The 57,671-nt window shown below is 42.6% G+C and carries 40 protein-coding genes and 1 pseudogene (1 of these 41 running past the window's edge); 16 read left to right on the top strand and 25 right to left on the bottom strand.

What is annotated here, in order from left to right:
• Positions 1–124 precede the first annotated feature (124 nt).
• From ACZM60_RS02950 to dxs, 15 genes are all read right to left on the bottom strand, one after another.
• Positions 125–748 (bottom strand): DUF5723 family protein, encoded by a 624-nt coding sequence (locus tag ACZM60_RS02950; RefSeq protein ID WP_489520780.1) that lies wholly within the window; start codon positions 746–748, stop codon positions 125–127.
• 50 nt (positions 749–798) lie between these two features.
• Entirely contained in the window at positions 799–1,554 is a 756-nt protein-coding gene (locus tag ACZM60_RS02955) for a DUF5723 family protein (RefSeq protein ID WP_489520781.1), read from the bottom strand.
• 32 nt (positions 1,555–1,586) lie between these two features.
• Positions 1,587–3,242 carry a hypothetical protein gene (locus tag ACZM60_RS02960; RefSeq protein ID WP_489520782.1) on the bottom strand — a complete coding sequence of 552 codons (1,656 nt, stop codon included), beginning with the start codon at positions 3,240–3,242 and terminating at the stop codon, positions 1,587–1,589.
• A 270-nt stretch (positions 3,243–3,512) separates the two neighbouring features.
• Positions 3,513–4,940, bottom strand: coding sequence for an NADH-quinone oxidoreductase subunit N (locus ACZM60_RS02965; protein ID WP_489520783.1), 1,428 nt, complete (start codon positions 4,938–4,940; stop codon positions 3,513–3,515).
• Positions 4,941–4,946: 6 nt separating this feature from the next.
• Complete coding sequence (locus ACZM60_RS02970; protein WP_489520784.1) at positions 4,947–6,431, bottom strand: complex I subunit 4 family protein; 1,485 nt, start codon at positions 6,429–6,431, stop codon at positions 4,947–4,949.
• Positions 6,428–8,320 (bottom strand): NADH-quinone oxidoreductase subunit L, encoded by a 1,893-nt coding sequence (gene nuoL / locus ACZM60_RS02975; RefSeq protein ID WP_337421591.1) that lies wholly within the window; start codon positions 8,318–8,320, stop codon positions 6,428–6,430. The genes ACZM60_RS02970 and nuoL overlap by 4 nt, the downstream gene beginning before the upstream one ends.
• Before the next feature lie 19 nt (positions 8,321–8,339).
• Positions 8,340–8,657: an NADH-quinone oxidoreductase subunit NuoK gene (gene nuoK / locus ACZM60_RS02980; protein ID WP_021970686.1), complete on the bottom strand. Its 318-nt coding sequence runs from the start codon at positions 8,655–8,657 to the stop codon at positions 8,340–8,342.
• A 12-nt stretch (positions 8,658–8,669) separates the two neighbouring features.
• Positions 8,670–9,185, bottom strand: coding sequence for an NADH-quinone oxidoreductase subunit J family protein (locus ACZM60_RS02985; RefSeq protein WP_022232875.1), 516 nt, complete (start codon positions 9,183–9,185; stop codon positions 8,670–8,672).
• 12 nt (positions 9,186–9,197) lie between these two features.
• Positions 9,198–9,665: a 4Fe-4S binding protein gene (locus ACZM60_RS02990; RefSeq protein WP_022232876.1), complete on the bottom strand. Its 468-nt coding sequence runs from the start codon at positions 9,663–9,665 to the stop codon at positions 9,198–9,200.
• A 38-nt stretch (positions 9,666–9,703) separates the two neighbouring features.
• A complete protein-coding gene (nuoH, locus tag ACZM60_RS02995; protein ID WP_489520785.1) occupies positions 9,704–10,795 on the bottom strand; it encodes an NADH-quinone oxidoreductase subunit NuoH in 1,092 nt (363 codons plus the stop codon).
• Positions 10,796–10,833: 38 nt separating this feature from the next.
• Positions 10,834–12,456, bottom strand: coding sequence for an NADH-quinone oxidoreductase subunit D-related protein (locus ACZM60_RS03000; RefSeq protein ID WP_489520786.1), 1,623 nt, complete (start codon positions 12,454–12,456; stop codon positions 10,834–10,836).
• A 24-nt stretch (positions 12,457–12,480) separates the two neighbouring features.
• Positions 12,481–13,083, bottom strand: coding sequence for an NADH-quinone oxidoreductase subunit B (locus ACZM60_RS03005; RefSeq protein ID WP_489520787.1), 603 nt, complete (start codon positions 13,081–13,083; stop codon positions 12,481–12,483).
• Positions 13,074–13,424: an NADH-quinone oxidoreductase subunit A gene (locus ACZM60_RS03010; RefSeq protein ID WP_022232880.1), complete on the bottom strand. Its 351-nt coding sequence runs from the start codon at positions 13,422–13,424 to the stop codon at positions 13,074–13,076. Before ACZM60_RS03010 ends, ACZM60_RS03005 begins: the two co-directional genes overlap by 10 nt.
• A gap of 904 nt (positions 13,425–14,328) precedes the next feature.
• Positions 14,329–15,669 carry a Trk system potassium transporter TrkA gene (gene trkA, locus ACZM60_RS03015; RefSeq protein ID WP_340319958.1) on the bottom strand — a complete coding sequence of 447 codons (1,341 nt, stop codon included), beginning with the start codon at positions 15,667–15,669 and terminating at the stop codon, positions 14,329–14,331.
• The gene (gene dxs / locus ACZM60_RS03020) at positions 15,666–17,573 is read right to left on the bottom strand and encodes a 1-deoxy-D-xylulose-5-phosphate synthase (protein WP_489520788.1); all 1,908 of its coding nucleotides are present in this window, start codon (positions 17,571–17,573) and stop codon (positions 15,666–15,668) included. The genes trkA and dxs overlap by 4 nt, the downstream gene beginning before the upstream one ends.
• A gap of 92 nt (positions 17,574–17,665) precedes the next feature.
• On the opposite strand from dxs, the gene ACZM60_RS03025 reads away from it, so the two are divergent.
• The 3 genes from ACZM60_RS03025 (at position 17,666) to ACZM60_RS03035 (ending at position 22,605) form a co-directional block, all read left to right on the top strand.
• Positions 17,666–18,652, top strand: a complete 987-nt coding sequence (locus ACZM60_RS03025; RefSeq protein WP_489520789.1) for a GSCFA domain-containing protein — start codon at positions 17,666–17,668, stop codon at positions 18,650–18,652.
• Positions 18,628–21,093, top strand: a complete 2,466-nt coding sequence (locus ACZM60_RS03030) for a bifunctional UDP-N-acetylmuramoyl-tripeptide:D-alanyl-D-alanine ligase/alanine racemase (protein ID WP_489520790.1) — start codon at positions 18,628–18,630, stop codon at positions 21,091–21,093. Before ACZM60_RS03025 ends, ACZM60_RS03030 begins: the two co-directional genes overlap by 25 nt.
• A gap of 249 nt (positions 21,094–21,342) precedes the next feature.
• On the top strand, positions 21,343–22,605 hold the full coding sequence (locus ACZM60_RS03035) for an acetylxylan esterase (protein WP_489520808.1): 1,263 nt from the start codon (positions 21,343–21,345) through the stop codon (positions 22,603–22,605).
• A 341-nt stretch (positions 22,606–22,946) separates the two neighbouring features.
• Here ACZM60_RS03035 and ACZM60_RS03040 read toward each other — a convergent pair whose 3' ends face one another.
• The 3 genes from ACZM60_RS03040 to ACZM60_RS03050 all read right to left on the bottom strand — a co-directional run bounded on the left by ACZM60_RS03040 (position 22,947) and on the right by ACZM60_RS03050 (position 26,989).
• Positions 22,947–24,425 carry an MFS transporter gene (locus ACZM60_RS03040; protein WP_340319963.1) on the bottom strand — a complete coding sequence of 493 codons (1,479 nt, stop codon included), beginning with the start codon at positions 24,423–24,425 and terminating at the stop codon, positions 22,947–22,949.
• Positions 24,426–24,632: 207 nt separating this feature from the next.
• Positions 24,633–25,556, bottom strand: a complete 924-nt coding sequence (kduI, locus tag ACZM60_RS03045; protein ID WP_489520791.1) for a 5-dehydro-4-deoxy-D-glucuronate isomerase — start codon at positions 25,554–25,556, stop codon at positions 24,633–24,635.
• Positions 25,557–25,603: 47 nt separating this feature from the next.
• Positions 25,604–26,989: a PTS galactitol transporter subunit IIC gene (locus ACZM60_RS03050; protein ID WP_489520792.1), complete on the bottom strand. Its 1,386-nt coding sequence runs from the start codon at positions 26,987–26,989 to the stop codon at positions 25,604–25,606.
• A 261-nt stretch (positions 26,990–27,250) separates the two neighbouring features.
• Here ACZM60_RS03050 and ACZM60_RS03055 point away from each other — a divergent pair, with 261 nt between their 5' ends.
• From ACZM60_RS03055 to ACZM60_RS03080, 6 genes are all read left to right on the top strand, one after another.
• Positions 27,251–29,353 carry a pectinesterase family protein gene (locus tag ACZM60_RS03055; protein ID WP_418586954.1) on the top strand — a complete coding sequence of 701 codons (2,103 nt, stop codon included), beginning with the start codon at positions 27,251–27,253 and terminating at the stop codon, positions 29,351–29,353.
• A gap of 103 nt (positions 29,354–29,456) precedes the next feature.
• Positions 29,457–32,705 carry a SusC/RagA family TonB-linked outer membrane protein gene (locus tag ACZM60_RS03060; RefSeq protein WP_489520793.1) on the top strand — a complete coding sequence of 1,083 codons (3,249 nt, stop codon included), beginning with the start codon at positions 29,457–29,459 and terminating at the stop codon, positions 32,703–32,705.
• Positions 32,706–32,725: 20 nt separating this feature from the next.
• Positions 32,726–34,681, top strand: a complete 1,956-nt coding sequence (locus ACZM60_RS03065) for a RagB/SusD family nutrient uptake outer membrane protein (protein WP_340320216.1) — start codon at positions 32,726–32,728, stop codon at positions 34,679–34,681.
• A 29-nt stretch (positions 34,682–34,710) separates the two neighbouring features.
• Entirely contained in the window at positions 34,711–36,351 is a 1,641-nt protein-coding gene (locus tag ACZM60_RS03070; protein ID WP_489520794.1) for a DUF5123 domain-containing protein, read from the top strand.
• Between the two features lie 175 nt (positions 36,352–36,526).
• A complete protein-coding gene (locus tag ACZM60_RS03075) occupies positions 36,527–38,011 on the top strand; it encodes a pectate lyase family protein (RefSeq protein ID WP_489520809.1) in 1,485 nt (494 codons plus the stop codon).
• Positions 38,012–38,020: 9 nt separating this feature from the next.
• A complete protein-coding gene (locus tag ACZM60_RS03080) occupies positions 38,021–39,499 on the top strand; it encodes a pectate lyase family protein (RefSeq protein WP_489520795.1) in 1,479 nt (492 codons plus the stop codon).
• A gap of 149 nt (positions 39,500–39,648) precedes the next feature.
• Here ACZM60_RS03080 and ACZM60_RS03085 read toward each other — a convergent pair whose 3' ends face one another.
• Positions 39,649–40,107 (bottom strand): cupin domain-containing protein, encoded by a 459-nt coding sequence (locus ACZM60_RS03085; RefSeq protein ID WP_021970184.1) that lies wholly within the window; start codon positions 40,105–40,107, stop codon positions 39,649–39,651.
• Between the two features lie 147 nt (positions 40,108–40,254).
• Here ACZM60_RS03085 and ACZM60_RS03090 point away from each other — a divergent pair, with 147 nt between their 5' ends.
• The 4 genes and pseudogenes from ACZM60_RS03090 to ACZM60_RS03105 all read left to right on the top strand — a co-directional run bounded on the left by ACZM60_RS03090 (position 40,255) and on the right by ACZM60_RS03105 (position 45,995).
• A complete protein-coding gene (locus ACZM60_RS03090) occupies positions 40,255–41,883 on the top strand; it encodes a pectate lyase (protein ID WP_489520796.1) in 1,629 nt (542 codons plus the stop codon).
• Between the two features lie 256 nt (positions 41,884–42,139).
• Positions 42,140–43,108 (top strand): annotated as a pseudogene (gene pelA, locus ACZM60_RS03095) (pectate lyase); the annotation flags it as partial.
• A gap of 9 nt (positions 43,109–43,117) precedes the next feature.
• Positions 43,118–44,263 carry a dienelactone hydrolase family protein gene (locus tag ACZM60_RS03100; protein WP_489520810.1) on the top strand — a complete coding sequence of 382 codons (1,146 nt, stop codon included), beginning with the start codon at positions 43,118–43,120 and terminating at the stop codon, positions 44,261–44,263.
• A gap of 7 nt (positions 44,264–44,270) precedes the next feature.
• Positions 44,271–45,995, top strand: coding sequence for a pectinesterase family protein (locus tag ACZM60_RS03105; RefSeq protein WP_489520797.1), 1,725 nt, complete (start codon positions 44,271–44,273; stop codon positions 45,993–45,995).
• Between the two features lie 188 nt (positions 45,996–46,183).
• Here ACZM60_RS03105 and ACZM60_RS03110 read toward each other — a convergent pair whose 3' ends face one another.
• Positions 46,184–47,440: a TonB family protein gene (locus ACZM60_RS03110; protein ID WP_489520798.1), complete on the bottom strand. Its 1,257-nt coding sequence runs from the start codon at positions 47,438–47,440 to the stop codon at positions 46,184–46,186.
• Between the two features lie 172 nt (positions 47,441–47,612).
• Between ACZM60_RS03110 and ACZM60_RS03115 the strand changes: the two genes are divergently transcribed.
• Positions 47,613–49,211, top strand: a complete 1,599-nt coding sequence (locus ACZM60_RS03115; protein ID WP_021970179.1) for an aspartate:alanine exchanger family transporter — start codon at positions 47,613–47,615, stop codon at positions 49,209–49,211.
• 65 nt (positions 49,212–49,276) lie between these two features.
• Here ACZM60_RS03115 and ACZM60_RS03120 read toward each other — a convergent pair whose 3' ends face one another.
• The 5 genes from ACZM60_RS03120 to ACZM60_RS03140 all read right to left on the bottom strand — a co-directional run bounded on the left by ACZM60_RS03120 (position 49,277) and on the right by ACZM60_RS03140 (position 55,156).
• A complete protein-coding gene (locus tag ACZM60_RS03120; RefSeq protein WP_021970178.1) occupies positions 49,277–50,182 on the bottom strand; it encodes an AraC family transcriptional regulator in 906 nt (301 codons plus the stop codon).
• 258 nt (positions 50,183–50,440) lie between these two features.
• Entirely contained in the window at positions 50,441–51,250 is an 810-nt protein-coding gene (rhaD, locus tag ACZM60_RS03125; RefSeq protein WP_021970177.1) for a rhamnulose-1-phosphate aldolase, read from the bottom strand.
• Positions 51,251–51,288: 38 nt separating this feature from the next.
• Positions 51,289–52,320 (bottom strand): L-rhamnose/proton symporter RhaT, encoded by a 1,032-nt coding sequence (gene rhaT, locus ACZM60_RS03130; RefSeq protein ID WP_489520799.1) that lies wholly within the window; start codon positions 52,318–52,320, stop codon positions 51,289–51,291.
• A 93-nt stretch (positions 52,321–52,413) separates the two neighbouring features.
• Entirely contained in the window at positions 52,414–53,667 is a 1,254-nt protein-coding gene (locus ACZM60_RS03135; RefSeq protein ID WP_489520800.1) for an L-rhamnose isomerase, read from the bottom strand.
• A 28-nt stretch (positions 53,668–53,695) separates the two neighbouring features.
• Positions 53,696–55,156 carry a rhamnulokinase gene (locus ACZM60_RS03140; protein WP_489520801.1) on the bottom strand — a complete coding sequence of 487 codons (1,461 nt, stop codon included), beginning with the start codon at positions 55,154–55,156 and terminating at the stop codon, positions 53,696–53,698.
• 350 nt (positions 55,157–55,506) lie between these two features.
• Between ACZM60_RS03140 and ACZM60_RS03145 the strand changes: the two genes are divergently transcribed.
• A complete protein-coding gene (locus tag ACZM60_RS03145) occupies positions 55,507–56,889 on the top strand; it encodes an MGH1-like glycoside hydrolase domain-containing protein (RefSeq protein WP_021970173.1) in 1,383 nt (460 codons plus the stop codon).
• Between the two features lie 29 nt (positions 56,890–56,918).
• Positions 56,919–57,671: the 5' portion of an alpha-L-rhamnosidase-related protein gene (locus tag ACZM60_RS03150; RefSeq protein ID WP_489520802.1), read on the top strand. 1,437 nt of this gene lie beyond the right edge of the window; only the first 753 of its 2,190 coding nucleotides appear in the window; it begins with the start codon at positions 56,919–56,921; its stop codon lies off the right edge, out of view.

Below are 57,671 nucleotides of genomic sequence, written 5' to 3' on the forward strand. Positions count from 1 at the left end.
GAGATTATCTTCTGAATATCGCTGCCTGAAAAAGTTAACTACACTCTTATCGTTGATAAAGAAAAGAGGGTGAATCGCGTATTACGACACACCCTCTTTTTATTGCTATATGTTTAACAGAAAATTAAATTTTGTTGCCAAAAGTAATATTGAATCCTAAGCTGACATTGGTATTCAGTTTTCCTACCGGAACGTATTGTGGGGTTACTTTTGTCATCAGGTGATCCATTCCAATAAAGAAGTTGAAACCACATGGGTGGAAGTTCAATATCCATCCAAAGGATGAACCAAATGATGATATGCCATAGTTGACACCAGCATCAAACCATTTGACGGGAGTTACATTTGCTGATATACGTCCTTCGCTCCAGCTATATTTACCATTAATACGTGTTGAAGACAAGAACCCGAAATGTAATTTATCGTACAAGGGGAATGTATAATCTGCTCCTATATTCAATGTAGCTCCTAATGCTTTTGTTGAACTGCTTCCTGTTTCTGAACGGTGGAAACTTGCATAATTTTCAACGTCTTTTCCTAAATCTTCCAACTGATCTTCAAGTGGCTTGTCACCGTCTGCATCGTCTGATCCCATTGCTATATTTTTGAAACCATCGAACTCCCAAGGCTTATTGCTTGTTGCAGCTTTAATGGTATTGTTCCATGAAATGAATCCCAGATCGAGAATGGCAGCCGACAGAGTCAGGTCTTCACGAAGTTTATAAGTGGCACCTAAGTCTACAGCCATACCGAATCCTGTAAGTCCTGGATTATCCAAGTCTATATTTTACCAATCTATCAAATCTTTTCAGATGGACTGTTTACTTCTTTTCCACTTTCTCCTTTGGTGGGCATAGTTAATCCTTTTACAGAAGCATTCATCTCTCCATTTGCTTGAACCATCCATTTGTCTTCTGCCATCTGGACTTTCATATCGTTCATTTTGACATCAACGTTGCCCAATCCTAACAAGAACTTCAGTTTACCACCGACATTCAATTTGTCATTGATCTGACGAGAATGTCCTAAGGCTATTTCTGCATAGTTGTTCGATGAGATGCCTAAATCATCCATTTCGTATACGGAGTTGCTACTGTTCATGCCTAATTTCATGAATTCGAATAAACCACGAGGCAAATTCAGGCTGGTAGTTGAACGCATATTGATGTCGATTGTATTAAATCCTCCCCAAGCACGGAATCCTGCAGAAAGTAATGTCATATTCAGGTCGACGTTGATGCGGTTGTTGTCTTTCAGCTTACCGAGGAACTCGCTGCTACTAATATTGCCATTCATGAAGGTTGTTAGTTTATCGTTTCCATACGGGTAAAGGAAAGTATTTACTCCGACGTTAGATTGTGCTCCAACATTGATGTTTCCTAAGCCAGGGATGGCAACGTAATTTCTTTCAGGTGCAAAGGCCGGGTTCATCAAATGGCGATATGTGTATCCTTCAAGAAAGTAACCAGAGTGCAAGGATTGTGCAGAAGCGGCTGTACCCAAGCATATAAAAATTATAGCTGTAAAAAGGTGAAATATGCTATTCTTTTTCATATAATTCAATAATTATTATTTTATAGGTTTAATTAATTCATGTCAACGGTAACGCCGCCTTTTACTTTTATAACCATCTTGTCCAAGCGAAGATATTGATTCTTATTCAGAATTTTTCCACTTGTTTCAGCAGATGAGGTTGCTGCAACTTCATAGCTGAGTCCATCCAGTTGCTTGAATACATTGGTATCTGTTGCTTTCAAGGTAATTTCAAGTGGGGTTACTACTCCCTCGTCGGTACCTGCTGCTATTTTACTTGAAACTGTTGTAGAGATTTCATCCAATACCTTTCCGTCCTTGTCTATTGCATTTACAGTCATATCCATTGTCAGAGGGATGGTATTGGTTGCTTCCATCGAAACGACCAGTTCCTTTACAGAAAGGTCTTTAATATCTTTATTCCAATCGTTTAGAATGTCACTGTAGACAATGTTTGTACCTTCGTTGAATTGCAAAGGAGCATTTATTTCATAGTCTGTCTTGACATTGTATGTACTGCCTAAGACAATGGTACATCTCTTATCGGCAGCTTTAGCCTCGATGTTGTCCATACGGATTTCATCCGGTATCGTTTCTATTAAATCATTCAGGTTTTCAACTGTAACGCTGGTACCTTCTCCTTCGATATTAACATCCTCGTTCAGTCTGTGCAGACAGATAATGTAATCGTTGGGCTGATTACCTGGTATGGTAATCAGATTAGGTGCTTGACCTACGGGAACAGATGCAATCAGTTGACCATTTTTGTACGATTTCAAGACACCACTGAAATTAATTTCAACAGGTGAGGTATTGCTAACTGTCAGATATATCTTAGGATCAGTCATATCTATTCTAACCTGCTCATCTTTCAAGAAGTCGGGTAAGTTATTTATTGCAATCGGATCGATAGATACATTAATTTCAGGATCGACTTTTGCTGTAACTTGAGTCAGTTGGATTCCATCAATTTTGAATTCTGTATTCATTATCATTTGAATAGCACTTCCTCCAGTAGTTGTACTAGTTCCGCTTATTTTTATTTCGTCTGCAATGACCAAATGTCCCAGAGCTACAAGACCTTTTCCTGCTCCCATTGCGGTGAAATCGATATGTGTAATATTAATAGGTATATTGAGCGATAATGTGCTGGAAACATTAATGTCTTGTTTAAATGTCAATACACTTCCTTCTATATTAACTCGTTGGTCTGTTGTAGTGATAGCCATGTATTCAGGAAACTCAATTTTGAATCCTTTTTTGAGTGTCAGTGAATTATTCCCTTCTATGCTCATGTGCAATGAAGCGGGCATATTCACATCTGAACTGTATAATGCGGTTACGTCAGTCGTTATGTTTCTCTTATCAATGTTGAAGGAGGTATTATCGTTTACGGTAGCCTCTAATGTTCCACTCGGTGAGATTTTGTAGTTCAGTTCTGTTCTCGCTGATTGAAGTTCTATTTCATTGGCATTAATGGTTATATCATCAATCGAAACACGAGTGTTAGAACCCTCTCCTGTTTGAGAAAGGGCATAGTTGCCGTCGGCGTCTGCCTTTACAGTACTTCCTTCGTCCAAATCAAAAATCTTTTCCAGTGTAATGTCTTTGGTATTGCTTGCTGGAATAGTTAAATTCTCGCCACCAACAGTGACTGTCATGTCGAGATCCTTACTTAAATCATAGTCATTGTCTACACACGCTGTCATACAACTGGATAGCAATATGAATGCGCAAGATTATGTTTGGGTTGTTAATTGTTTTTTCATGAAATATATTATAAAAGTGAATAAATAAGCATTGCTGTCTGATAGAACACTTTTTAAATAAAAAATGTTTTTTATTTAAAATAAAAAAACGATTTATTTTTTACTTAAAGCCAACATAAATATCTGTATAAGATAATTATTGGTCTGTAATTAGTTCTATCGGGCAGCAATGATAAAATAAAAGCCTATGTTTTAATTGTTAATTTTATATTATAGAGGTGCAACTTCTGTAAGCATCTGATAAACCGAGCTGCATACTCCTAACAGAATAACTCCCATCAGGCAAATGAAGAGACAGGCACGGGTCATCGTGCTGCTCTTGAATGTAGCAAGTGGTGTATCGTTTGGTGTAATGTACATAGCTTTGACAATCAACAAGTAGTAATACAATGAGATGATTGTATTGACCAAGGCCAAAAATACTACCAGCCAATGTCCTGCATGGAATGCAGCAGCAAATACAAAGAACTTAGAGAAGAATCCAGCAAAAGGAGGAATTCCTGCCAGTGAGAACAAGGCAATAGTCATAACAAAACTCAGTTTCGGATTTGTTTTGTAGAAACCATTATAAGCATCACGGTCTACAGCACCTCCATTATGTTGCTCTACAGTGTTAATAACACCGAATACTGCCAAGTTTGCAACAATGTAAACTACTACGTAATACACCAGTGAAGCCATTCCTTGAGCTGAAGCTCCCAGTACGGCAAGCATAATATATCCAGCTTGTGAGATACTACTGTATGCCATGAAGCGTTTCAAGTCTTTTTGCAGGATAGCAAATATGTTGGCTATGGTGATGGTTAATACGATTACAACAGAAAGCAACAAACTCCAGTCGGCAACCATCGGAGTAAATACTTTCAGCAGGATGCTCATCAAGGCAAAGGCAGCAGCTCCTTTCGAAACGACAGAAAGGTAGGCACTGACGGTTGTTGGAGCTCCCTGATAAGTATCAGGTGTCCACATATGGAAGGGAACAAGACTCAGTTTGAATCCTAATCCGGCGAAGAACAGTACCATTGCCAGTATCTGAAGCGGACTTCCTACCAGTTGTGTACTCAGGTCATTGAAATACATCGTTCCACAAGTACCATATACTAATGATAAGCCATAAAGCATTAATCCTGATGAGAACATGGCATTTAAAATGAACTTAGCTCCGGCTTCAGCACTATGGTGGCGATATTTATCGAATGCAACAAGACAAGCCATTGGGATGCTGGCAAGCTCCAGTCCGACATAGAACAGCAGGAAGCTGCCTGCACTGACCATATAGTACATACCCAGTAGGGTAGAAAGTGTCAGTAAATAAAATTCACCTGCCTTATGGCGAGTGTCTTCACGGTTCAGCCAAGTGTCTGCTTGCATAAATACCAGCAAGGTTCCCAATGTAAGAATAATTTTTACGACAGAGGTCATCGGAGTATTTTGAAACATGCCTCCAAATGCCTCTCCACTGGCGGTAGAACCGAATATATTATTAAGTAGCAGGATAACGAGCAATGCGCAGGAAAGTCTTTGCATGTTTTTCGGAGACGGTGTCTTCTGAAATAAATCGGCAAGTAGCACGATTATCAGAATGATTGCCAAACCGATTTCTGCCTGCATAGTATGTATAGTTGTTATGATATCCATAATGCGTTATAATTGACAAAGTTGTGAAATAATAGGTTCTACACTGCCGCTGATTACATGGCTTACCCAGTAAGGAGCCAGACCTAATCCAGCTACAGCCACGATAAGGCAGATGACGGCGAAGCGTTCATCCCAAGTAGCATCGGTCAGTTTCAGATGTTCTGGGTTGGTGCAGGTACCATATAGTATCTTACCAACTACACGCAAGATGTAGACTGCGGTAATGACGATACTCATTGTAGCAATGATGGTGCATACACGGTGGAAAACATCTGCATGCTGGAAAGATCCAACGAATACAGTCATTTCTGCAACGAAACCGCTTAAGCCCGGAAGACCGAGGTTAGCAAGTCCGGCAATAACGTATCCTACAGAAAGGAAAGGCATAATTTTCATCAGGCCACTTAACTGGCGGATATCACGCGTATGTGTACGGCCGTAAATCATACCGATTAATGCGAAGAACAAGGCTGTCATTAATCCGTGGCTCAACATCTGGAGAATAGCACCTGTTGCACTTACCTTTGTCATCATCAGCAGAGCAAAAAGCACCAGTCCGCAGTGGCTTACTGAAGAGTAGGCATTGATGTATTTCAAGTCGGTTTGTACTACCGCACTGAAAGCACCGTATACCACTGAAATGGTCGTCAGTACCAAGAAGAAGTCTCCCCAAATAGCAGCACCGGTAGGCATCAGGAACATGGCGATACGGAAGCATCCGTAGCCTCCCAGTTTCATCAATACACCGGCATGCAACATAGAAACGGCAGTCGGTGCTGAAGCATGACCATCGGGGCTCCATGTATGGAAAGGGAATAAAGCACCCAGTACACCAAATCCGAGGAATACCATCGGGAAGAAAATACGCTGCATTTCGGTTGGTATCTGTAACTTGACAATCTCAAGGATGTTCATGGTTTCACCTCCGGCACCGTAGAAGATACCCAGAATACCAATCAGCAAGAAGGCGGAACCTCCCATCAACATCAGTGTCAGTTTCATTGCTGCATATTCTTTTTTACCACTACCCCATACACCGATAAGCAGGTACATTGGAATCAAGGCAACTTCGTAGAACATGAACATGGTGAAAAGGTCAGTAGAAATAAAGAAACCGAATACTCCTGTGCTCAATAAGGTAAACCAGAGGAAATATTCTTTAGTCAATGGTTTCAGTTTCCATGATGCAAAGGTTCCCGTAAAGACGATGATGGAACTCAGTAATAGCATTACTACAGAAATACCATCTACACCAACCGAATAAGCAATATGCAATGGAGCATACCAGGTAATGCTGTCTGTGAATAACATTTCTTCTGTAGCTCCGCCGTTTCGTAGTCCTATATAAGAAACTGTCAGGTAGGCAGCAAGAATCAACAGAAGTGTTGAGCCGGCTACCATTACTCCTCTTACCTGGTTCACGTTGCGCGCGATCCATAGTCCGAGCAACATGAGCAGAGGAATTAAAACAAAAAGACTTAATATATTCATAATACTAATAACATGACGGTTAATACTATAACTCCGCCCAGGAACCACATGGTGTAGCTCTGAACTTTACCATTTTGTAGAGGTTGTACGCTTTCGCCGGCAGCATTGGTACTCCATGCCATGAAGTTCATGAACTGGTCGATAACGTGACGGTCGAACCATGCAAGTGGAGTAGAGATGCAGCGGAAAATAATCTTCTTGGTGACGAACATCCAGATTTCATCCATATAGAAGCGTCTGTATGCTGCACGATGCAAGGTACTGAAACGTTTTGCCAGCATGTCTGCAACGGGCTGTTTATCGCGTGCGTACATCCATGTAGCAAGTACAATAGCTATGACAGCTACGATGACACTGGTTATAGCTACTTGTGCGTTGAGGTGAATATCGTATGCTTCACCGTTAGCCGAAACAAAGTGTCCGAAAGGAAGAATCCATCCGCAGACGATGGTTACGGCAGCAAGGAACATCAGCGGGAAGGTCATAGTCAGAGGACTTTCGTGAGGAACGTGTTCTGCATGAAGTTCTTTGTTTTCTGTACCCCAGAAGATTCCGTAGTATAAGCGGAACATATAGAAAGCTGTCATACCAGCAATGATTGTCATGATCCATCCCATTATCGGGCTGAACTGAAAGCAGGCAGTCAGAATCTCATCCTTCGAGAAGAAACCGGAGAACGGAGGAATACCGGCAATGGCCAGACAGGCAATCAGGAATGTGATGTGAGTGATAGGCATGTATTTGCGAAGTCCTCCCATGGTAGACATTTCGTTGCTATGTACTGCGTGGATAATACATCCGGCTCCTAAGAACAGTAAGGCTTTGAACATGGCATGAGTGAACAGGTGGAACATTCCTGCCATATAACCTAAACCACCTTCGTGCGGGCTGTTGGAAGTACATACACCAAGTGCAACCATCATGAAACCGATTTGTGAGATTGTTGAAAAGGCTAGTACACGTTTGATATCGCTTTGTGCACAAGCTACAGATGCTGCATAGAAAGCGGTGAATGCTCCTACATAGGCAACCCAGTGCAGGGTGTGGGGAGCAAATCCGATAAATAACGGGAACATGCGGGCTACCAGGTAGACACCTGCAACAACCATTGTTGCCGCATGGATCAGGGCGCTGACCGGAGTCGGACCTTCCATGGCATCAGGCAACCAGATGTGCAGCGGGAACATGGCACTTTTTCCGGCACCACCTACGAACATCAGTCCCAGGGCCCAAGGAAGTACCATTCCGGCTTTCATCAGTTGCTCTTCACCCGGAGTGAAAGTAAAGGTGTGCATGTAATAGCCGTAAATCAGAATACCGATCAGGAATCCCAGGTCGGCAAATCGGGTAACGATGAATGCTTTCTTGCTGGCTGCGATAGCTTCCGGTTTCGTATAGTAGAAGCCGATGAGCAAGTAAGAAGAAACACCTACCAGCTCCCAGAACACATACATCTGGAAAATATTCGTAGCGAGGACAAGTCCCAGCATGGAGAATGTAAAGAGCGACAGGAATGCGTAGTAACGCTGGAATCCTTTTTCTCCTTTCATGTAACCGAATGAGTAGATGTGTACCATCAGGCTGACTGTAGAGATGACTACCAGCATCATGACCGAAATAGGATCGAGCAGGATTCCCATGTCAATATGAAGGGAGTCGGTGAAAGGCAGCCACTGGATGTTCCACGGAGTCAGTGTCGGGAATACTCCTTCGGCAGTACGTGGCGCTGTAAAGTAATTGATAGCGGTGAGGTAACTCAATACGGTAACTATGGCCAGTGAGAGAGTTCCGATCAGCCCCGCTACACGATGCTTCATGAACATGCCTGTCAGTCCTAGGATCAGGAAGCTTAGCACAGGCAGTGCGAGTATCAGAATTGTATATTCCATAATCAAAATACTGTTTTAGTTATCCTTTCAGATCGGTAATATCGTCGGTCAAGATTTGTTTGATATTGCGGTACACATTAATAATAATGGCAATGGCAACAGCGGTTTCTGCGGCTGCGATAGCGATACCAAACAGACTGAAGAAATGACCTTCCAAATGATCCGGAAAAAGGTAACGATTGAATACTGCAAAGTTGATGTTTGTTGCGTTCAGCATAAGCTCTACCGAGATGAGCAGGGCAAGCAGGTTTTTACGGGTAAAGAATCCATAAATTCCGCAGAACATCATAATGGTACTGATGACCAGATAATGTATTACGTGTATTTCTATTTCCATAATCGTAATTTTTTATTTTTCCTTTCTTGCTATCAGAATACCACCGATCATACATGCCAGCAACAAGATGCTGACTACTTCGAACGGCAGAACAAACTGGTATTTTCCGGTACCGATCAGTGCCAGACCGATTTCGCGAGCCGGTAATTCCACGCCTTGCGGAATCATGTTAAGCGCAAATCCGTTGGTGAAGACCAGGAACAATACCAATGCAGCTCCAATGACTGTCGTAAGCAGTACGCTGACAAGTTTGGCACGGTTCATCCGGTATTTCATGTCTTTGTCCGACTGGGTCAGCAGGATGGAGAATACATATAATACAACGATACCTCCAGCGTATACCATTAACTGTACAGCACCCAGGAAGGTATATCCCAATACGCCATAAATAGCTCCGGTGCCGAACAGCACGAAAAGCAGATAAGTGGCGGCACGTAAGATTTTTCCAGTTGTTACTGCCAGTACGGAAAATACTGCAATAGCTGCTGCAACAACATAGAATACGATTTCTTGAAGTGTTAATTCCATATTCTCTCCTTTTTATTTAGCAAGTGTTGAACCTTCGTGGTTTAGTGTCAGCAGGAGCTTATCTTTTTCGAAGACTGCATTTTCAAAATCGTTGGTGAACTTGATAGCTCCATGAGGGCATGCGTTGACGCATAACTCACAGAACATGCATGAGCCCAGATTGTATTGGTATTTCACTAAAACCTTTTTCTTTTTACCATCTTCATCTTCGCGCATTTCAGAAATAACCTTGATGGTGCCGTTAGGGCAGGACATCTGGCACAAGCCGCAGGCTATGCAGTGATGATGGTTCTCACTGTCGTGTATCATAACAAGCTTTGCGCGGTGACGTTCGGGGATATGCAGCGTAGTATGACGGTTTTCCGGATACTGTTCGGTTACTTTGGGCTGCCAGAATACTTTCATGGACGTGCGCATACCGATCAGCAGGCTCTTTACTCCTGAAGCAAATCCTTTTATATATTCACTAAAACTTTCCATAATGTTTTGTTGATAGCAATTCCTATCTTATCGGTTGATTAAAATGTTAATCCAAAAACTTTACATAAGGCCATAACCAGCAGTACAACCAGTGAAAGTGGCATCAGGTATTTCCATTCCAGTGTAAGTACTTGGTCGATACGCAGACGAGGGAATGTCCAGCGGATCCACATCAGCAGGAAAACAATGAAGAAAGTTTTTCCTACGAACCAGATTGCACCCGGAATATAATCCATGACAGCGTTGAATCCGTCCAGTCCGGCGATATGCAATGGCATCCAGCCTCCCAGGAAGAGGGTAGTGGCGATACCGGCAGTAATGAATAAGTTCAAGTATTCGGCCAGGTAGAAGAATCCGAAGTGCATACCGGAATATTCGGTATGATAACCTGCGGTAAGTTCTTGTTCTGCTTCTGCCAGGTCGAACGGACCACGGTTGGCTTCTGCGTTACCGGCAATCAGATAAATAATGAATGCTGCGATAGCCGGAATGTGTCCCTTGAAGATATTCCATCCGTCAGCTTGTCCGCTTACGATTTGTTGGATATCCATGGTACCGCTCAGCATGACCATTGTCAGTACCGTCAGTCCGATAGAAAGTTCATAACTGATAATCATGGCACCGCTTCGTACGGCTCCGATGATGGTATATTTGCTGTTACTACTCCATCCGGCGAGCAGGATACCCAAAACACCGATAGATGAGGCAGCAAGTACAAAGAAGATACCGATGTTCATGTGAAGAATTTCTCCTCCCTTATTCCATGGCAGGCATGAAAAGGTAAGAATGGAAGCCAGTATAACCAAGAAGGGAGCAAGGTTATAAAGAAAGTGATCGGAGTTCTTCAGTTCGATGATTTCCTTTGTCAGGATTTTGATAACGTCGGCTGGTACCTGTAGCAAGCCTCCTTTACCTCCTACACGATTCGGGCCGATACGGCACTGGAAAGCTGCGCAGACTTTACGCTCCATATAGATTAATATGATGGCAAGTACGGCATACAGTACCAAGATTACTACGCCTACTACCAGTCCTTCCAGAAAGATGGCCAGCCCTTCTGGCATCGCGCTGCATAATGCGGAGTGGATTGCCAGAAAAAGTGGTTCAAGATTATAATAATCTAAAAACATATACTTTTTAAATTAGAAATGATAAATTAAGAAAGAGATTATCTGTCTATATCCGGAATTACATAATCCAGTGTTCCTCCGATAGCAATCAAGTCGGCAATCTTATTGCCTTTACAAATTGTATCGAGGGCATGCACCAGTGGAAGTCCGGTAGAACGGTAATGCAAACGGTAAGGCGTCTTGTCACCATGGCTTTCCAGCATTACACCAAATTCTCCACGGCTGGTTTCTACAGCTGCTGAGTAATTACCTTCCGGTAACTTGATGATTGGCTTGGTCTTTACACGATATTCTCCTTCCGGAATGTTGTCTATCAACTGTTCGATGATATGGCATGATTCCATAATCTCATCCATACGTACCATGTAACGTGCAAATGAATCACCTTCTGTATAAGTGATTTCCTTGAAATCTACTTTATCGTACATGGCATAAGGATGATGTTTGCGGACATCATTTGCCCAGCCAGAAGCACGTCCGGAACCTCCTGTTACTCCCAGTGAAATGGCGTCTTCACGACTCAGCACACCGATTCCTTTCAGACGGGTAGTGGCAATCACGTTTCCTGTAAAGATATCGTGATAGTCTTTGATGACACTGCGCAAGTGCTTGATGAATTCTTTTACTTTGCGCTGGAAGTCTGGATGCAGATCAGCTTGTACACCACCAATCATGTTATAGTTCTGTATCAAGCGTCCGCCGGTTGTCTCTTCGAAGATGTCGAGAATCATTTCACGCTCACGGAAGCCGTAGAAGAACGGAGTCAGACCTCCCATATCCATTACCAGACAAGAATAGAACAGCAAGTGAGAATCGATACGCTGGAGTTCGTCCATGATGGTACGGATGTACTGTGCACGTTCGGATATCTCGATGCCCGCTGCCTTTTCAATACACATACACAATGCATGGCGGTTCTGATGTGCACTCAGATAATCCAGACGGTCGGTCAGTGCGAGTGTCTGCAGATAAGTCAAACTTTCGTTCATCTTCTCGATACCACGGTGGATATAACCACAGATAGGATCGACTTTGCTGATGGTTTCACCTTCGAGTGAGGTACGCAAGCGAAGAACACCGTGAGTTGACGGGTGCTGTGGCCCGATATTGACCACAAAATCTTGTTGCCCGAAAACGATATTTTTCTTATCGGCAATGGTCCCGTCCGGATTGAGGTAATATTCATCAGTAATATCGGCATTTTCTTCGTTCTCCATATTCAGTGGATTAGAATTCATGTCGTAATCTTTACGCAACGGATAGCCTTTCCAGTCTTCACGCAAGAACAGGCGTCGCATATCCGGGTTATTCAGGAAACGAATACCGAAGAAATCGAATACCTCGCGTTCTTTGATTTCCGCTGTTTTCCACAAGTCGCAAACCGACGGTAGATAAGGGTGTTCGCGGTCGGTTGTTGATGTCTTGAGTACGATGCGGTTGTAAGTCTTGCTTGATTCCAGATAATAAAGTGCTCCCAGACCGCTTTCCTGCCAGTCCATTCCTACAATATCTCGCAGGAAGTCCATCGGTTCGTCCTTGTCATTTCTCAAGGCTTCGGCTACTTGATGGAACGATTCTGCCGGAATGGTTATCACTTGGTCACCTTGCTCGGCAATAGTGATATCGGGCACTAATCGGGAAATTTTTTCTGTTATATTCATAAATCGCTATTTTCCTATCGTTTACTATTTTTCACTCTCCTTTTGTGATTCGGGATTCTTTTCCTGACGGTTTACGCCTCCAAGGAATTTCTCTACTTTTATTTTACGCTGGAGTTGCATCATACCGTAGTAAAAAGCTTCCGGACGTGGAGGACATCCCGGAATATATACGTCGACCGGAATGATTTTATCGATACCATTAACTACGTGGTAGGACTTGATAAATGGCCCTCCTGAAATAGTACATCCACCTACGGCAATAACATATTTCGGTTCTGCCATCTGGTCGTACAGACGTTTTAGTACCGGAGCCATTTTATAAGTGATTGTTCCCAGTACCATAATCATGTCAGCCTGTCGAGGAGAGTTACGGGTTACTTCGAATCCGAAACGTGCCATATCGTAACGTGCTGCTCCCAATGCCATGAATTCGATGGCGCAGCAGCTGGTACCGAAGGTAAGCGACCAGAGTGAATTACTTCTTCCCCATTCGATAAGTTCATCGATTGTTCCGATGATGATTCCTGCACCGTCGCGGTTCAGTTCGTCTACCATGCGTTGCAAGTAGTCGTTGTTCTTGAACTCATCGTATTTCATTGAGCGGATTTGAGGTTTCTTTATTTCCATTCCAGCGCTCCTTTCCGCCAAGCATATGCCAGGCCCAATATTAATACTAATAAGAAAAATGCCACACACACCAGTGCATAGGTTCCGACTTCGTTGACTACTACTGCCCACGGAAACAAGAATACTGTTTCAATATCGAACATCAAGAACAGGATGGCAAACAGGTAATATCCTACCTTAAATTGTACCCATGACTGTCCTCGGGTCGGTATACCACATTCGTAAGGTTCTCCTTTCTGTGGATTGAACGACCGCGGTGCAATAAGCTTTGCGATTGTCATAGCGGCTACCACCAGAGCTATGGCCGTCAGAATGACGACAATTAAAAATGTGAAAAACATAAATAAAACTTTATATTGATAAATCGAACATATAACTTTTATATGGTAAAACGCTCTTTACCATATAAAGAGGAAAATGAATATTGAGTATCTCTATCGTTATAGAGAAACTAAATCAATATTTTTTCCAGTGTATAGATATAATAGGAGATTCTTTTGTTTAAAGGAGGGTGATTGAAGCATGCGAAACGTACTTGTCTGCTCACACCATATTCTATTTGGCAGAGAGGATTGGTCGCATTTCGTAATGCAGACTTAAAGTCATAAGTATTGACCTTATGAGCAATTATGGTTCTGTTTGGTATATCTGTATTGTTTTGTGTTGACAAATACTGAAGCGTTCTTTCGGATGGTTGCTGAGGTTCCTGAAGTTCGCTGTAGGTAGAATCAAATTGAAAAGAGAATTTTTTATTGTCTGTTAATGAGGGTGCATAAACAAGATTCCCTATAATCGTTATTATAAGGAAAGAAAAGAGAATTGCAATTATCCTTATTTGTTTACCCATCATTAATACCCATCTGAAAACGGCTGCAAAGATACACATTTATTTTTAGTCTTTTTAGGAGGATTGTATAAAAAAACAAAATCTCTGTTGCTTGATGTGAGGAAAATTAGGTCATTTTTAAGGACTGAAAGTTGCTGGGCCAAGTAAGAAAATATGAAGTTATTGTTGATATTTTTGTTCTATTTTTATTTTGTGCTGATAGCGAACTGTCGTACCGTAGGGTTTCCTTTGGTTGGATCTGATAAGAGTTTACTAAAATGTCTGTTTTGACAGCGTTGGAAATGTGAATTGTGTGTATATTTTAGGGAAATTCTTTTATAGATTCTTTCAGGCATATACAAATAAACAAGAACTATATTCCAATTCAGTATTAAAATCGGAATATAGTTCTTGTTTTGTCAGTTAAAGAATTTCTCCAGCTTCTTTATCATCATACCCAGACAGAATACTACAACATGGTCGTTTTCCATGATCGTTGTATTACCTGTAACCAGGATACCTTCTCCGTTTCTGATAAGTCCTCCGATTGTTGCTCCTTTGGGAAGGCCTACGTCTTTCACCTGAGAACGTGTAATACGTGAACCGGCTTTAACTGTAAATTCGGCAACATCGGCATTGGCGAAGGTCAGACACTTTACATTCGAAACGTCGGCATCCAGCATCATCTGGTATATGTGACTAGCTGCGATAAATTTCTTATTGATTACCGTACCGATATCCAGACTTTCTGCCATACTGATATAGTCAATATTTTCTACTTCGGCTACTGTCTTGGTTATTCCCAAACGTTTGGCAGCCAGACAGGCAAGGATATTGGTTTCTGAGTTTCCCGTCAGTGCTACAAAGGCTTCCGTATTTTTGATGCCTTCTTCCAGAAGAAGCTCCATATCTCTTCCGTCACCATTAATAATCATAACTTTGTCATCCACTAATTCCGTCAATCGGTTACAGCGGTTGAAGTCACTTTCGATGATTTTGGTACGCATATATTCCGGCATGTATTGTACGGTTCGTACGGCAATCCGGCTACCTCCCATAATCATGACATTACGAATATCAGCTTCATTTTCTTTACCGGCTATCTTCCGAATGTAAGGAATATATTTCTTTGTAGTGGTGAAATACACGATATCGTTTAGCAGGATGGCATCATCACCTCGTGGAATAATCGTTTCGCTTCCTCGCTTAATAGCTACGATGTGAAAAGGAATATTTCTTCCTCCCAGCTCGTGAAGGGGGACATTCAGTATTTCTGCTGTTTCTCGCATTTTCGTTCCCAGTAGTACAAGTGCTCCTCCGGCAAATTCCCACCATTGGCGAATCCAGCTCATCTTGACAGCATCTACAATTTCTTTTGCTGCCAGCATTTCAGGATAAATAAGAGAGTCCACCCCCAGCTTGGCGAAAAACTCCTTATGTTTGGGAAGCAGGTATTCATAATTATTAATACGAGCTACCGTTTTTTTTGCTCCTAAGCTGGTCGCAAGCATACAAGCTGTCATGTTCCGGCTTTCGTCAGGAGTAACTGCAATGAATAGGTCGGCTCCTGCCACTCCAGCTTCTTTTAGTCCCGAAATGGAGGTCGGGGAAATGTTTACGGCCAGCAGGTCGAAGTTGCTTCCCAGCCTGCCAAGTCTTTCCTCATCGTCGTCCATTAGGATAATATCTTGTTTCTCACCCGATAAGAGTTTGGCCAAGTGTGTCCCTACAGCACCTGCGCCGGCAATGATAATCTTCATGAGTTCAGAATATGGATTAATGTATTATATATACCTGTTTGGTCTATGCCACAAATAGCATGTAAGGCGCCAACTGGACCATGTTGGATGAAATGATCCGGAATGCCCAGACGTTTGACCATCGGAGTATAGTTGTTATCTGACATAAATTCCAGAATAGCGCTGCCCATTCCTCCTTTTAGCACTCCGTCTTCTACAGTCACTATACGCGAAAATTTTTTTCCTATTTCGTGTAATAATGCTTCGTCCAAAGGTTTCAGGAAACGGAGATCGTAGTGGGCAATGCTGCATTTTTGTGTACTTTCGGCTTCGGCAATGGCTTTGGCAGCTGTATTGCCAATCGGTCCAATTGTGATGACAGCTAAATCGGAGCCGTCTTTCAACTTTCTGCCCTTTCCAACTTCTACAGCTTCCAGTGGACATTCCCAGTCTGTAAGTACCCCTCGTCCACGCGGATATCGGATGACGAACGGTCCTTGATCGGGAAGCTGAGCTGTATACATTAGCCGGCGCAGTTCTTGTTCGTTGTAAGGCGAAGCAATTGTCAGATTGGGGATAGGACGTAAATAGGCCATATCGAATACTCCGTGATGCGTTGGCCCGTCTTCTCCTACCAATCCGGCACGATCCAGACATAAAACGACATTAAGTTTCTGTATGGCGATATCGTGGATAATATTATCGTATGCTCGTTGCATGAACGACGAGTAAATATTACAGAAGGGAAGCAGTCCTTCTTTAGCCATTCCACCTGAAAACGTGACAGCATGACCTTCGGCGATGCCAACATCAAATGCTCGGTCGGGCATAGCTTTCATCAGAATATTCATAGAACATCCTGTCGGCATAGCAGGAGTTACACCGATTATTTTGTCGTTTTTCTTAGCCAGTTCCAGTAACGTCTTGCCAAATACATCCTGAAACAAAGGAGGCATTCCGCTTGTATCTCTTACAATTCGTTCCCCTGTTTCTTTATCAAATATACCGGGAGCATGCCAAATAGTAGCTGCTTCTTCGGCTAGTTTGAAACCTTTTCCTTTTACGGTATGGATATGAAGCAGTTTAGGTCCTTTCATGTCCTTTATTTCTTTCAGAACTTTAGTCAGGCCCAATACATCGTGTCCGTCTATCGGACCGAAGTAACGGATGTTCATTCCTTCAAAAATATTCTGTTGCTGGGTAAGCATCGACTTCAGGCTGTTGTTGAAACGGATCAGGCTTTTCCGACGTTCTTCATTCAGTACTCCCCATTGATGCAGCTTTCTGGAAATTTTGTACCGTAACCGGTTGTAACCTTCCGATGTTTGCAGGTTCAGTAAATATTGTTTCATTCCTCCTACACTGCGGTCGATTGCCATGTTGTTGTCATTCAGGATAATCAGTAAGTTGTTAGGAGTAGAAGAAGCATTGTTCAATCCTTCGAAGGCCAGTCCTCCACTCATAGAACCGTCTCCAATTACTGCCACGACATGGCGGTCTTCTTCACCTTTTCGGGCTGCTGCTACAGCCATACCCAAAGCTACGGAGATAGAATTTGAGGCATGTCCACAAGTAAACGTATCGTATTCGCTTTCCGCCGGTGAGGGAAAAGGACATAATCCGTTTAGCTTTCGGTTTGTACAAAAGCGATCCCGGCGTCCGGTCAGTATCTTGTGTCCGTACGCTTGATGTCCAACGTCCCATACAATACGGTCGTAGGGCGTATTAAATATATAATGAAGAGCTACCGTAAGCTCGATAACTCCCAGACTTGAGCCAAAGTGGCCAGGGTTACGTGAAAGTTCATCTATGATTTTATCTCTGAGTTCCCGGCAGACCTCAGGTAAAGACTCGACAGGAAGTTGACGCAAATCCTTCGGGCTATCTATTTTATTCAACAATTCGTAAGAAATGGGTTGTTCCATCCGATCTTTATTCAATATTAATTTCACAAAAATACGATAAATATGTGTATTGTGTTTACATTTGCACAAAAAATAATGAACAGTGTGTGCATATGGAGTTTAGAACGAAAGTAGAATTGCCTGTTGGACAAGGAGAAATTCGTCATTCGGATTCAATTTCGTTATGGGGATCTTGTTTCGCTGAAAATATAGGGAAACTGTTGTCTGATAATAAGTTCGATTGTGATGTCAATCCTTTTGGTATCTTATATAATCCCCTGTCAATAGCAAAATCTATGTCTATATTGCTTGATGGCAAAACGTATCATGAGGAAGATTTACGTTTTGACAAAGGGATATGGTACAGTTTGATGCATCATAGTTCGTTCTCTTCGACAGACCAGTCGGAATGTCTGGAAAAAATAAACCTCCGCATCGTGAAAGGTAGAGAAATGCTTGGAAAAGCCCGATGGATTATTTTTACGTGGGGAACGGCACGTGTGTACGAATGGAAGGAAACAGGCGAGATTGTTGGCAATTGCCATAAGTTACCCGACCGACTGTTCACGCGTAGGTTACTGGGAGTGGAAGAGGTTGTATCGGTTTTTGGTTCCTTGCTTAAGAAAATACATCTGATAAATCCGGATGCGCAATTTCTGTTTACAGTTAGTCCGATACGGCATGCCAAAGATGGTATGCACGGCAATCAACTGAATAAGGCTGTATTACTGTTGGCCATCGAAAAGTTATGTCGGGAAATTCCATCGTGCCATTATTTCCCTTCGTACGAGATTATGTTAGATGAATTGCGTGATTACCGTTTTTATGCCGATGATATGCTTCATCCTACTCCACTTGCCGTAAATTATATATGGGAGTGTTTTTGTAGCAGCTTCTTTACGGCAGATACATTACGTATAATGAAAGACTGGCAAGAAATAAGAAAAGCTCTCGAACATCGTCCATTTGATGCTAAATCGGAAGCTTATTATACTTTTCTAAGTCAAATTATGTTAAAGATAGAAAGGTTAAAAGAAAAATTCCCGTACTTAGACGTACAAAATGAAATAGCATTATGTCAAACTCGATTGAAGAAATAACCTCCGTCATCGGAGCTAACAGAATAGGAAATCATGCGGCGAGCATTGACTGGATTCTTACAGACAGCCGCTCCTTATGCTTTCCTGAGGAAACTTTGTTTTTCGCTCTGAAGACAAAACGTAACGACGGACACAAATATATACCGGAACTTTATGCCAGAGGTGTAAGGAATTTTGTGGTAACTGATGTCCCGGAAGATCTTTCTCATTACTCTGATGCTAACTTCCTGCAAGTAGCCAATACGCTGAAGGCTTTGCAACGTTTGGCAGCCAAGCACCGGGAACAATATCAGGTACCTGTTGTAGGAATTACAGGCAGTAACGGAAAGACGGTTGTAAAAGAATGGATTTATCAGTTGCTAAGTCCGGAAAAAGTAATAACTCGTTCTCCACGAAGCTATAATTCGCAGATAGGTGTTCCATTGTCCGTATGGATGATGAACGAACATACCGAGCTTGGCATTTTCGAGGCTGGTATTTCTGAAATGGGAGAAATGGAGGCCTTGCAACCTATTATACAACCTACGATTGGTGTACTGACCAATATAGGAGGGGCACATCAGGAGAATTTTACTTCATTGCAGGATAAATGTATGGAGAAACTCCAACTGTTTAAGGACTGTGATGTGATTATATACAATGGCGACAATGAACTGATAAGCAATTGTGTTTCGAAATCGCTGTTGACTTCTCGTGAAATAGCATGGTCGACGAAGGATAATGAGCGTCCGTTATTTATCGAAAAGATAGAGAAAGACAATGAAGGAACTACCATTAAATATCGTTATTTGGGTTTTCTGAAAGAATATCGTATACCGTTCATCGATGATGCTTCTATTGAAAACTCCTTGAATGCTCTTGCTGTGGCATTGTATCTGATGGTGTCTCTCGAAGATATAGCCGAACGTATGGCGCATCTGGAGCCGGTTGCCATGCGTCTGGAGGTAAAAGAGGGGAAAAATGGCTGTGTCTTGATAAACGACAGTTATAATTCTGATTTTGCATCTCTTGACATTGCTCTCGACTTTATGGCACGCCGCACGGAGGACAAAGCACGTCGGCGTACACTTATCTTGTCGGATATACTGGAAAGCGGACAGCCCAGCAAGCTTCTTTACCGTCAGGTTGCCGATTTGGTACACAGCCGTAAGGTGGACCGTATTATTGGGGTGGGAGAAGAAATCTCTGCCGCTGCTCCTCGTTTTGAAATAGAAAAGCAGTTTTTCCGTACTACTGCCGAACTGATAGAATCGGGTATACTTAACTCATTGCGTAACGAAGTTGTATTGATAAAAGGTGCACGTGCCTTTCATTTTGATGATATAACCGATTTGCTGGAACTGAAGGTGCATGAAACGATTCTTGAAATTAATCTGGAAGCACTTGTCGATAACCTGAATCATTACCGTAACAAGCTGAAACCGGATACCAAAATGGTATGTATGGTGAAAGCTTCTGCCTATGGTGCCGGTTCGTTTGAAGTAGCAAAGACCCTGGAGGACCATCGGGTAGATTATCTTGCCGTAGCAGTTGCCGATGAAGGTGCCGATTTACGTAAGGCAGGAATCAATAGTTCCATCATTATCATGAATCCAGAACTGACTGCATTCAAGACAATGTTCGACTACAAGCTGGAACCGGAAGTATATAGTTTTCATTTGCTCGAAGAGCTGATAAAGGCAGCCGGACGTGAGGGTGTTTCCAATTTCCCGATACACATCAAGATTGATACCGGTATGCACCGGTTGGGCTTTGCTCCTGAAGAAGTACCTTATCTGGTAGACCGTTTGCATCGTCAGTCGGCAGTAATACCTCGTTCTGTATTCTCTCATTTGGTAGGAAGTGATGCAGAGCGATTTGACTCTTTTACGCGTCGTCAGATTGAAACATTCGAGGCTGCGGCTGCCGAACTTCAGGCTGGATTCAATCATAAGATTTTACGTCATATTTGCAATACAGCAGGTATCGAACGTTATCCGGGAGCACAATTCGATATGGTACGTTTAGGCATCGGATTGTATGGCATTGATCCTTTTACAAATAAAATTCTGCATAATGTCGGGACGCTGAAGACCACCATTTTACAAATACATAATGTGCCTGCTGATGAAACGGTGGGTTACAGTCGAAAGGGAGTACTGAACCGTGATTCAAGGATAGCTGCCATTCCTATCGGATATGCCGACGGATTGAACCGTCATTTAGGCAACGGTAATGCTTACTGTCTGGTAAACGGCCAGAAAGCACCTTATGTAGGTAATATTTGTATGGATGTTTGTATGATTGATGTAACTGACATCGATTGTAAGGAAGGCGACAAAGCCATTATATTTGGGGATGATTTGCCGGTAACTGTGCTTGCCGATAAACTTAATACAATTCCTTATGAGATATTGACCAGCGTTTCTAATCGTGTAAAGCGTGTCTATTATCAGAATTGATTCATACAGAATAGTTTAAAGATATATTCATTCATTAAGAAATCCTTGTATACACTTTTGTATATGAGGATTTTTCTTTTTGAAAATAGGTCAGTTATTGCACTTCAAAGCTTAAAAAGTAAACAGTTTTGTCGGTCCTTTAAGCTATTTTTGTTATCAGTAAAAGTTTGTTTAATTGAACAATTGCATGATAATAATATGAAAAACGTAAAATCTTTATTCCTGAAAGGGGCATTTGTCTGTTCGCTGATGTTTGCGGCATTGCCTTTACATTCCGAGAACTATCCTTATCGTAGTGATGTACTATGGGTAACTGTACCCGATCATGCCAACTGGTTGTATAAGACAGGAGAAAAGGCTGAGGTGGAAATTCAATTCTATAAGTACGGTATTCCTCAGGATGGTCTGGAAGTGAAATATGAACTGGGAGGTGATATGATGCCTGCCGATAAGACCGGTTCGGTGAAATTGAAGAATGGTCGGGCAGTAATTGATATGGGAACAATGAAAGTCCCCGGATTCCGTGACTGTCGTCTGGTGGCTGTCGTAGATGGAAAGGTTTATAAGCATCATGTGAAGGTTGGTTTTTCACCCGAGAAATTACAGCCTTATACACAGCTTCCGGCTGATTTTAACCAGTTCTGGGAGAAGAATCTGGCAGATGCAGCCCGTTGCCCGATGAAATATACTATCGAGCCGGCTCCTGAATATGCAACGGAAAAGGCTGATTGCTATTTAGTGAAATTGCAATGTTTTCGTCCGGGTTCATATATTTACGGTTATCTCACTCGGCCGAAAGCATCCGGGAAATACCCGGTCGTATTTTGTCCGCCGGGCGCTGGAGTAAAAACCATTAAGGAACCGAAGCGACATATTTATTATGCGGAGGAAGGATGTATCCGGTTTGAAATGGAGATTCACGGTCTGAATCCAGAAATGTCTGCTGAGGACTTTAAGGAAATATCTTCGGCTTTTGGGAACTACCTGACTAACGGACTCGATAATCGTGATAATTATTATATGAAGAAAGTTTATATGAGCTGTATACGTGCTATCGATTTTCTTACTTCACAGTCGGACTGGGACGGAAAGAATGTGATCGTTCAGGGAGGAAGTCAAGGTGGCGCACTTGCCCTTGTTACCGCAGGATTGGATAAACGGGTAACGGCTTGTGTTGCGAATCACCCGGCATTGGGTGACATGGCTGGATATAAAGCCGGACGTGCCGGAGGATATCCACATTTCTTTAAAAATTATCAGGGAATGGATACCCCCGAAAAGATTAATACTATGGCATATTATGATGTAGTTAACTTTGCCCGCCAGATAAATATTCCGGTATATATTACGTGGGGATACAATGATAACACGTGTCCACCCACTACCAGTTATATTGTTTATAATGTATTGAGCTGTCCGAAGGAAACGCTTATTACACCGATAAACGAACATTGGACTTCCGATGATACGGAATACGGACAATTGAAATGGATTCAGAAGCATCTTAAATGATACCGTATTGGTGGAAATGCTTTCAGACTTTATCAGGGAGTAATATCATCGATAAATGTTAGCTGAGGCTGGGATTCCCTTGTTTCTTGTCTTGGGGTGGAGAAACTGACAGGCAGAGGCAAGGGAATCTGTTGTGTTGTCTTGAAAAAAACGTGTGCGGGTTTTCCTGATGTTTTGTACAAAAAAAATTGGATTTTGTACAAAAGGGAAAAATGTTTGTACAAATTTTGCCTGAAATCTCGTCTTGTTTGAAACGAAAGAGCAATAAAAATCCCCTTTACATTCTTGACGATTTTGAATGTAAAGGGGGAGAAGAGTTATTTAAACTCGTGTAGTATGTATTATACCTTAACCAGTTTGTATTTAGGTACTAATATTTTCATGATGATCCATCCGATGAGATAAGCTACTGCACAGATACTGAAAATAATGAAATAGCCGGCAGCTTTACCTTCGAATCCCATGAACGTCATGTTTGTTTCGGCAGCATAGTCGAACAGACGTCCTGATCCCATGTTGATAAAGAAAGAACCGATACCTCCTGCCATACCACCAATTCCGATGATAGTTGCAATAGTACTCTTAGGGAACATATCACCAACTACCGAATAGATGTTGGCCGACCACGACTGATGTGCAGCTCCTGCAATACCGATAATGATAATCGGATACCAATATGAGTAATTGCCTAATGGTTGGGCGAATAGTGCCAGAAGTGGGAACAGGGCAAAAATAAACATGGCCTGCATGCGTGCTACATAAGGATTCTTGCCGGTCTTGTTGATGATAATAGTCGGTAGTTTTCCTCCATAGATTGAGAGCATCGTAATAGCATATAAGACGAATATCAGCATTTGGGCAGTTGGTGTATCGGAAGAGAAACCATATACATCCGAAATATATGCCGGTGTCCAGAATAAGTAGAACCACCATACTCCGTCGGTCATGAACTTACCAAAGAATACAGCCCATGTCTGGGGAAATTTAAAGCATTGCAGAAATGATATCTTTTGGTTATCAAAATCACTGTTTGCTGTTTGTGAGTTTGTATTGTCGGTATCAGTAGTGTGGTTGTCCTGCTCAATATATGCCAGTTCGGCAGCATTAACATGCGGATTAGCGTGCGGTTTTTTATAAAGGAACATCCACAATCCCATCCAGATAAAGCCCAGTCCACCGATGACAACGAATGCCATTTCCCATCCGTTTCCAACGCCTATGCTTTGGAAGTAGCGTGCCAAAGGAGGTATGCTGACAGGCGCAATCAAAGCTCCTATGGTAGATCCGGCATTGAAGATGGAAGTTGAAAACGCACGGTCTTTTTTAGGGAAATATTCGGCCGTGACTTTGATGGCAGCGGGGAAGTTTCCTGCTTCGCCTGCTCCTAAAACGATACGGGCTGCGATGAAGTAATAAACGCTGGTGATGGCAATGGTTGAGGCTACGGCTCCTGTAGCAGAAAGCATGTCACTTGCGTTGTGAGCACCGATAGTCATTTCGGTAGCCCATCCGCATAATGCATGAAGGCAGGCTCCTGCCGACCAGATAAAGATAGACCAAAGGTATCCTTTTTTAGTGCCCATCCAGTCGATAAAGCGTCCGGCAAAAAGGTTGGCAATAGCATATACAATTGAAAATATAGCTGTGATATCTCCGTAGTTGGAGTCAGTCCAGTGGAACTCTGGAGCGATAAAGTCCTTCCACGTCAGCGAAAGAACTTGTCGGTCAAGGTAGTTTACGGTAGTTGCAAAAAATAACATTCCACAGATTACCCATCTGAAGTTTGTCATTTTCTCTTCTACTTTTTGAAATGTATTCATGGTATGATATTTAAAATGTAGTTTTTCGTTAGAAGAGGAATCTTACAGCTTGTACTCTTTTTCTTTTTACGATTCCTCCTGTTTTTACTTCTTTATATTTATACTAATAAATAAATTGTCACCCCGAATGTTACAACTTTCCATGAAAAAGGAAGATTGCAATATTCGGTGCGGCAATCAGGTGCTTTTAGTGAGATATCCTGATTTTTATTTCATTTCAGTGTACGATATTTTATCCATGTCTCCGTAGTCAAGATTTTCTCCAGCCATTCCCCAGATAAACATGTAGTTGCTTGTTCCGGCTGCTGCATGGATAGACCATTCGGGCGACATGATTGCCTGTTCATTGGCCAGCCATACCAGTCTTTCTTCCTGTGGTTCTCCCATCAGGTGGCAGATCATGTTTCCGGGAGTCAGGTTAAAGTAGAAGTATGTTTCAATACGTCTGGAGTGTGTGTGAGCAGGCATTGTGTTCCATACGCTTCCGGGTTTCAGTTCAGTCAGTCCCATCTGTAACTGGCAAGGACCTTCTTCGAGCACGTTGCTTACAATCAGCTGGTTGATTACACGGTCATTGCTTTCCTCCATTTTGCCTGCTGCAAATGAATTTGCCTTAAGGGAACCCTTGCGTCCATCCAGCGTGACGAGCTGTGTTTTGTAAGACTTGTGGGCGATTGCCGAGTTCAGGTAGAATTTGGCAGGCTTCGAAGCATCCTTGCTTCGGAATGTAACTTTCTGGTTTCCTCTTCCTACATAAAGGGCTTCCTTGAAGTTGAGGGCATATTCCTTGCCGTCAACCGTTACGATTCCTTCTCCTCCGATATTGATAATGCCCAACTCACGGTTAAAAAGGAAATAAGGGGCTTTCAGTTGATCGATGGTGTCAAGTGTCAGTTCCTTATTTACAGGAACGGCTCCTCCAAAGATGAAACGGTCGTACATGGAGTAAGTCAGGTTTATCTCATCGGCTACCATTACTTTTTCCATCATAAAACTGCTGCGCAGTCTTTGTGTATCGTATGTCTTTACGTCCTGCGGGTTGCATGCTACCTGCATGTGTACGCTGGATATCTGGGCGTTTGCGCTAACGAAAGCCACGCCAAGCATCATTGCAATAGCTAACTTTTTCATATGTTCTTAATTTTATATTATTGTATTATTGATTTGTTCGAAAATAATTATTTCTGTCGGCTTTCCTTGATTATCCGTCTTCTGTTGAAAATGGCAAGTGCCAGTGTGCAGACAACGAGTATGGCGGATCCTGCAATCTTCAGGTTGTATACCAGATGGAAAATAATCCATGAGAACAGACTTGAAGCGAAGTCGAGTGCGCCTCCTTGAAATCCTTCAGGTATCTTTACAGCCGAGTCACCGGTCTTGGCAAATACGTCCTGTGCAGCCTGTGTGAAGAACGGAGCAAGATCGGTTACAAAGTATAGTCCGACGATGAGTGCTACCAGTCCGATGATGAAAGTCTTCAGGACATTACCTTTTGTTATGGGCAAAACTGCGGGAAACAGGTAGAACATTCCAGCCAGTGAAGCCAAAGGCAGGAACTGGTTACCCGGAAGGACAACGGAAAGGAAGAGTGTTACCGGAATAAGCAACAGTGAAACAACCAGTGTTGTAGGATGTCCGATGACGAGTGCCGGGCTCATACCGATATTCAGTCCGGCAGCATTTTTGAACTTTCTTGCAATAAGTTCACGGGTAGCATCTGAAATGGGCTGCAATCCCTCGATAAAGAGTGAAGTGATACGCGGGATAAGCTCCATAACTGCTCCCATCTTGATGCCCAGTCCCAGAATGGACGGGATGTTGTCTACCAGCTCCTTACTGTTTTCGCAGGCAAGCGCACCGATGGCACATCCTACAATTACTCCAAGGAAAAGCGGCTCTCCCATGATTCCGAATTTTTTCTTCATGCCTTCCGCGTCGATATTCAGCTTTTCAAATCCCGGAATTTTGTCGAGTGCCTTGTTTATCACGACGGCAAAAAGTACGAATCCCTGGCAGAACGGTTGTGGAATAGATATTCCATCCATCTTTTCATAGTATGTCTGAAACTGCTTGCTTGTCAGGTCTGCCATGATCAGTGTGATAATGTAGCAGATGATTGCGGCAAAAAATCCCCACCAGATACTGTCCGAAGCGAAATAGACTACTGCTCCGATGAATGCAAAATGCCAGTAATTCCACAAGTCGATGTTGACGGTCTTTGTCGTTTTGGTCAGCAGCATGACTATGTTGACTGCCAGACATACCGGAATGATGAATGCTCCTACTGAAGTATTGTACGCAACAGAGGCAGCAGCCGGCCATCCCATATCGAAGATACCAAGACTCAGTCCATAGATTTCGGTTACTTTTTTCAAGGGATCTCCCAAGCTGCTTGTAAGCAATGCTGTTACTACTGACAAGCCAACGAATCCAACTCCTACGAGTAAGCCGCTCTTCAGGGCCTTGCCAAATTTAATACCGATGCATACTCCTAAAATAGTAAAAATAATAGGCATCATCACCGCTGCTCCCAGACCGATGATATAGCTAAAAACTTGTTCCATAATTTGCTTTTGTCTTTCAGTAAATCGTGATATTAGGGTTAATTATTCATTTAAATTGCACCAAAAATAAACCCTTTTCTTTTAATTTGCAATTGAATTTTGATTTAATTCGAAACTTTAGTCAAATAAACAAGTCTTTTTCGTTATCGTGCACGATTATTCTATATCCGTGAATAATAAATCCACCTTTAAGCACAGAATTTCTACATTCGGGTAACTGTTTTTCCTTATATTTGTATTTATTAAAAGTTTAGTCGAGACATGAAAAACAAAAAAATTTTAGTAGGATGCCTGGGACTTATGCTTGGCATTGCCGGTATGGCTCAAACAGAAAAAAGTTTTCCAAAAGAGCAGAAACCTTGGTCGGTCCGGATGGCTGAATCGGAGATGGTCCGTAATCCGGAATCCTGGCAGGTAGATTTTCAACCTTCGCTTAAATGGGATTATTGTCATGGGTTGGAACTGGGAGCTATGATGGATGTATATGACCGTTATGGGGATTCGAAATTTTATGAATATGCTTTGGCGTATGCCGATACAATGGTCAACGAAGATGGAACGATAAAGAAATATAAGCTTACTGATTATAGTTTGGATCGTATCAATTCGGGTAAAATGCTGTTTCGTATTTATGAGCAGACGAAAGAAGGTAAATACAAGAAAGCATTAGATTTATTAAGAAGTCAGTTTGAAGGGCAGCCTCGCAATGCTGATGGAGGATTTTGGCATAAAAAGGTTTATCCCAATCAGATGTGGCTGGACGGGCTTTATATGGGAACTCCTTTCTTGGCCGAATACGCTTATCGTAACAATGAACCAGAAGCTTATCAGGAGGTGATAAATCAGATAAAAATAGTAGCACAGCATACATATGATCCGGCCAATGGCTTGTTCCGTCATGCTTGTGATGTGAGTAAGCGTGAGAAATGGGCAGATAAAGAAACAGGACAGTCACAGCATTGTTGGGGACGTGCCTTAGGCTGGTATATGATGGCTATAGTTGATAATTTGGACTTCATACCTCGACATGAACCTGGACGAGATACTGTTATTGTTATACTAAACCATATTGCCAAAACTTTAAAGAAATATCAAAGTCCGGAGGGGTTATGGTATCAGGTAATGGATAAAAGCGGGGAACCTGGGAATTATTTGGAATCTTCATGTTCTACAATGTTCGTCTATTCATTATTTAAGGCTGTTCGTAAAGGGTATATTCCCTCTTCCTATTTTACAGTAGCCCGCAAGGGATACGAAGGCATTCTGAATGAATTTATTAGAGTTGATGATAACGGGTTAGTCTCCATTACAAAAGCGTGTGCTGTTGCAGGGTTAGGTGGAAAGAATTATAGAATGGGAGATTATGATTATTATATACACGAACAGATTCGGGATAACGATCCTAAGGCTGTTGGTCCGTTTATATTGGCAAGTTTGGAGTGGGAGAGGTTACCCAAAGAAAAGCGTCGTTTTGCGGAGCCGAGGGAACTGGTTGTTGCTCAGGATGGAACAGGAGATTATGTCACTATTGCTGATGCATTGGAAGGTATTCGTGCTTTTATGGATTTTGATGTAAAGGTTTATATAAAGAAAGGTTTATATAAAGAAAAGCTAATTGTACCATCATGGTTACAGAATGTGGAAATTATAGGTGAAGATCCACAAAATACTATTATAACTTATGCCGACCATGCCAATATGAATCATATGGGTACTTTTCGTACTTATACGCTGAAAGTAGAGGGTAATCATATTACATTCCGTAATATAACGATTGAAAATAATGCTCCCCGGCTGGGGCAAGCCGTAGCTTTACATACAGAGGGTGATTGCTTGCGCTTTATTAATTGTCGTTTTTTAGGCAATCAGGATACTGTTTATACGGGGATTGGAGGTACTCGTCTATATTTTGAAAATTGTTATATTGAAGGTACGACAGATTTTATATTTGGTCCTGCAACTGCTTGGTTTGAAGGTTGTACGATATACAGTAAGGCTAATTCATATATAACGGCTGCTTCTACGCCTAAAGATATAAAATATGGTTATGTATTTAATAGATGTAAGTTGACAGCTGCTGAGGGTATTGATAAAGTTTATTTAGGAAGACCTTGGAGGCCGTATGCTTATACCGTCTTTATGAATTGCGAATTAGGAAAACATATTGTTGGAGCGGGTTGGGATAACTGGAGAAATGCCGAGAATGAAAAGACGGCACGTTATGCTGAGTATGAAAATAGTGGAGAAGGGGCTTGTATCGATACTCGTGTGAAATGGGCGAAACAACTCTCTCGTAAGGAGGCAGAAAGAATAACTATATCAGATTGTTATAATTTGTCGAGTTCATGGACTTTTAGTGAATAAAACAATTTTTACGTTTTTAAAATCAAAAATTATACATAAAAAATGTGTGTTAGAGGGATATTTGTGAACTAATTTTAATATCATCTTTAAAACACATTTTTTTATGTATTATCAACAGAGAATAAGGAACGTTGTTTCTTTGCTTATTATGAGCATGCTTTGTCTTGCTTCTTTCGCACAGGGACTGCAAGTACAAGGTATTGTAAAGGACAAAAACGATGAACCAATGATTGGTGTCAACGTGGTGGTGAAGGGTACGACTAATGGTACCATAACAGGAATCGATGGTGACTTTTCACTGAATGGGGTGAAAAAATCAGATGTTATTTCTTTTACTTATATTGGCTTTAGGAATAAAGATGTAAAATATGAAGGACAAAAGCAACTGAATGTTGTGATGGAAGAAGACACTGAAACGCTGGATGAAGTTGTTGTTATTGGTTATGGTACGGTTAATAAACGTGACTTGACGGGTTCGGTTGCTTCTGTAAGTGCTGAGGATATTGCTGCTGTACCTGTTTCCAGTGCAACAGAAGCTTTGACTGGTAAATTGGCCGGTGTAAATATTACCACAACTGAAGGTTCTCCTGATGCTGATGTAAAGATTCGCGTTCGTGGTGGTGGTTCTTTGTCACAGGATAATTCTCCGTTGTATATTGTCGATGGGTTCCCTGTTTCAAGTATCAGCGATATTGCTCCATCTGAAATTCAGAGCATCGATGTTTTGAAGGATGCTTCTTCTACTGCTATTTATGGTGCGCGTGGTGCTAATGGTGTTATCATCGTAACTACCAAGAGTGGTACAGAGGGTAAAACGCAGGTCGATTTTGGTGCCTCTTTCGGTATTAAAAAAGTAACAAGATTAACTAAAGTACTCGATCCTTATAATTATGTTGCTTATCAGCAAGAATTAGGTTCAACTGATTATGGGAACTATTCTGATATGGATATTTGGAAGTCTGTAGAGGGATATGATTATCAGGATGATATTTTTGGACGTACAGGAAATCAGGCTCAATATAATGTTAATGTAAGTGGAGGTAGCAAGCAGATAAAGTATAATGTAAGTTATGCTCACAATGACGAAAAGAGCATTATGTTGGGATCTGGCTTTAATAAAAACAACATTAATGCAAAAATTAATGCTGAATTGAGTAAATGGATGACATTGGATTTCAATGCTCGTATGAGTTACACTACCATAGATGGTTTGAGTGGTGGTGCTGATACTAATGAGTCGAGTGCTGCAAACTCTATTGTTGCAAATGCTGCACGCTTTCGTCCTGTTGATCCTCTGACTTCGAATAGTGATGATGAAGAAAATAATACTTCTTCACAAAAGAATCCGTTGGAACGTTTGCTCGCAACTTATAAAAAGAGAAATACATTCAATCAGAATTATAACGTAGGCTTGAACTGGAAGCCATTTAAGAACTGGACCTTCCGTTCTGAGTTTGGTTACGGTTGGAAATATGATAATACAGACCAGGTCTGGTCAAGTGATGCTGTTCAGAATTCTAAATTGGGATATAACGGACAACCGCAGTCTGTTTTGACACGTGATATCACAAAAAACTGGCGTAATGCGAATACGTTGACTTACGATAATAAGAAGTTGTTCGATGGGCGTGACAAATTGAATGTTTTGTTAGGACATGAAGTAAGTAGCAGTCAGGAAACATCTCTCGAAAACACTTCTGTTGCATTTCCTACTACCATGACCATTGATGAAGTCTTGGCCAATATGGGAGCGGGTACTGCTTTGCCTACTCAGACGACTATTTCTGCAAAAGATAATATGCTGTCTTTCTTTGGACGAGTAAATTATACCTTAATGGATAAGTATCTGTTAACAGTAACAGTTCGTGCCGATGGTTCCAGTAAGTTCGCAAAAGGTAACCAGTGGGGTGTATTCCCTTCGGCAGCTTTGGCATGGCGTTTGTCGGATGAAGCATTTATGAAAGAAGCTCAGGATTGGTTATCTAATCTGAAGGTTCGTCTGAGCTATGGTACTGCTGGTAATAACCGTATCAGCTCTGGTTTGATGTATACTACTTATACTATGTCGGGTAATACAGGTAAAGCTCCTTTCTTTGATGAAACTCGTGGCGCTATGCTGGAACATGGTTCGAATTTGTATAATCCAGACTTGAAGTGGGAAACAACTATTACCCGTAACATTGGTTTCGATTATGGTTTCTTTAATAATCGTTTGTCTGGATCTTTGGATTTCTATTGGAATACAACAAAAGATCTGTTGATGAAAACAGAAATCCCGTCGAATACAGGTTATAGCTACCAGTATCAGAACTTTGGTAAGACTTCTAATAAAGGTGTTGAATTGACATTGAATGCTGTGTTGGCTGACAAGGCAAAGTGGGGATTGAACTTCAACTTTAATATTTCTTATAACCGTAACCGCATTGATGAACTGGGTACAGAGAATCCTTGGCAGAGTAGTAACTGGTCGGGTAGTACAATTGCAAAATATGAAGATTACCGTGTAGAAGAAGGGGGACGCTTAGGTGAAATCTGGGGATATAAGACAAATGGTTTCTATACAGCATACGATCCGGTGACAAATCCGAATGGTGAATTGGTTTTGAATGGCACTTCATGGGCTTTGCGCGACGGCATTAAGGATAACAGCTATTCATTGACGGGTGGTAAGCCCTATCCTGGACAGTTGAAATATGAGTGTGATGAAAACGGTGATCCTATTAAACAGAAGTTGGGAAATACAGTTGCTCCGCTGACGGGTGGATTTGGTTTCGATGGATTCATTGGAAACTTCGATTTCAATATCTTCTTTAACTATTCTGTAGGTAATCAGATTGTAAATGGAACAAAGCTGGCTAACTCATTCTGTGCAGGTTCTGTAAAGGGATATAACCTGGTTAATGATTTTGCTTTGGATAATCGTTATACTTGGATTGATCCTGAAAATGGTTTGAATTTAGGTAAGCCTGATGGTTCTACAGTCGATTACTATGGTGGTGCCGAAGGATTGATTGCACGATTGAACGCTCTCAATACAGGAGCAAATATCTATAATCCTGCTGCTGTAACGGCAATGTATCTGAACGATTATGCAGTAGAAGATGCTTCATTCCTGAGAGTAAATAATATTACTATCGGATATACATTCCCGAAAGCTTGGGTGAAAAAAGCTTTTATGCAGAACGTACGTATTTACCTTACAGGTTATAACCTTTACTGCCTGACAAACTATTCTGGTCCGGACCCGGAAGTCGATACAAGCAGCAAGAAGAATGCAATGACTCCGGGTATTGATTATGCTGCTTATCCAAAGAACCGTTCGTTTGTTGCAGGTATTAATGTTACATTCTAATTTCTAATATGATATCATTTATGAAAAATATAATTAAGTTATTAGCTTTAGCGGCAGGAGTTGCGGGCATGAGTGCTTGTTCTGATTTCTTGGAACAGACGGCTCCTTCTGAACTAAATGACAATACTGTATACAACTCAACTTATTATACAGGATTGCGTGTGAATAAAATTTATGGCGGACTGGCACAGGATCAGACTTATTCACAATACATTCCTATTATATGGGGATTGAACTCCGATTGTGAACTGGTAGATGGTTTAGGTGCTGATGCAGACAATACTACCAGTGAGCGTGGTAATATGAACTATAATGCCAGCCCGTCTTGGGGTAACTTGGCAAAACTTTGGGATGCTATGTATGGTATTATAGAGGATGCCAATTTGACCTTGGAAGGTATTAATTCCAGTTCATTGCTAACCTCTGGAGGAACAGAACAAAAAACAATGGAACGTTATAAGGGAGAAGCCCTGACGCTGCGTGCCATGATTTATTTTGATCTGGTACGTTTCTTCGGTGATATTCCATTGAAGCTGGAATCTTCGCAGGCAGATTTGAGTAATGCTTATTTACATAAAACAGACCGTGACGTTATCTTGGATACGTTAATGGTCGATTTGCAGGCTGCAACTAAATTATTGCCGTGGGCCGATGAGGTGTCTGGTTATACTACAGAACACGTGACGAAAGGATATGCACATGCTTTATTGGCTAATATTGCCATGACTCGTGCTGGTTGGGTGATTCGTGAACAGGCTAAAGACGGATATGAAACAGCTGACTATAGTGATCCTACTTATCCGACTCAGCGTCCGGATGCTGCTACACGTACCAAACTTTATGAATTGGCTTTATCTAATTTGAGTGCTATTATAACTAATGGAACACATAAATTGAATCCGTCGGTAGAAAATCAATGGTATTTGATAAACCAGCGTGAACTGGATAAGAATTACCATGAGAATATCTTTGAGATGCCGATGGGACTTGGAGTTAGTAGTGAATTAGGATATACCGTTGGTGTACGTGTCAATGGTGCTACAACTGAATATGGTGTAAAAGGTAATTCGTCTGGTAAGATGAAGTTGACTGCACCTTTCTTCTATTCGTTCGACAAGAAAGATTTGCGTCGTGACATTACTTGTGCACAAGTACAATTAAGCGCAGAAAACGGTGTTACAAAAGAATCTATGTTGGGTAATGCTCCGTTTGGAATCTATGTCGGCAAGTGGGATATACGTAAGATGAATGAAGAATGGCGTCAGGCTGCTATTGCTACAGGAAATGCAAAATGGATGTCAGGTATTAATGTTGTAAAGGCACGTTATCCTCAAGTCCTGCTGTGGTATGCTGAGGTCATGAATGAATTAGCTGGTCCTGATGGCGATTATACTGGATCTGCAGGTCTGACTGCCCGTCAGGCATTGGCTTTGGTACATACTCGCGCCTTTGCCGATGCGGATAAGGCTGATGCAGAAAAATACATCGACGCTATACCGGCTACAAAGGAAGCTATGTTTAACGCTATTGTTGACGAGAATGCCTGGGAGTTGGCTGGAGAAGGATTCCGTAAGTTTGATTTAATCCGTTGGAATCTGTTGGCCGAAAAGATTCAGGAATTCAAAGATACTTATTACGATGAGTTGATGAATGAATCAAATCCTAATTATTATCCTGAGAAAGTTTACTTCAACTATACCGATGATACTAAAACTAAGATTGATTTGTCGAGTGTTACTTGGTACGGTCTGCCGGAAGGAAAAGAATCATCCGACTACGATGACAATAAGTCATTCTATGGTGCAGAAAGAGATGATTCTAAGCAAACTCAATTGCAGACTAACTGGCCTTCTATTTCAAGCGGTCTGGTTGGAAACAATGTACAGGTGAAAAACCGTTATTTATTGCCTATTGGTTCTACTACTATTTCGGCTGCTAATGGTTATATCCATAACTCTTATGGATATTCAGATTAATATTCAAAAAAAATAAATAGACATAAGATATGAAGATGTTTAAATATATCGTAGGTTCTGGAGCATTTATGCTCCTGACCTCTGTCATCGGAACAGCGTGTACCGATGGAAATGATTGGAATGTAGATAGCACACACGACCGCCTGTTCAGCGTGACTGCTTCAAAGATATCTGTTTCTGCACAACCGACCTCGGCCGAAATTTCATGGGGAACAGTTCCTGATGCAGAGTATTATGTGATAGAATATAGTACAGATTCCTTGTACGATGCGATAGAGATGGGAGGAACAGAACATTCTGTCGTATTAGGTGAAGATAAATCGATTGTTGAAACTCCCTATACGATTACTGGTTTACAAGGAGAGACCAAGTATTTCTTGCGTATGAAATCCATGTCTTCTGTAAAGGCTGATTCTAAATGGACATATCTGGAGAAATATTCTTTTAAGACCTCAGCTGAGCAGATATTAAATGAGGTGGCTGCCATAACAGGTGAAAGTGCAGTCATCTCTTGGACTGAAGGTGCTGAAGTTTCGGAATTGAGACTGGCTGAAGCAAGAGATGATGTAGAAGCGGTTGATACGACCTACATTAAGCTGGATGCTGCGGCTGTAGCTGCTTCATCGTATACGCTTACAGGACTGACTCCAAAAACGAAATATTCTGTATCTATTTATAACGGTGATGTAAAGCGTGGCACAAGAACCTTTACGACAACCGAATCTTATCCGGTAGGTTACGACATTGTAAATATAACTGATGCTGAAATGCTGAACGATGTCTTTACAAATCCTGTTAATTATATTCAGGGTAATGGCGGCAATGTCGTATTGGTATTTGCAAATGGTTCTACAACCGATTATATGGGCGAAAGTCTGGAACTGACGATACCGGCCGATTTCAAATCGGTTATCTTCTGGGGTGAATCAGGTGATACGAAGCCTATCTTTATGCCTAAAGGACTTTCTATGGCAGGTAGCCATGATTTGATTCGTTTCTATAATCTCGATTTGCAGAATACAAGCAGTGCAAATGATTATATTGTGAACTTTAATGTAGAAGGTAACGTTGGTGAAATATTGATTGATAACTGTAACATTAGTAAGACCCGTGGTGTCGTTCGTGTTCAGAGCGACGGTGCTAAAGGTTCTATTGGCTCAATTAATATTGATAACTGCGTATTGACAGACATTGGTTCGTATGGTGTATTGCAGACTAAAGTTTCTGGCTTTACACTCAATTCAGTCCATCTGTCTAATTCTACAGTGAATACACTTAGTGCTGGTGGAGTATTAGTTACTCAACAGGATAATGTAAATATATCTATTGAGGCTTGTACTTTCTATAATTGTGTAGCAGGAAGTAAATCATTCATTGATATAAACAAGATGTCGAATGTGACAGTCGATGTCAAGAATACAATTATCGGTCAGTTCTACGGTTATACAGGTGAATCAACTATTAAGGCTACAAGCGTAAAAGGCATTGCAACGACGACAAATGTCTTTACTACTACCGACTGTCCGTATAACAGTGGTTATGAATGGGGCGAAATTCTGAATGTGTCTTCAACAGAACTGTTCGTAAATCCTGCTGAAGGTGATTTCCATATACAGTCTGCCAGCCAAAGCAGTGTTGCGGGTGCAGGCGACCCACGTTGGAATGAATAAAATCTTATTCTAACATGTAACTGGTAAACTACAAGTCCATATATAGGTTTATGCCTGTTTATGGACTTGTTTTATTTTGATTAAATTTGAACCTGAAATCTGCTATAGAAAAATGAATAGTATCGGATTCATAAAAGAAATGTGGATGATAGTAATTGTCCTAAGTTCGATAGGCATGTTTGCCTGCTCAGAGCGAACAGATACCCGAGAAATAGACAAGGTACCTGAAGCAGGTTTACCTGTTTTTCCTGCTCCCGACCGGACAACCATTCCGGCTTTTCCCGAAGCTGAAGGTGCCGGAAAATATACTACGGGAGGAGCCGAAGGTACTGTCTATGTCGTTACATCCTTAAAAGATGATGGCTCTGAAGGTACTTTACGCTGGGCTGTTGAAAAATCAGGAAAGCGTACTGTCGTTTTCGCCGTAGGAGGAGTCATTGCTCTGACCAAACAGTTGGTTATAAAAAACGATGATCTGACGATTGCCGGGCAAACAGCTCCCGGGGCGGGAATCTGTTTGAAAAACTATACCTTACGCATCAATGCCAATAATGTAATTGTTCGTTTTATCCGCTGCCGTATGGGGGATGAATGCAAGACAGAAGATGATGCGATGAATGGCTATCAGTCATCATATCCCGGAAAGAAAAATATCATTGTCGATCATTGTTCCATGAGTTGGAGCACAGACGAATGTGCTTCTTTTTATGGAAATACTAATTTTACGATGCAATGGTGTATTATCAGTGAAAGTCTGACAAATTCTGTTCATGTAAAGGGTGGCCATGGATATGGAGGTTTGTGGGGTGGAAGTCCTGCTACATTCCATCATAATCTGTTGGCTCATCATAGCAACCGTACTCCGCGTTTGTGTGGCAGCCGGTATTCTGACAGGGCAGATATGGAGAAAGTCGACTTGTGCAATAATGTAATCTATAATTGGTCGAGTGAGGGGGCTTATGGGGCACAGGGAGGTTCTTATAATATCATGAATAACTATTATAAGCCGGGACCGGTAGCAGCTCCCCAAAAGGTACATTGCCGTTTTTTTACAGCCTATATCGATGATGGAAGCAATGATCAGGCTGCCGGCGTACATGGCAACTTCTATCTGTCCGGCAATTATATGGATACTCGAAACGATTTGTCAAAAAGCCAGTTGGCCGAGGTTGAAACAGCAAATTCAGATAATACTTCAGCTACTGCTTTTGTGGTGAAAAATAATGAAGTCCCCGCTCAGGAAATGTTGGTATCGCAACGTTTTGATATTCTTTCGGATTATTCGTTTGTACAGCCGGCTCAGGAGGCGTATGATGCAGTCCTGAAGTATGCAGGGGCATCCGATAAGCGGGATCAGATAGACACGCGTATTGTAAATGAAACGCGTGCGGGAACATATTCCCGGGAAGGTTCCAATGGTAGCAGTTATGGTTTTATTGATACACAAAAGGATGCTGAAGGCTGGGACGAATACGTTGAGGTACATACTTCCGATTCCGATTCGGATGAAGACGGCATGCCTGATTCATGGGAAAAACAAAAAGGATTGAATCCGGCTGATAAATCAGACGCTGCAAAATATAATTTAAGTAAGGAATATACCAATCTGGAGATTTATATAAACAGTTTGGCTGAAAGTTTATATCCGGTTTATAAATAAAGGTATTGTATGAAAAAGATAGTAATGGGCGGACTTTGCAGTCTGCTGTTGGCAGGTGCAGTGTCGTTGCAGGCACAAGAGTTGAAATCATATCCGGTACCCGACCGTTCGAAGATTCCAGCTTTCCCGGGAGCGGACGGTGCTGGGAAGTATACTACTGGTGGGGCAGGAGGACAAGTGCAGGTCGTAACTTCACTGAAAGACGATGGCTCGGAAGGGACCTTGCGCTGGGCACTTCGGAAAAAAGGACCTCGCACGATTGTGTTTGCCGTGAGTGGAATTATCGAATTGCAGTCGTCGCTGAAAGTCAGTAACGGTGATGTAACCATCGCTGGGCAGACAGCTCCGGGTGATGGCATTTGTCTGAAAAATTATACTTTAGGCATTCAGGCAGATAATGTTATTATCCGTTTTATCCGTTCACGTATGGGAGCGGACATCAAACAAAAAGGAGATGATGCGATGAATGGATTCAAAAACCATCGTAACATCATAATCGATCATTGTTCCATGAGCTGGAGTACGGACGAGTGCGCTACTTTCTATGATAACAGTTGTTTTACACTTCAATGGTGTATTGTCAGTGAGAGTCTGGCCAATTCCATTCACGAAAAAGGTGCTCATGGGTATGGAGGCATATGGGGAGGTCAGGGTGCTTCATTCCATCATAATCTGTTGGCTCATCACACGAACCGTACTCCCCGCTTGTGCGGAAGTCGCTATACGGGAAAACCGGAAGAAGAAAAAGTGGAACTATTCAATAATGTAATTTACAATTATGGAAGCGACGGAGCCTATGCCGGTGAAGGAGGAAGTTATAATTTTCTGAATAATTATTATAAACCGGGACCTTATACGGCTACAAAATCTTCTTATAAACGTTTGTTTACGGCTTATCCCGATGATGGTAAAAACAATAATGTGAAGGGAACTCATGGGGTTTTCTGTTTCTCCGGCAATTATATCGATCCGACTTGTGCCAGTCTGAGTGATAAACAGCGTCAGGCAATAATGAAAGTCAACCAAGATAATTCTGTCGGGTTACTTATAAAGAATCAATTTGCTCCACAAAGCGAATTGCTTGTCCGTGAGCCTTTCAATATAGCAGAACATACTACTCTGCAGCCTGCCTGGGATGCATATGAATCTGTCTTGCAGTTTGCAGGTGCATCTTATCGGAGAGATACTTACGATAAACGGATTGTAGAAGAAACCAGACAAGGCAATTATACCTATCAGGGAAGCCATGGCAGTACAAATGGCATGATAGATCAGCCTGCCGATGTAGGGGGATGGCCGGAATATCACACGGGAAAGGCGCCTGTTGATACTGATGCCGATGGTATGCCGGACGAATGGGAAAAAACTCACGGACTAAATCCAAGTGATGCGGCCGACGGACGTAGTTATAACTTGAGCCCTGACTATACGAATCTGGAAGTTTATCTGAACGAATTGGTACAACATTTATATCCTGCCACCCGATAATTTCTCATTTCCCTCTTTCTTTTATCTGTTTGAAGTCGGGTACTTAATGGGGATATTATATCAGAATTGTAGAGTAATAAAAAACACCAACTGGTTTATTGTAAGCCGGTTGGCGTTTTTTTATGCTATTGTAAAACGTTTATTCACGTTTATTTATGCAGGAATGTTTCACGCATCGGAGAGAAGCAGTCTATTAACAAACCAGCTTCCAGACATTTGCATCCATGCTTCACGTCAGGTTCCATGTAAAGTGCGTCACCTGCAGATACGACTTTTGTCTTTCCTCCGATAGTAAATTCAAATTTTCCGCTTACTACATAAGTCACTTGAGTATGATAATGAGTATGGGCGGCACCTGAAGCTCCTTTCTCGAATTTGACTTTTACCATCATTACTTGTCCGTTGTATCCCATAACCTGTCTGGTGACACCTTTATCGCTGGTTTGTTCCCATTCAGTCTGGCTTTCGAACATAAAAGGTTCACTGCAAGTCTTGTTGCAAGACACTTCTGTGTCTTTTTCTGTACTGTTGTTTGTGTTGGCTGCATTACAGGTTAAGCCCAGTAATGAAAAGGCAAATATGCCTGAAAATAAAAATTTTTTCATCATAATGTGTTTTATTTAGACTGTTACAAATATACAGATATTTGTAACAAATGAAAATTCTTGGCAGATATAAATTCAGTATTCCTGATATTCTTAAATCTGCAATTTTTTTTATTTTTGCATAAATGCAAATCTTAAATAAAATAAACGATGAAACACATGCTGAAGCCTATTTACGTAAAAGTAGGCTTGACTCTTTTGGCCGGTGCTTGTCTTTGCGGGGAGATGCAGGCACGTTCTATGAACAACGAGGTGAAAGAGGAAATTTTAAACACGATGAAATCTACAACCCGTTATATGATAGACAGTGTAAGTTACCGGGGAGGCTTTGTCTGGAATTACTTGCCCGATTTGTCCCGCTCATGGGGAGAAATGGAAGCCAGGCGGACCATGGTATGGATTCAACCTCCCGGTACTCCGAGTGTAGGACATTTATTACTTGATGCTTATCATGCGACTGGTGATGAATTCTATTATGAGGCAGCCCAGAAAGTGGCAAATGTTTTGATATGGGGCCAACTTGAGTGCGGGGGATGGAATTATGTATTCGACTTTGCCGGAGAAAATTCCTTGAAGGCTTGGTATGAAACCATTGGAAAAAACGGCTGGCGTCTGGAAGAGTTCAGGCATTATTACGGCAACGCTACTTATGATGATCTGGGCACTATCTCGGCTGCCAAGTTTTTGTTGCGCATGTATGTAGAGAAAAATGATCCCGTATACAGGGCGCCCTTGGAAAAAGTCATTCATTTTATATTGGAGAGCCAGTACCCTGTAGGCGGTTGGCCGCAACGTTACCCTCTGAGGTATGACCACCCTTTTGAGGGTAAGGAAGACTATTCGTCCTTTATAACCTTAAACGATGATGTTACTCCGGAGATTATCGATTTTCTTATTCAGTGTTATCAGGCGATGGGACTGCAAAATATAAAGGAACCCATTATGCGGGCTATGTATCTCATGATAACTCTTCAGCAGGGAGAGCCTTATGCCGGCTGGGCAGACCAATATACGGTAGACGATTTAAAGCCAGCTCATGCTCGTTCTTATGAGCCTCGCAGTGTTAATACCGGTACTACTGTCGGGATGATTTATCAGATGATGGAGTATTACAAACTGACGGCCGACACCCGTTTCCTTTCGGGCATACCGGCTGCCATCAAGTTCCTTGAATCCCAAAAACTTCCTGAGGCTGAAGTCCGTAAATGGCATCGTAAGTCCGACAATCTCAATGAAATATTAGTTCCTCGGTTTGTAGATCCTGATACAGGGAAACCACTGTATGTACACCGGAAGGGGGGAAATATCTACGACGGAAAGTATTATATAGACCAGAACATAGAAAAGACCATTGCACATTATAGTTCGGCTACATTTGTAAATCCTGTAAAGCTGAGACAGGATTACGAGGCGGTGAAAAAGATTGATAGAAGTAAACTGTTCTCCTGTTCGCCTTTGTTGTCGGATAAATTGTGTCCGTTACCCAAATATTATACTTCTTTTCCGCATCAGGTGTCGGAACAAGATATCAGTGATTTAATGGCTCAGGCAGCAGAAAGAAACTGTTGGCTTTCCGATTTGACTTCAGTTTCTCATCCCTACCGCAGCGGATGGACCCCGGAGTTGTCGGGAAAAGAAGATTATAGCCAGAAAATGGTAGGCGATGATTTCGATACTTCTCCTTATCCGTGTACAGACGGCCGGCAATGCATTTCGGTAGGAGTCTATATTAAGAATATGATGAAGCTTATTTCTGCATTAGAAGGCAATCTGAAGTAATCAGATATTGTATTGGGGGAAACGTACAGATAGCCTGTTGCATATGAAAAAAATGTATTTATGTATAGGGCTTGTGGATAATTTGGTTAAATAATAACCATATTAGAACAATTATTACCTTTCCGCACTTTGCATTTTCCCTAATTTTGGAAACAAATCAATCTTAATGAAATATACCATGATAAAGAAAAGATATTATGTAATGAGCTTGCTTCTGGGAGCGAGTGCTTATGCGATGTCGCAGACGGTTCCCTCTATGCAAGCTTTTAATGATGGAATACATCATTGGAATTTGGAGCATAAGGATCGTAACTATAAACGCTATTCGGCAGATCAGTATGTAAAGATAGCCGATAATTTTGTTGCTTATCAGAATAAAGATGGAGGATGGCCTAAGAACATTGACTGGATGGCGGAGCTGCCGGTCGATTCTGTGTTGAATACCTTGTCGGATAATCATCGTCGCAGTACCCTCGATAACCGGAATACTTATTCTCAGATAAACTATCTGGCGCAGGTTTATACGCTTACTAAAAAGGCGGTGTACAAAGAAGCGGTACTCGACGGGCTGGAGTATTTACTCAAGACTCAGAAAAAAAACGGAGGATGGCGCGGATGGGATGTGGATGCCATTACGTTCAACGATGAGGTGACTACCGGCGTGCTGCGGCTGTTCCTGCACATAAACGAGGGAGATTCTAACTTCTCGTGGCTGGACGATGCAATGCATAAACGGATTTATCAAGCATTGAACAGAGGCATTGACATGATTCTGCGAACACAATATGTTCAGAATGGAGTAAAGACCGTATGGGGACAGCAACATGATAATCAGACCTTGCTTCCTACTAATGCCCGTACATTCGAGCTGGCTTCATTGACGGCTGGCGAAAGTTGCGATGTTGTCCGGTTACTGATGGAGATTCCTCACCCTTCCGGCGAAGTGATTGAAGCCGTTAAATCGGCTATGGCTTGGTTTGAGAAGGTGGCGATAACAGGCATGCGTGTAGAGAAAGTTGCCATTCCTGAGGACCAGATAGCCAATCATGAGTATCCGTACGATCTGGTTGTGGTGAAAGACAAGAAGGCTCCCCGTATATGGGCTCGCTTTTATGAAATGACTGACAATACACCGTTTATGTGTAATCGTGATGGTATCAAGGTCTATAAGCTGTCGGACGTCAAGCTGGAGCGCCGGGTGGGCTATGCTTGGTACACCTATGAGCCGGAAAAGCTGTTTAAGGTTTATGAGGAATGGCTCAAGAAAATAGAGGTTGAAAGTGCTTATGCCGGCTATGAGGTGCAAGACAATATGCCTTCATTTTATGAACAACTGAAGCAGAGTCTGACTTTTCCGATGGCATGGGGAAATTCACCGGAAAAAGATTTTGGAAAATGGCGGGAACAGGCACGCGAAAAGCTGCTGGAATGTATGCAGCCTGCACCTCCAGTTGTTTCTTACGACATGAAAGTCATTGCAACGGAGAAGCGCAAAGGGTATGAAGCCCGCAAAATTGTTTTCAACGTGTCGGGATATTCGCGTGTGCCGGCCTATTTGCTGGTACCCGAAGGCAAAGGACCTTTTCCAGCCGTGTTGCTTTTGCACGACCATGGAGCACATTTTACGATAGGAAAGGAGAAAATGGTACGTCCGTTCGGCGTGTCGGACATGGTAATGAAAGATGCAGACAGTTGGTGTAAGGCTTGTTACGACGGGCAGTATGTAGGCGACTATCTGGCAGAAAACGGTTATGTCGTACTGGCTCTGGATGCTTTGTTCTGGGGAGAACGCGGACGAAAGGAATATGCCCGTTATGACTCTCAGCAGGCATTGTCGGCAAATCTACTGCAAATGGGCATGTCGTGGGGAGGACTGATTGCGTGGGATGATATCCGTAGTGCGGAGTTTCTGGCCTCTTTGCCTCAGGTAGATAAGGAGAAGGTGGCAACAATGGGATTTTCGATGGGGGCGCATCGTGCATGGATGACTATGGCTGCTACCGATGCCGTAAAGGCAGGAGCGGCTGTATGCTGGATGAATACAACGGATAGCCTGATGACGTTGACAAACAATCAGAACAAGGGCGGTTCGGCTTATGCTATGCTGATTCCAAATATCCGCCTTTATATGGATTATCCGCATGTCGCGTCGATTGCGTGTCCGAAGCCGATGTTGTTTTCCAACGGGTTGAAAGATAAACTTTTTCCGGTGGAAGGAGTAAAGTCTGCCTATGAAACCATGCAGAAAGTATGGGACAGTCAGGGAGCTGGTGAGCATTTGCAGACCAAGCTGTACGACTTGCCTCATTTTTGTAGCAAAGAAATACAGAAAGCAATTCTGGAGTTTTTCAATAAGGAATTTAATATAAATCAGAAATAACAGAAAGATGAAAAAGATTCAATTTGTATTGGTTGCACTGGCTGTACTGCTATTTTCTGCGTTCAAGTCAGACCATGTGATTACGGTCTTTATGATTGGTGATTCTACCATGTCGAACAAGCCTTTGGAAGGAGGAAATCAGGAAAGAGGATGGGGACATGTGTTGGGGAGTTTCTTTACAGAAGATGTCCGGGTAGAAAATCATGCGATGAACGGACGCAGTTCGAAGAGCTTTATAAACGAAGGGCGTTGGGAAACTGTAGTAAACAAGATTCGTCCGGGTGATTATGTTTTCATTCAGTTTGGGCATAATGATGAAAAACCTCAACCGGAACGTCATACCGACCCGGGGACAACTTTCGATGAAAATTTGCGGAAGTTTGTGCGCGAAACGCGTGCCAAGGGAGGAATTCCCGTTTTGTTTAACTCAATCGTGCGCCGGAATTTTGGCGTGAATCCGGATGCTGTGGCTGCCGACGATATCCGTCCGGAAAAAGATGAGGCTGTGGTGGAAGGAGATACGCTGGTAGATACTCACGGAAAATATCTGGATTCTCCGCGTAATGTGGCAAAAGAAATGGATGTCTGCTTTATCGATTTGAACAAGGCTACCAAGCAGTTGGTAGAGTCTTACGGAGTTGAGGGATCTAAAAAGCTTTTCATGTGGATTCCTGCCGGAACATGCGCCGCTTGTCCTAAAGGACGTGAGGATAATACTCATTTAAATGTATATGGTGCGCGCAAGGTGGCGGCACTGGCTGCCGAGGCTGTTCAGAAACAGTTGCCGGAACTGGGAAAATACGTACGTTTTTACGACTATGTAGTGGCAAAAGATGGTAGTGGTGACTTCCTGACTGTACAGGAAGCTATCAATGCGGTTCCCGATTTCCGCAAGAATAAGCGGACAACTATTCTGGTACGTAAGGGAGAATACAAGGAGCGTGTGATTATTCCGGCATCGAAAATCAATATCTCGCTGATAGGCGAGAACGGAGCTGTGCTGACGGATGATGCATATGCTTCGAAGAAGAACTGCTTCGGTGAAGAAATGTCTACTTCCGGTTCATCGACTGTATATATTTATGCTCCCGATTTTTATGCGGAGAACATAACCTTTGCCAATACGGCGGGGCGGGTAGGACAGGCAGTAGCTTGTTTTGTTGCTGGCGACCGGGCTTATTTCAAGAACTGCCGTTTCCTGGGAAATCAGGATACGCTGTATACGTACGGAAAAAACAGTCGTCAGTATTACGAAGGGTGCTATATAGAGGGGACGGTCGACTTTATCTTTGGCTGGTCTACCGCTTTGTTTAAAGATTGTACTATCCATAGTCTGGGAAATGGTTATGTTACTGCCCCTTCTACGGATAAAGGGAAAAAATACGGATATGTATTTTGGAACTGCCGCCTGACGGGAGCCGACGAAGCGAAAGAGGTTTATCTGTCGCGTCCGTGGCGTCCGTATGCGCAGGCTGTCTTCATCCGCTGTGAGCTGGGCAAGCATATTCTGCCTGTCGGCTGGAACAACTGGGGAAAGAAATCGAATGAGTCGACTGTCTTTTATGCCGAATATCAGAATACCGGAGCCGGTGCGGCAACTGCTGAACGTGCGTCTTATGGCAGACAGTTGAAGGATATTTCTGCTTATCAGCCGGAAGAAGTTCTGAAGGGAGATGACGGCTGGAATCCGGTTGCCAATGGTAATGCCTTACTGACTAACTTGAAGCGATAAGTTTTACTTATCTTTTTCAGAAAAACGTGGTGATGAATGAATTGGTTTCTCACCACGTTTCAGTTAAAACGTCGAGACGTTTTTTTATTTTTTGTACAAAAAACAAAAAAGTTTGTACAAAAAATAACACGGACTTGCGCAGGCCTTTTTTAAACTTGCGCAAGTCCGTGTTGTTATATCAGCAGAAATCAGTCTTTGATGCCGAACAGCCAGCGGAAGAAGCGTACAAAGATGTTTCGTTTCTTAGGTTTCTCGGCTGGAGTGTCAGGAGCCGGCTTAAGGGCTGTCGAATCATTCTTCAGTAAGATGGAGTCATTTAGAGCCTTCAGGCTGTCACCTTTCAGCAACAGTGAATCGGGTTTCAGCAGCAGTGAGTCCGTTCGTAACGAATCGCTCGGCAGAATCATCCGTTTCAGAGAGTCGGTTGCCAGTGAATCGGTGCGAAGGCTATCCTTAGGCGTAGCTGCCGGTTTGGCTGGAACAGCCGGCTTTTTGGGAGCCGGTTTAGGCTGTTCTATCTTAAACTGTACCGGAACGGAATATTTGCAACGTACTCTCATGCCGTTTTCGCGTGCGGGAATCCAGTTGGGCATCTGGCGGATAGCCGTCAAGGCAGCCGAATCCATATCAGCCCGCAGGCTGCGTACGATGGTAGGATAGGTGATTTCTCCATTTTTTTCTACCACAAACTGTACAGCCACTACGCCTTCCAGTTTTTCTTTCTTTGCCTGAGGAGGATATACCAGCTTGCGTTTCAGATAATTGATAAAGGCTTTCATTCCTCCGGGATATTCGGGCATATGTTCTACAACCGAATAAATGCGTGTGGAGTTCTTGCGATACATGATGATGGTATACGGTTCTTCCGGACGTTCCAGAAAGGTATTGATGTTCAATGAGCGGTTTTCCATACCTTCTACACGTATTGTAATGGGGTGGTTATAGTCGGCATCGATGTGGAACAAACCTATTTCATCGCTCAGAACCCGGCGTCCCGTTCCCTGAATGCTGACGACGGCTCCCTGTATTGGCTTCATCGATGCATCTTTGACAAAGCCTTCTATGGGAAAGGTCTTATTGCTCTGCTTGAATGATGCAATATCTTCTGCACTGTCCAGATACAGCGTCTTGATGGTTTCTGTATCTTTTAGCAGAAAAGAAGCTACTGCGGTTGTTTCATCTCCGGGAAAATAAATATTGGCGAGCCGGTTGTATGCCTCTTCTATTTCGTAACGAAAGGTGATTACTCCTTGGTCGTTCGACAGATATTTCTCGCTTCTGCCGTTTATTTTCAATATCATTCCGCGTTGAGGCTCTCCGCTGGATTTTAGAATCGTGATGCGAAATTCCGTCCCTTTCTCCTGACCGTGTACGAACTGAGGAAGAATCAGCACGAAACAGCATAGGAAAAAAAGAAACGTATGCAGTCTTTGAGTAGAATTCATAATTCAGTATATCTAAATAAAACGGTTGCAAAGCTACAAGTATTCTGCTGCATTTCAAAGTTTCTAAAGTAAATAAATGGAGGAGACGGATGGCTAACTTGCTGTTTTATTTGTAAATATACCGAAATGTCGTATATTTGTACTTTAATCACACCTTTATACTTAATAATTTATGTTAATCGATTTACTTCAATCATCTTACTTTTCTGTTTTCTTGATTGTAGCTTTGGGGTTTATGTTGGGACGCATTAAGGTGGCAGGGCTGTCACTCGACGTATCTGCCGTGATTTTTATCGCTTTGGCGTTCGGACATTGGGGCGTTTCCATACCGAAGGAGCTGGGCAACTTTGGTCTGGTGTTGTTTATCTTTACTATTGGTATTCAGGCGGGACCTGGTTTTTTTCACTCTTTCCGTAGCAAGGGAAAAACATTGATACTGATTACGTTGCTGATTGTTGCCTCTGCCTGTCTGACAGGCGTAGGTCTGAAATATTTATTCGATATTGATACGCCGAGTCTGGTAGGACTGATAGCCGGAGCGTTGACCAGTACACCGGGACTTGCCGTAGCCATCGACAGCACTCAATCGCCACTGGCATCCATCGCTTATGGTATTGCTTATCCGTTTGGCGTGATTGGCGTTATTTTATTTGTCAAGCTTTTGCCTAAAATACTGCATGTCGATTTGGAGCAGGAGGCGCGGCGTCTGGAGAAAGAACGGCGCAGCCAGTTCCCGGAGTTGGGAACTTGTTTGTTTCGGGTTACCAATCCTACGGTCATAGGCCGTACACTGATGCAACTCAATATCCGTGTGATGACGGGAGCAGTCATTTCTCGTTTGAAACGTGGCGAGGAGATTATTATTCCCAAAGCGCATACGATTCTGGAAGAAGGAGATTATGTGCAGGCAGTGGGAAGTGAAGATTCGCTGAATAATCTGGCGTTGATGCTGGGAATCCGCGAGGAAGGAGAATTGCCGCTAAGTCATACGCAGAGTATTGAATCGTTGCTGCTGACCAAAAAGGATATGATAGGTAAGCAGTTGTGCGACTTGAACTTGCAGCGTAACTTCGGGTGTACGGTTACTCGCGTACGTCGAAGCGGAATTGACCTCTCGCCTTCTCCGGACTTGGAACTGCGTTTTGGCGACAAGCTGATGATAGTGGGCGAAAAGGAAGGTATTCAGGCTGTAGCACGTCTGATAGGAAACGATGCAAAAAAACTTTCGGATACGGATTTCTTCCCGATAGCGATGGGTATTGTGCTGGGTGTTTTGTTCGGTAAACTGAATATCTCGTTTGGGGGAGGCATGTCTTTCTCTCCGGGACTGACGGGGGGTATCTTGATGATGGCACTTTTCCTGAGTGCTGTAGGCAAAACGGGACCTATTATCTGGTCGATGTCCGGACCGGCCAATCAGTTGCTTCGCCAGTTGGGCTTGCTGCTGTTTCTTGCCGAAGTAGGAACTTCTGCCGGAAAAACGCTGGTTTCCACTTTTCAGGAGAGCGGATTTTTGTTGTTTGGCGTAGGCGCAGCCATAACATTAGTTCCTATGTTGCTGGCGGCTCTCGTTGGAAGGCTGGTATTTAAGATAAGTATGCTCGATTTGCTGGGAACAATTACCGGAGGTATGACCAGTACTCCTGGTCTGGCTGCTGCCGACTCGATGACAGACAGTAATATTCCGGGAGTGGCTTATGCTACTGTATACCCGATTGCGATGGTATTCCTCATCTTGTTTATACAGGTCATTGCCCTGACTGTACTTTAAAGCTGCAGACAGCCGCAGAAAGAAGCAGATGGTATTTCCGGCTTCTCTCTGCGGCTGTCTGTTTGTTATTGCTTGCCTTTGCCGAATGACCGGTATTCGAGCGGGGTAAATCCGGTGTTTTTCTTGAACAGGTTAGAAAAGTGCTCGGTAGATGTGTAACCTAACATGAAGCAGATTTCCTTTACCGGCGAAGTGGTATTGATCAGCATTTGTTTGGCTTTACGCAACTTTAATTCTTGAAAATATTTGGCAGGTGAATATCCTGTGTATTCCTTAAACATTTTTCTAAACCACGAATAACTTATATTCAACTTTTCTGCCAGTTCTTCCGGATCTATTTCCTTGCATACATTTTCGTTCATGATTATTTTTGCCTGTTCCATTCTCTCGGCAACATTGTCTTTTTCGAACTCTTTGTTCTTCGAAATAGACAGTATCATTCCGATAATGTGCAGCAGGATGCCCGAAAGGTATTGCTGGGAGGCGGTCTTGTCTGCTTCCGATACTTCCAGTGCCTGTGAGAAAAGTGCGGCAAGGCCTTCGTTGAGCCCTATTTCCAGAACTTGTTCTTCTTTTGAAAGAAAACCGTTTTTTATCAGCTGATCGATGAAGTTTCCTTCAAAGCCTATGTAATATTCATTCCATCCGGTAGCTGTATCCGGACTGTAAGTATGCCATTGGCCGGGAAACAAGACGATAAGATTCCCTTTCCCGATATTCCGTTCCGGCGTATCGTCCGAAGCAAAGGTGCCTTTGCCCTTAGTGATGTAAAGTAATTGGTATTCGTGCAGGGTGCGTCCCTTCTGAACGTTGAACATATATCCTGAAGGATGTTCCTTTATAGGGTAGGGGGAGTGGGGAAGGATGGACTGAAATCCTACGGTATTGACCCACAATCCGAATTTTCTGTCTTTTTCGTTTACTATCAGATATTTGAATTCTGACTCTAAATCGTTGTATGATCGTGTCATTTTCTGTTTTTCATAAGAGTATTATCTGTTAACAAAAATACAAATTTTGATTTAAATGTAACTGGTTGTCGTAGGTCTGTTAGAATTATTTATGAAACATGTTGGGTCAGTTATCAAAAAAGACCAGAGGGTGAGTCTGGGCAGACTCTCCTTCTGGTCTTTAAACTGATTATGTGATATTAGTAGGCTTGCGATACAATTCCTCAATATCTTCTGCCTGTCATTGCTCCGGCATTTGCATGTATCATCGTTTCCTTTTCATTTCGGTAAATGGAACGCAACAGATATTTCTTTCATTTGTTCCTGACTCATGCCGTCGGGTTCAAATCCCATATTCTTGGCTGCAATGTAGATTAAGGCTGATTTATTCAGTACATCTACCTGATCGAACGCTGCCATGATATCAGTATCCACAGCAAAGACTCCATGTTTTTCCCACATTACTACATCGTAATCGCTCAGTTCGTCAATGGTAGCTGTGGCAAGCTCTACGGAACTTGGTAGTTTATAAGGCACCATTCCTAAGCCTCTCGGGCAGAATGCCTTTGTTTCTGGTATCATGCTCCATAATAAATTGGAAGCATAATCTTTTTCCATGAACTTCTTGTTGTGTGTCATAGCTACCAGTTCGATGGGATGAGTATGCAGAGAAGCTTTATAATTCGAACCTTTTGAGATGAGATAATTGTGTACACTCAAGTGAGAAGGCAGTTCTGAGGTCGGATTTACCGGCTGGTCGGCAATGATGACATAGCTTGCACAGTCGTCCAAAATGCGGATGACCGAGCCGTTTGCCATCGGATCGCGTGCAAGGTCGCGCATGCGCTTGTTGGTCCCTTTACAGTAAAAGTAGCAACCCTTCAGGTAAGGCAGGGTAGCTCCGATGGGAGTTGCTGCGCTGATGGCGGGCATTGCCTTTATTGCATCGTCAACATATTCTGTAACGTTGATGGTAATATTTCCTCCGTTGCGCTCAGCCCATCCTTTTTGCCATAAATAACCGGCAACTTCGGCTACTTTGTTAATTTCGGCTGCCAGCGCCGGACGGTTATTCAAAATAGATTCCATGTTTATATATCGTTAAAATTGATGATAAAGTTTATATCTCAGGCTTGTGCCATTGCCACTACGATGATGGAAGCAATCAGTACGGCAAGACCGAGTATAAGTATTCCTATGGTACTGGCACTGCATCCTTTCCATTCTTTCAGCAGGATTCCCCATACATTGCTGAAAGTAACATTCAGCGACATGAGTATGCTCCATGAAAAAGCAAGTAATACCGGACTTTCTGTGAGGAAGCTTTTACCCATTTCCAAGCCGAAGAATTGTGAATACCACAAGACTCCTGCCAGTGCACAATATAGTATATTATTGGTAAAGGTACTTGTGCTTACTGATAAATATTCTTTTCCGGTCTTGTTTTTCAGGTTCTGCTGTATGCAGTATGCTGCATTGGTACAGAATCCGCCTAAAGTAACTAGAAAGATGACCGGCAGGCCGGCATACAAAGCGTCTGTCCCTTTTGCAAGAGCTGCTTCCTTTATAGGGGTTCCTGCATCCAGTCCTAAGGCGAAGCAGGCACTCATGATTCCGGCAAGCAGAGCAACCAGCAAGCCTTTTGTCAGGGCGAAATCTTTTACCGCTGCTTTCTTTTCTTCTTCACTCATGTTTTTGGAACGCAGACTGCCTGCATATCCGATGACGGCAATGCCGGCCAGAGTGATACAGACCCCGATGAGCAGCATCAGACCTTCTCCATGGAATAAGTCTGTTCCGCCGAACAAGGCAGGAAACAACGTTCCGAAGGCGGCACATGTGCCTAATGAAATGCTTTGTCCCAAGGCAACTCCCAGGTAGCGCATGCTCAGGCCGAATGTTAAACCTCCTACCCCCCATAATATTCCATATATAATGGCAGACAAAGCTCCTCCGCTGCTCCATAGTTCCGGAAGCGTGCTTCCGGAAGGAACCGCCAGCAATGCTCCCAGCAAAGGAAATACAAGCCATGCGAAAACTCCTTGTATCAGCCAGAAACTTTCCCATGACCAGTTCTTTACTTTGTTGATTGGTACATACGAACTGCTTTGTCCGAAACTGCCTATGGCAATAATTAGCAAACCTATCAGCGTATTCATAACGAGTATGATTGTTTTTTATCCGATTTTACTTTATTTGTATAAACCAGATATCATCCGCAGGTACAGGACCTTTGGACAATATCTCAAGATTTAGCAACGTTTTGATGTAACTTCTGCTTCGTATTTTTCTATATCGGGAATATATTCTTCACCTACAGGGACGTTATTCTTCAAGCAGAACATATCCCATACTGCATTCCATGGCAATACTTTGGCTTCTTCCAGTAAAGCAAGGCGTTCGAACAACTGATTGTTGGCTTCGTATTCACGGAGTTTTGCCGTTGGCTCAAGTAATGCACGTAACATTGACTTCTGAGTGGCACGTGCTCCGATGACGTAAGCACCGATACGGTTGATGCTTGCATCGAAAAAGTCTAAGCCGATATGTACGCGGTCGAGCGCATTGCAACGAACAATTTCCTGACATAAGTCTAATGTTTCATCGTTCATGATTGTAACGTGGTCGCTGTCCCAGCGTACCGGACGGCTGACGTGCAGCATGATTTCCGGAACATACAGTAACAGTGACGACAATTTGTCGGCAACGCTTTCTGTCGGGTGGAAGTGTCCCATATCGAGTGTAATCATCTTCTGGCGGCTGACTCCGTAGCCGATGTAGAAATCATTTGAACCTACTGTATAACTTTCCAGACCAATGCCGAATACTTTCGACTCGATGCAGTCTTTCATGTTTTTATATTCGGTGGCAAAAATGCGGTCGAGCGAATCTTTCAGCAGTTCACGATACAGCATACGGTTGACAGTAATGTCTTTACTTCCATCGTGTACCCATACATTCATGATACAAGGATCGTTCTGGCGTTTTCCCATTTCTTCGGCAATGGCACGACATCGGATGGTATGCTCAACCCAGAAATCGCGGATTGCCTTGTCCGGATTGGCTAAAGAAAGATTTCCGCTTTGGGGATGCGAGAAAGATGTTGAGTTGAAATCAAGTTTCATCTTGTTTTCTGCTGCCCACTGTATCCAGCTTTCAAAGTATGAAGCATCCACTTGGTCACGGTCGACGAACTTTCCCTGAAAATCTCCATAGATTTCGTGAAGGTTCAGACGGTGTGTGCCTGGCAGATAGGATGCCGCCTTTAGTACATCCTGGCGCACTTCGTCGATGTTACGTGCTTTTCCCGGATAGTTTCCCGTAGCTTGAATTCCTCCACTGAGTGAGCCGTTTGATTCAAATCCGGCAACATCATCTGCCTGCCAGCAGTGTAAGGATAACGAAATTTTTTGTAGTGTATCCAGAGCTTTGTTTACATCTACTCCTATAGCTGCGTAGCGTTCTTTGGCTATCTCATACGCTTTGGTAATTAATTCCTCTTTCATGATAGGTGTGTTTAGGTTAATTGATAGATTATTGAGTAATTGTTTTAAACTGAAGATAAGCGACATCCCATGTATCCTTATGCTCTGGGAGGAATGTCTTTAGGTGTGTTGCGCGACTTAAGAACTGACGCATGGAGGCAATGTTGGTGGCTTTGCCTGCTGCTACGGCTTGAACCATGATGTTTCCTATTGCAGTCGCTTCCGAAGGACCGGCTACGACTGGCATGCCGATTGCATTTGCTGTCCATTGGTTCAGCAGGTCGTTGCGGCTTCCTCCTCCGATGACATGAAGTACTTCTATCGGGTAGGGTGACAGGCGTTGCAGGTTTTCGAGGACTTGCCGGTAACGCAATGCCAGACTTTCGAATATGCAACGGATTAACTGCCCGCGTGTTTCAATGGCAGGCTGGTTATGATCGGTACAGTATTTTTTGATAGCCTCTTCCATGTTCGACGGATTGGCAAAGGCGTCGTCGTCTGGATAAATTAAATTTCGGAAAGGTTCACTGGCATTGGCTTCGGCTATCAGGGTTGAGTATGAAGTTTCTCCCCAGTTGATGCGGCAACGCTCCAGCAGCCACATGCCACAAATATTTTTCAGCAGGCGGATGGTTCCGTCAACTCCTCCTTCGTTGGTAAAGTTTAGTGCTTCTGTTTCGGCTGTAATGACAGGTGCCTGAGTTTCAATTCCCATCAGTGACCATGTGCCGCTGCTTAAATAAGCAAAATTATTGTTTGTCGCGGGTACTGCTGCAACGGCAGAAGCAGTGTCGTGTCCTGCTACAGCTATGACAGGGATAGCTCCCAGTCCCGTCTGATGTTGTAGTTCTTCTGTTAGAGTCCCTATTTTTTCTCCCGGATAAACAAAGCGTCCGAAATGTTTTTCACTCAATCCGATGCTTTTAAGTAACAGAGGTTCAAGCCGACGTGTCTGTGCATTGACCAGTTGGGCGGTCGAAGCGATGGTGTATTCTGTAATCATTTCTCCTGTTAGCATGTAACTGAGGGCATCTGGCATGAACAAGATTTTGTCGGCCTGTTCTAAGGCACTGTCATTGTTTCTACGTAATGTATCAAGTTGGAACAGAGAATTGAAGTTCATAACCTGAATGCCTGTACATTTATATACCTTATTTCTGGATATACGCTGAAAGTATTTTTCAGGTGCTCCTGTTGTATGTGGATCGCGGTATGAATATGGTTGTCGCAGTAATCCTCCATCTTTTCCGATACAGACAAAATCGACTCCCCATGTATCTATGCCGACAGACGTTATTTCTACATCTTTTTTTCGGCCAACTATCTTCAGACCTTCTACAATGTTCCGGTAGAGTTCGTATATATCCCAGTAATAATGTCCTCCTGTTTCTATCAGGTAATTGGGAAATCGGTTGATCTCTTCTGTTTCCAATCCTTGTGGAGTGAAATATCCTAATATCGTGCGTCCGCTGGTTGCGCCCAGGTCGACTGCAAAAAAGCATTTTGTCATAGCTTTAATTTGGTTTTATGTTTTTCAAGTTTAGATATTGCAAATGTAGTTCTTTAGCCAATGACGAAATTGCTGTTTTTGATTTAACGACTGACTTATTTGATTTATTTGATTGAAAAATTACTTGATAGGGGATGTTTGCTGCCTGTGAGGATAAAATCATTCCTAAACAATCTCTTACTGTTAATAAATGTTGTTTATTCTTTGCTTGCTTTTGTTTTGAATTTTGGTTTGCTATTTTTGCCTTGATAACTTGATAAATCTATCCGATGTTGATAAGGTGAAAATCTTTTCAAGGTTATCAGCCTTTTCTTTTGTTATTGTTATTGACTATAAATCATTCAGTCGCTATGAAAAAGACAATTTTGATATTTGTATTAAATATTGTAATAGGGTGCCTGTGTCGGGCTCAGTTGCCGGAACGCAACGTCGTGAATATTGAGAAATATAAGGAGATTTGCAAAACACATATATATAAGGAGATGAAAGGCATGTATCGTCAGGCTGGAGGCTCTTTACGATTTCCTTTTTTGGCTCCGGGAAGTAGTCAGTATCTGGATATGTTATGGGATTGGGATTCGTGGCTTAGCGATGTTGCTCTGCGTCAAATTTTATCGGATAAGGGAACCGAGGCTGATAAAAGGGAAGCTTTGGCTTATGAGCAAGGATGTGTACTGAATTCATTGAGTTATGGAGGAATGGATGGCTGGATTCCTATCTGGATAGAGCGTAATGCTCCGAGCCGTGAAGATATGTTGAAAAAGCGAAATCCGTGGAAGACTAATATGCATAAGCCTACGCTTGCCCAGCATGCTGCCTTTATCGTAAAAAATATGGGTGGAGATGCTGAATGGTTACGGGAAGATTTTTATACACTACAGGCTTTTGTTTCCAAATATCTTAATTTCCACCGGCATAAAGCAACTGGACTTATTTATTGGGAAACCGACGAGGCTATCGGAGTAGACAATGATCCGAGTACTTTTTATCGCCCTCATGAAAGTTCGGGATCTATATTTCTGAATTGTTTAATGTACAAGGAGCTTTTGGCAATGGCTTACCTGTCCGATTGTTTGAACCTGAAAGATATTTCAACTTTCTTTCAAAAGGAGGCAGATACCTTAAAAAATAATATTCAGAAACATTGCTGGGATGCGCGTGACCGCTTTTATTATAGTGTAGACTTCAATCTCCTTCCAGTAGAAAAGCCCGACATCGAAGGATTGTATCCGGGAGATTTATACTTGCATGTAGGACAACCCAGAACTTACGACTGCCTGATTCAACGATTTAGCGTATGGAGTGGTTTTATGGCAATGTGGGCTAAAGTTGCGACGCCGGAACAAGCCCGGCAAATGGTGCAGATACATTTTTGTGATACCACTTCGTTTAACGCTCCTGCTGGCATTCGTACACTTTCTCCGCTGGAAAAAATGTACGATGTACGTGCCAGCGGTAATCCGTCTTCATGGGCCGGACCTGTTTGGATTAACGTGAATTATCTTGTTTTCCGTGGCTTATTGGAATATGGCTATGAGAAAGAAGCACGTGAGGTTGCAGAGAAGACCGTATTGTTGTTGGGACGTGATTTCGAACGCTTCGGGGCATTGCATGAATACTATCTGCCCGATAATGGAGAGCCGGTACTGAATAAGGGATTTCAAAACTGGAATTTTCTGGTCTTGAATATGATTGCCTGGATGGAAGGGCGTCCGGTGGTAACTGAATTCTGATAGAATACTTGAACAATAAAACACGCAAAATGAAAACAAAATTTGTAACCTTGCTTGCTTCGGTGGGGATGTGTGCTTCATTGGAGGCACAGACCTGGATATGGTATCCGGGAGATTATGAAATATGGTTGGGCAACCAGATGAACAACCGTCGTACGGAAAGAGGAGCTTTTTTCCCTCCTTTCTGTAAAACAGACAGTCACTATGTGGTTGTTGAATTCAGTAAAGAGGTTGACTTACCTGTCGCCGAAACGATACGGTTGAGTGTGGAAGGCAGATACAACGTCAAACTGGACGGCAAATTACAGTTTGGCATGCCCGAAAGACTGACAATTCCGTCAGGAAAGCACAAAATCAATATCAAGGTATGGAACCAGATTACTCCTCCGTCTATTTATATTGACGGACAAACGATTAAGAGTGATGCAAGCTGGAAGGTGACGTACGAAGATAAGGAATGGATAGATGAAAGCGGGAAGGCCAGTGATACCTCGGCTACCGTGTACATGGATGCGGGTAGCTGGAATTTTGATTCTGAAGAAAAACGACCTTCTATGTTTCGTTTACCCTGCAAGCCGTTGCAGGCCGTTTCGTCAACTTCTGTGGAAAAAGGTGTTCTTTATGATTTTGGAAGGGAAACTTTCGGGTATCTTGACTTTGGGGAAATGAAAGGAAAAGGAAAGGTGCGGATTTATTATGGTGAAAGCAAAGAAGAAGCCTTGGATACTGCACGGTGTGAAACCATGGATATATTATCGGTTGAGAACGGAAAAGTAACCGAT

This window comes from Phocaeicola sp. (assembly GCF_057861905.1).

Coding starts and splice junctions, on each gene's coding strand:
- ACZM60_RS03120 (WP_021970178.1), bottom strand. CDS start 50,182: ATGACACGATCATACAACGATTTAGAGTCAGAATTCAAATATCTGATA.
- nuoL (WP_337421591.1), bottom strand. CDS start 8,320: ATGGAATATACAATTCTGATACTCGCACTGCCTGTGCTAAGCTTCCTG.
- ACZM60_RS03085 (WP_021970184.1), bottom strand. CDS start 40,107: ATGATGAAAAAATTTTTATTTTCAGGCATATTTGCCTTTTCATTACTG.
- dxs (WP_489520788.1), bottom strand. CDS start 17,573: ATGGAACAACCCATTTCTTACGAATTGTTGAATAAAATAGATAGCCCG.
- kduI (WP_489520791.1), bottom strand. CDS start 25,556: ATGAAAAAGTTAGCTATTGCAATGATGCTTGGCGTGGCTTTCGTTAGC.
- ACZM60_RS03105 (WP_489520797.1), top strand. CDS start 44,271: ATGAAAAAGATTCAATTTGTATTGGTTGCACTGGCTGTACTGCTATTT.
- ACZM60_RS03055 (WP_418586954.1), top strand. CDS start 27,251: ATGAAAAACAAAAAAATTTTAGTAGGATGCCTGGGACTTATGCTTGGC.
- ACZM60_RS03145 (WP_021970173.1), top strand. CDS start 55,507: ATGAAAAAGACAATTTTGATATTTGTATTAAATATTGTAATAGGGTGC.
- ACZM60_RS03070 (WP_489520794.1), top strand. CDS start 34,711: ATGAAGATGTTTAAATATATCGTAGGTTCTGGAGCATTTATGCTCCTG.
- ACZM60_RS02965 (WP_489520783.1), bottom strand. CDS start 4,940: ATGGATATCATAACAACTATACATACTATGCAGGCAGAAATCGGTTTG.
- ACZM60_RS03035 (WP_489520808.1), top strand. CDS start 21,343: ATGTTTGCGGCATTGCCTTTACATTCCGAGAACTATCCTTATCGTAGT.
- ACZM60_RS03110 (WP_489520798.1), bottom strand. CDS start 47,440: ATGAATTCTACTCAAAGACTGCATACGTTTCTTTTTTTCCTATGCTGT.
- ACZM60_RS02985 (WP_022232875.1), bottom strand. CDS start 9,185: ATGGAATTAACACTTCAAGAAATCGTATTCTATGTTGTTGCAGCAGCT.
- ACZM60_RS03005 (WP_489520787.1), bottom strand. CDS start 13,083: ATGGAAATAAAGAAACCTCAAATCCGCTCAATGAAATACGATGAGTTC.
- ACZM60_RS03050 (WP_489520792.1), bottom strand. CDS start 26,989: ATGGAACAAGTTTTTAGCTATATCATCGGTCTGGGAGCAGCGGTGATG.
- ACZM60_RS02955 (WP_489520781.1), bottom strand. CDS start 1,554: ATGAAAAAGAATAGCATATTTCACCTTTTTACAGCTATAATTTTTATA.
- rhaT (WP_489520799.1), bottom strand. CDS start 52,320: ATGAATACGCTGATAGGTTTGCTAATTATTGCCATAGGCAGTTTCGGA.
- nuoH (WP_489520785.1), bottom strand. CDS start 10,795: ATGTTTTTAGATTATTATAATCTTGAACCACTTTTTCTGGCAATCCAC.
- ACZM60_RS02970 (WP_489520784.1), bottom strand. CDS start 6,431: ATGAATATATTAAGTCTTTTTGTTTTAATTCCTCTGCTCATGTTGCTC.
- ACZM60_RS03025 (WP_489520789.1), top strand. CDS start 17,666: ATGGAGTTTAGAACGAAAGTAGAATTGCCTGTTGGACAAGGAGAAATT.
- ACZM60_RS03075 (WP_489520809.1), top strand. CDS start 36,527: ATGTTTGCCTGCTCAGAGCGAACAGATACCCGAGAAATAGACAAGGTA.
- ACZM60_RS03115 (WP_021970179.1), top strand. CDS start 47,613: ATGTTAATCGATTTACTTCAATCATCTTACTTTTCTGTTTTCTTGATT.
- ACZM60_RS03080 (WP_489520795.1), top strand. CDS start 38,021: ATGAAAAAGATAGTAATGGGCGGACTTTGCAGTCTGCTGTTGGCAGGT.
- ACZM60_RS03010 (WP_022232880.1), bottom strand. CDS start 13,424: ATGTTTTTCACATTTTTAATTGTCGTCATTCTGACGGCCATAGCTCTG.
- ACZM60_RS02990 (WP_022232876.1), bottom strand. CDS start 9,665: ATGGAAAGTTTTAGTGAATATATAAAAGGATTTGCTTCAGGAGTAAAG.
- nuoK (WP_021970686.1), bottom strand. CDS start 8,657: ATGGAAATAGAAATACACGTAATACATTATCTGGTCATCAGTACCATT.
- ACZM60_RS02950 (WP_489520780.1), bottom strand. CDS start 748: ATGGCTGTAGACTTAGGTGCCACTTATAAACTTCGTGAAGACCTGACT.
- ACZM60_RS02960 (WP_489520782.1), bottom strand. CDS start 3,242: ATGACAGCGTGTGTAGACAATGACTATGATTTAAGTAAGGATCTCGAC.
- ACZM60_RS03000 (WP_489520786.1), bottom strand. CDS start 12,456: ATGAATATAACAGAAAAAATTTCCCGATTAGTGCCCGATATCACTATT.
- ACZM60_RS03090 (WP_489520796.1), top strand. CDS start 40,255: ATGAAACACATGCTGAAGCCTATTTACGTAAAAGTAGGCTTGACTCTT.
- ACZM60_RS03040 (WP_340319963.1), bottom strand. CDS start 24,425: ATGAATACATTTCAAAAAGTAGAAGAGAAAATGACAAACTTCAGATGG.
- ACZM60_RS03065 (WP_340320216.1), top strand. CDS start 32,726: ATGAAAAATATAATTAAGTTATTAGCTTTAGCGGCAGGAGTTGCGGGC.
- ACZM60_RS03030 (WP_489520790.1), top strand. CDS start 18,628: ATGTCAAACTCGATTGAAGAAATAACCTCCGTCATCGGAGCTAACAGA.
- ACZM60_RS03140 (WP_489520801.1), bottom strand. CDS start 55,156: ATGACAAAATGCTTTTTTGCAGTCGACCTGGGCGCAACCAGCGGACGC.
- rhaD (WP_021970177.1), bottom strand. CDS start 51,250: ATGGAATCTATTTTGAATAACCGTCCGGCGCTGGCAGCCGAAATTAAC.
- ACZM60_RS03135 (WP_489520800.1), bottom strand. CDS start 53,667: ATGAAAGAGGAATTAATTACCAAAGCGTATGAGATAGCCAAAGAACGC.
- ACZM60_RS03060 (WP_489520793.1), top strand. CDS start 29,457: ATGTATTATCAACAGAGAATAAGGAACGTTGTTTCTTTGCTTATTATG.
- trkA (WP_340319958.1), bottom strand. CDS start 15,669: ATGAAGATTATCATTGCCGGCGCAGGTGCTGTAGGGACACACTTGGCC.